Raw genomic sequence first — 57,671 nt, 5'->3', positions numbered from 1 at the left:
TACGAAGTGGCGTCACAAATTCAAGGATTCTCGTCCGTTAACAAAAAAGGAAACGATTTTGTTTCTGACTGCTATGATAACAATTTATATTATTAAAGGATCTCCGGTGGATGTCTGGGGGCATATTCTGTTTTCTGTTCATATGGTTCAGATGGGGATTTTTTATTTACTCGTCCCGCCATTATTAATTGCAGCTATTCCGAATTATATGTGGAAAGCGTTTTTAAACATTGCTGTTCTTAAACAGGTGTTTAATTTCCTTACAAAACCCTTAGTTGCATTGATTGTATTTAATGGAGCATTTTCTTTTTATCATATTCCATTGATTTTTGATACGATCAAAGTAGATATGGCTCTTCATTCAGTTGTAACAGGATCTATTTTCATTCTGGCGTTTTGTATGTGGTGGCCATTGGTTAACACGCTTGAAGGAGAATATAAGCTGAGCGGACTGAAAAAGGTTGGTTATATATTTGCAGACGGTATACTTTTGACACCGGCGTGTGCCCTCATTATTTTTGCCAATAGTCCGATGTATGAAACCTTCTTTAATGGCGGTGCGTGGCTTGAGGCAATGGCACTCTGTGTACCGGCTGGAACTTTACAGGGGCTTCAGTCAATCGGTGTAACCGGACCTGAACTGTTCAGTAATATGCCTCCTCTTGAAGATCAGCAGGTTGGCGGAGTCATTATGAAGATCATTCAGGAAATTATCTATGGTTACATTTTGGCTCAGGTATTCTTTGAGTGGTACCGGAAAGAAAAATCAGAAGAGGATGCGCTCAATGCGTCTCTTTATGAGGCTAGAGAGCTGCGAAGCGAATAATACGAAGAGAAAGAGGATTTAGACGATGACGTTACCTATTTTACCAACGTTGAGTACAATCTTTATTGTTTTGAGCGCAGTATTAGTGGCAATCGGCTGGGTGCTGGTTCGAAAGCGCAAAATCGAAGCACATAAGAAGACGATGTTTGCTGCGGCGATTGCGGCTTTAACTTTTTTTATCATTTACATGAGCAGAACCGTGTTTGTCGGAAATACAGCTTTTGGTGGACCTGATGATATTAAGATTTATTACACAGTGTTTTTGATTTTCCATATCATCCTTGCTACAACAGGTGCAGTATTCGGTCTTGTGACGATCTGGCTTGGATATAAAGATCGCATTAAAAAGCATCGTAAAATCGGACCAATTACTTCAATTATCTGGTTTTTTACCGCTTCTACGGGCGTGATGGTTTACCTTTTGTTGTACGTATTTTACCGTGGTGGGGAAACAACTTCTGTTATTAAAGCAATTATTGGTGGATAAAAAAAGTCCGGATTACACTCCGGGCTTTTTTTAGTTTATAAATCGTGTTGGGCATTCCTTTGATCGCAGTTCCCTAAGCTCTGAACAATGTTATTTTCCACTAAATAGGAAAATGAAATCTAACGGCAATTATGGTTCTTTTTCAGAATGAATTCTTTTTTGAGGTAAACTTTTATTAAAGAACATATGAGTATTAAAAAACATACAAAAACCGTTCATCTGACATGAACGGCTTGAAGATAAGTTAAATTTTGAAATCGAGCTTGATAATACCTGCTTCTTTTGCAGAGTTGAAAATGATTAAAAGAAGTGGTCCGATAATAAAGCCAAGTATGCCAAATAGCTTTAATCCTATAAACATCGCAATCAGAGTCGCAAGTGGAGAGAGTCCGATATGACTTCCCATCACTTTTGGTTCAACTGTTCTACGGATGACGAGAAGGACAATTGCCAAAATAGCGAGCTGAGTACCCTGTTCCACATCTCCTGTGATCAACTGGAATGCAGCCCAAGGTGCCAGGATGACAATGGAACCAATAATCGGAATAAGGTCAATGATCCAGATGATAATGGCCATCACGATTGCAACTTCCGGAGCGATAATAAACAAACCGATTAACGCACCGGCAAGAATTAGCAAGCTGACAAGGAATTGAGCTTTTGCAAATCCGAAAATGACTTTTGACAATCTGGCAGTCATAAACCTTACTTTTTCAGCTGTTTGTTCTTTAAGATGACTGTATACGGAGTGTTGGATCCTCGGCAGGTCGATCATGATCAGGAATAAAGCTATTAGAAATACTAAAAAGCTGACGAGATAATCCGGGATATTCGTTACGAGTCCGGTTACAGATTCCGCATTAATTGAATTGGTTATACTCGTTCTGAAATCATTCAGAAAATTGCTGATTTCATTGTTTGTCTGTTCAATTACGTCATCAGGAACCCTTGCAAACCGGTCGCTCATATTTTGCTGGACATTGCTCCACCATTCAGTCAGCTCATTAATGTAATCCGGTGTATTTTCAACAAAACTGATTGCCTGACCAACAAGCCTTGTTACTGAAAAATAAAGAATCATTCCCAGAATACCAAGGAATAATACAAAGACGATCCCAACCGATGCCTGACGATTCCCTTTGAAGCGCTTTTCCAGCATTTTGACGAGAGGTTCCAGTATAAGCGCTGTAACGAGAGCAAGTATTAAAGGAACGGATACCGGCAAGATGAAATACAGCAGAACGAGAACAAAAAGAACAGCAAAAACTGTCATCAAGTTTTTCTTCGTAAAAAACTTATTCAATTCAGGGCTCCTCTCAAATCTTTTTATGTCCGGAGCCGATTCCGGATATTAATACATTAAATAAGGTGGATGAAGGTATAAAAAAGAGCCACGGCAACATGGCTCCTTTGTGTTTAAAGTGCAACCTGGGAAAGTTCTGCCTGAAGCGCAACGAGGATCTTTTCGCAGGTCTGTACAAGGTGTTCCGGAAACTCTTCGCCTTCTCCATATTCAACACCGTGTGGATAGTAATGTTTACCGAGTAGTGGTGTCATTAATTTAATGTCTGCATCATGAGAACCTACGTCACCTGTTTCAGTAAAACCGAAAATGCGCAGGTAGAAAGTACCCTCGCGAATTTCAAACTTACGGTCATATGTAACACGTTCCCAATCCCATTGTCCGGCACGGATCATGCCATGTTCTTTCATAATATCGTCTAAACGGTCCAGTTCAACGATTAACGTTTCTAATCCAGTATTTTCAAAACGCATAAGAAAATTCCCTCCTGTCAATGCTTAAGTAAATAAATCATCTCAAGCTTAATAATAGTCGAAAAAAAAAGAAGTTGCAATTGTGTCACAGCGTAATTTAAAGTTTTTTGTGGCAAAACCATGACATTGCTTACGGTACTTTGCGCTATTCATATGGAGAATGGCTATGTATAATAAAGATAATAACGATTTGGGGGGAGAAATATGAAAGCTGTGATCAGAATAGGAGTAGTCATACTCGTTATCCTCCTCATTGGCTTTTATAGCGGCCCTTCCTTTCAGGAGAACGATATTCTTGAGAATGAATCCTTTACAACGGAGACAGGCCGGGACAGTCAGGAAGACAATATCCCTGCCTATACAGACAGTCTGACAAGGCCAAAATCAGGTATATCTGTGTATGTGGGGAGATCTCTTGAGGAGTTCAAGCAGGAATGGGGAGAGCCCGACAGAATGGACCCGGGAAAATTTGGTCAAACCTGGATGATCTATAAGAGTGAAGACTATTACCTGCAGGCGGCAATCAGAGACCAAAAAATATCTGCTATTTTTGCAATGGGGAATGGAGTTGACAGCTCCCCTTACTATTCAGGGCAGCCTGTGGATGAAATATACCGTTTCACAATGATTACAACTGAGATATTTGTTGAAGATGGAGAGGAGTCCTATCAATTTGAATTAAGTGAACAGGATCTCCATTCGAGACTGCTTGTACCATACGACGATTTATATGCACAGTTACTGATCGACTCAACAACAAACCGGCTAATGGGTGTCTATTTTATGGATAAACAAACACTGATCAGTCAGAGACCATATGAAAAAGAACCGACTGAGCAGGAGGGAATCTCAGAACCAGACCAGGAACTGCCTCAAAACCTTGAAGAAGTTAACAGAGCGAGAGAAGAACAGCTTTTTGATATGGTTAATTTTATCAGAAAAGAGAATGGGCTGTCAGCGCTTGAGCGGAATGAAGCAGCCTCAGATGCTGCAAGAGAATACAGCATTTCCATGGGGCAGGAAAGTACGGATGAAGACGTTGAGGAAGATACGGAAGAAATAAGCTCACTTGAAGAGAGACTGACGAACGTCAAAGAGCCTTATGAGTCCGCAGCAGAGAATACTGCTTATCAGTTTGATATTGCCCCATCAGTCGTACACGCTTGGATGAATTCAATGGAACACAGGAATACGATGCTTGATGACAAGTATACTCATACGGGATTAGGTGTTTACGGGTTGTATTTCACACAAAATTTTCTTGAAATACCACCCTCAGATAATGAAACTGCATCTCAGCCTGAAATTGAAAGAGCCGACTAGCTATCATGTCGGCTTTTTTTCATGAGAAGCTAGATGTCATAACTGATTTCTGATGAGTCTATTCCTTTTTTGAGGGAATCAGAAAAAATGATGCTGTTGCGTGGGCCAGTCTTTTATTGTCCGGTCCACTCAGCCATCCTTCAAGAACCATTGTTTTAGATCCGGTGTGGATGATTCGTGCATGAGCTTTTACATGTGGTCCTGACACGGACGCTGTGTAATGAATAGTCAGTTGACTCGTAACAGCACCAAATCCTTCGGGGGCTGCGCGATTTGCGAGCGTCCCCATCGCAGTGTCTATCGCTGTTGCTGTTATTCCGCCGTGAACAATGCCAAGAGAATTATAAAGCATAGGCGTTACTTGCATATGTATTGTAAGAATCTCTTCCTCATTTTCTGCTTTTAGATTGAATAAAGCACTGACATTGGATGTATAAAGACCCTTACGTTTGTCTATTAAGCCGTTTACTACCTGTTCCATAATCTTGCGTTCTTCTTCAGACGCATTTTCATAAAAGGATGTCACGGGATTCTCATCTGTAAAATTCATTTTTCTCCTCCTGACAGAAGTACAGATTTTTCTTGTTCATCATATCATAATTCCATCAAGGTCTGATGGAGGGGGATCACGATGAGTCCATTAAGTGCTGAGAAAGCTGCGTTTAAAAAATATCTTACAGAAAATCCGCATTTGATTGAAAAAGGAAGGAAGAGAGAGGTCTCGTGGCAGGAATTGTATGAGGAATGGATCCTTTTTAAAGATCAGGAACAGGATACATCAGATACGTTTATCCATACACTGAAAAAGAAGTTTAAGGAACTGGATCGTGAGCAGATTGAGTCTTATACAAGTCAGGTGCAGGACGTTATAGACCTGCTGAATGATGTGCTGGGGCATATTCAGCATAACCAGCAATCAAAAAATCAGTCATTTATGAGTCAGTGGAAGCAGGAATGATCAATTTCCTGAAAGCTCATTACATGTTATGATGGAGATGGAGGTGCTGAGATGCTGGCAACCATGGAAAGTATTCAACTGCTTGATGTATCTGATGAACTGGCTGAAATGATTTTAAAGTCTGAAGAGGCTGCGCATTATTTTCATTGCTATCAGGCATTAAAATCATCCCGTGAATCAATGGATAAAATATATAAATTTAATTCTTTAAAAGAGCTGTACGAAGAGGTGCAGCGATTTGGAAGATATCATCCTGATTACTCGAGGGTGATGAAGGAGATTAGGGAGACGAAACGTGATATGGATATGGATGATCATGTTGCGACCTTCAGAGTGGCTGAAAATCAGCTTCAGCAGCTGCTTGATGAAGTAAGCACGATTATCGGGAAGTCTGTATCTGAGAGTGTGAAGATTCCGACGGGTAATGCCTTTTTTGATTCCGGCTGCAGTGGTGGCTGCGGTTCAGGTGGAGGGTGTTCTTGTTCGGCATAAGCAAGGTTTATATGAATGCCGCTCATTATTTAACACTAAGGACCGTACTCATCCGTAGACTCCTGCGGCAGAGAAGCGACAGGTGAGACAGCGTATTGCGCAGCAATAGCTGGCTCACCGCGCGGCCTTCAGAAAAGTGGAGGCGACTCGTCCAGCCCCGACAAGCATAAGACGAAGGTGAAAAGAGGGCTGACCTTCGCCCTCGTTCAGCTTTGACTTATGACCTCGAGGGGCTAGTCGCCGGAGCTAGACAAAGGAAAGCGAAGGATGAGTCCGGTCCGGCTCTTAAAGGCATTACATAATTCCTCCTAAATACGAAATAAAAAGGGGACAACTCGAGAGCTGTCCCTTTTTTATGATTGATCAGTCGTTTGATAAAAGTTGCATGGCGATGTCCGGGCGGTCTGTGATGATGCCGTCTGCACCGTAGCGGATGAGGCGGTCCATGGTTTCAACGTCATTGACTGTCCAGTAGTCAATATGGATGTTAAGTGATGTTAAGAATTCAATGAAGCCTTGTGAGTCAAGTGGAACGACACCGTACTTTACAGGGATCTGGAGTGCATCAGCTCTTGGGTGATAGAGGTGTCCAAAACCGCTTTTATAAAGTGAGAAGGCTTTGCGGGCTTCGTTTTCACCTGCTCCGATTGCTACTCTTTCCTGAGCATAAAGAGAGAAGCGATCAATCTGTTCATCGTAAAAGCTTGTGACGAGAACGCGATCTTCAACGCCTGATTTTTCAATCAGTCTCCATAATTTTGATGGCATAAGGCTGCCTTCGTACGTATCAGGATCTTCCTTCATATCAATGTTGAACAGGTGATTCGGGAAGGCTTCAAAAAGCTCCTTCAGACTCAGGATTTTCTCGCCTTTGTCACGGAAGGACTGGCTGCCGGACAGGTCTCTGAAGTGATAGCCAAGATCAAATTCCTTTAATTCTTCAAGTGTATAATCTGCAACTCTTCCTGCGCCGTTTGTTGTACGGTCAATAAACTGGTCGTGGAAAACGATCAGTTCCTCATCCTTTGTCATTCGGATATCAATTTCAAACCCGTGCACGCCAAGGTCTGCCGCAGCCTGAAAAGCTGCCAAAGAACTTTCCGGTGCAAGATCGCTGCCGCCGCGATGGGCAAAGACTCTTGGCTTTTCGCCTTCAAAGAAAGGTTTTGCCGGACGTTTTACCGGTTTTGAAACGGCTTTTGTTCCAGCCCACAGAGCAGCTCCTGAAGCTGCAAGTGCAAGTCCGATCGTTAATTTTTTACCCATATTAAGTCCTCCATTTCGATATGTAATTGCCGGTCATTCTCTAATTAATGGTAGCATGACCGGACGTTTCTATACAAACGTAAAGCTATTTGAAGCGTATACAGTCTGAGCAGAGGTTACCACAGCAAAACATTTTTTCAAGCGGTACATAAAAACGGTGCCTGTATACGTAATCCCCGTCATGTCTTCTGACAAAGACAGTTTCTGCATTCAGTCTTTTTCCTCTCATTGCTCTGACAGCACATTTTTTTATGACATACTCAAGTTCTTCCTGTTTGAAAATTGAAGTTGAAAGATAAAGAAAAGGGATCCCTGCTTTCTTTTGCCATTCTGCCTGTTCGATCCGTTCGTCCTTTAACAGTTCCGAAGTAAAGATTGACCAGATTTCATTTAAGTCCATGCCGACTCCTCCACCATTGCCGATTCCTGTTTTATTGTGCTACAATTTACAATAAGAAAAATAGGTGAGGTACTTATTTATGCTAATTGAACGTCAAGGATTAATTGTCTGGCTGCACAGCTTAAAGCATGCAAAAACATTACGCCGATTTGGTAATGTTCATTACGTTTCAAGAAAAATGAAATATGTTTTATTATACTGCAATCAAAGTGAAATTGAAAAATTGACAGAAAAACTGTCGAATTATTCTTATGTAAAATCGGTTGAAGTATCTCTCCGGCCATTTATTAAAACAGAATATGAAAATGCAAAGCCGGATAAAGCGAAAGAGTATGATTACAAAATGGGTCTTTGACAACTAAAAAGCGGGAGCTTCCTTTAAGAAGCTGCCCGCTTTTTAGTTACCCGATTATGACAGGGGTGAAAGGTAACGGTTCATCCTGAGGATGCCTGTCAGGTACTGATAATACAATTCTTTTTCTGCAAACCGGTCTGATGGTTGAACCGTCAATGTAATGACTGGAATCCCGAGACCTTCAGCTGCTTCTTCAGTGAGCTTCAGCCTTTCTGATTTCTTTCCATCGAGAATGGGAATCCCTTCCCGGCATAAGTAGATCGCCTGGAAATTCCCCTCATCTGTTTTTTTCAGTACGAGTGCAAGTGAAAGCTTTTTCCCTTTTTTATTCTCCGTTTCCAATACGAGCAGTCTTTCTGCCCGGTGCCGGTTCGCTTTCATTAATTCTATCAGTTCATAAATATCTGAATACCCTTCTCCGAGTTCTATAAATCGCTGGATCATATTTTGACATCCTTTCAATGCATTCATAAGAAATTAAATCCAATGGGTGAGGTGACTGGAATGTATATTTTATCATTTATTGTTGTTGCTATTCTACTGCTTCTCTATTTTCTCCCTGTAAAAGAATCAGAACACTCAGCGGTTGATGATAAGTGGCTTGTACCTGCGATCATTTCAGCTCTTGTCGCATACGGGGTCATTGAGGCAGCCAAAGGCGAGGAATGGGAAGGAATTTCTCTCGAGCACCTTGAGAACGAGCTCGCACTTTTAGGATATTCAGCTCCAGTGAACGAACTGCTGGATCAGTTTGAAAGTAGTGTTCCCGGTCAAATTGATATATTTGGTAGTCAATTTGACGGGTGAATGATTAAAATATAGACCTTTCATCCTACCTGTCGTATAATAAAGAAAAAATGGGATGTGATGGGATGAAGTGGTTGCTGTCGTTATTTGTCTTTTTACTTTTGCTGTCAGCAGGGGGGTTAACCTACTGGCAATGGAAAGGTTATCATGAAGTTCATGCCTCTGAGGGAATAACATCTCTTTCACAAACCATTGATCTGATTAAAAAACCGGATTCACTCATTGTTGAACAGACTTTTCACCGTGTTCCTGATCAGGTGTTTACGATCAGCTGGCCTGAGACATCCACGGGCAGGGCATGTCCGATGGAAAATTGTGAGCGGATCAGCGAAGATCTGTTGCTCTTGTCTGAAGGAAAAGCCGGTGATATTACGCTTTCTTACACAATTCCTGTTACAACTGGACAACCCATCATGCTCGACAATTGGGTGGTGACGTTAGAATCAGCAGATATCCATTTCACTACTGTATCCATTACAGATCAGCTGCTGTCAGAGGGACAATGGATATCCAGTCTTCCGTATAAAGGTGCTGAAACACTGGAACTGATTCAATATACCGCTTTTGAAGGGAGAGGGGATGCAGGTGAATTAGTCTGGCTGCAAAACTCTTTACCAATTTACCAGACCCGGAACATGAATATTTATTCCACGCAGGAACCGGAAGTGGAGGAGCGAAGAGATCAGTTGAAGGATGTGTATGTGACCGTTGTTCATTCCAGTGAACTATCCGGCGCGCAGTTAGACGAAATCCTGGTACTTCAGGATGGCTATGATCCATCATCTGTCACGCGATTTCTTTACGAAAAATATGTGATGGATCACTACGCCGTGACACAGGATCAGTCATTTCTTATCGATGTGATGATCAGCGGCATATTTGGAGAGGATCCACTTTCTGATAAAGGATTACAGGCAATTGAAGTGATTCAAGGGCAGTTGTCAGGGGAAGAACAGCTGGAATGGGAAAGCTGGCTGCTGACGCTTGAAGAAACGCTGATTGAACCGGCAATATTTGATCAGAAATTCTCAGAACTTACAGGTGAAGGCACAACATTTTTTACAGACAACAGCTCTTCAGCTGAATTTACTCCTTATTACAGTATAGACAGCCGCGTTATTGAAGTGAATGAAGAACCGGTTGATGGGGCGGTCATGATAAACCGGGACGGAACCGCTTATTATTTACTGACTCCTTTATTAAATGCGTTAGGGTATGAAACAGAAGTCAATGAAGACTCCGCTATAAGTGTCATCAAAGATCAGAATACTTACATGTTTTACATGGATCAGCCGTCTTTTACTTATAATAACGAACAGTTAACCCTGAATTCATCCCCGGTTATATCAGTTAAGGGTGAGCCTTATATTCAGGAGCGATGGGTGCAGAGGCTGTTTTTAACATCGATTGATAAAAATGAAACGATTTTAATCAGTCAGAATTGAATCAGATTAGAGCGTCATAAGATATTGAATTTAATATCAGGCAGACTATACTGTTTAAAGCAGAATAGGTGAGCCGGGTTAAATTCAGATCTATGACGCTTTTTATCTGGCTCAGTTTGTTACTCGATATGGTTATGTACTATGTTGGGGCTAGTTTGCCTGCTGTAAATATGGTAGGATTAGGGGCGAAATGATGAATTGTGGTGATATAGATGAGGATTATTTCCGGAGAAAATAAAGGTGTTCATTTAAAGGCTGTTCCAGGAACAGGAACACGTCCAACAACTGATAAAGTAAAAGAAGCTATTTTCAATATGATCGGCCCCTATTTTGAGGGAGGGAAAGCCCTTGATTTATTTGCCGGCAGTGGTGGACTCGGTCTCGAAGGATTAAGCAGGGGACTTGATTCTGTTATCTTTGTTGATAAAGATAGAATGGCTGTTCAGACCATTAAGCACAATATTGAAAAATGCGGATACCAGGACCGTTCCGAAGTGTACCGTAATGATGCAGAACGGGCATTGAAAGCGGTATCAAAACGCGATATTACTTTCGAGTGTATTTTCCTTGATCCGCCTTATAAAAAACAGCAGCTTGAAAAACTCCTCGAATGGATCATCCGGGATGATCTGTTAGCTGATTCCGGGGTCGTGATGTGTGAGCATGATGAAAAAGTAATGCTGCCTGAAGAAATTGGCTATCTGATCCTTACAAGGCAGGAGCAGTATGGCGGCACCGTCATATCAATTTTTAAGAAAAAATCGATCAGTGGAGAGGGAGAGCACGATGAAACGTAAGGCAGTATGTCCGGGGAGCTTTGACCCCATCACATTAGGGCATTTAGATATTATTACGAGAGGTGCAAAGAATTTTGACGAGCTGCACGTTGTCGTCTTAAATAACTCTTCAAAAAAACCTGCATTCTCAGTAGAAGAACGGATGGATCTGATTCGTCAGGTCACAAAGGGAATCCCAAATATTAAAGTAGATTCCTATCAGGGACTTCTGGTTGATTATGCAAGGGAAATTGAAGCGAACGTGATCATTCGGGGACTTCGCGCCGTATCTGATTTTGAATACGAAATGCAGATTACATCGATGAACCGGGTCTTACATAATGAACTGGAAACATTTTTTATTATGACCAACAATCAGTACTCTTTCCTCAGCTCCAGTATTGTTAAAGAGGTAGCCCGGTATGGGGGAGACATTTCAGAGCTTGTACCTAAAGAAGTTGAGCAGGCATTAAAGGAAAAATACTTAGTAACAAAACGTGAAAATTAAATCATAATAAAAAGGGAGCCCGGTTTAATTTGCCGGGCTCCCTTTTTATTATGCTCTTCTGTCCCCTGCTTTATGGAGCTGAAGAAGACAATAAACACCCAGACACAAGCCTGTTATTGTAATAAGGATTGCAGTGGTAGTAAATGTATCGAGCTGCTGCACATCCGGAATAAAAGCAGGCGTAGCAGACGGGTTTGAAGCAATTGAAGTATAAATAAGATAAAGAGCAGGAGACAGAAAAAGATGTACGATTCTCGACAGGAGATAAACCTTATAGCTGATTGGTGTATGTAAGATAAAACTCATTACCTGAAAATGTACACATAAACCGCCAAATGAGACAATCGCAAGAATAAGAAGAACACGATCATCAAAAGATAAATGAAGCTCCGACAATAAATCAGCTCCATTTGACATTTCTATTAAACCTGTTATGAAAGCCGACACAATCTCTTCAGAATAATGGGAATCCGGCTTGATCCAGGTAAGGACACTGTTTATGGTATGAAAGAAAAAAGAATGCTCAAGGATAGAGGCAGCAACTGAAAAAAAGATAATTAATCCCCCAATGATGATTAATTGCTGAACTGATTGGGAGACCGCTTTTTGGAATTCAGGAATTAATGGCATTTTTAATGATTGCCGGGACTCGGGTGACGACAGGGATTCACCCTTTATCAGTCTGCCGGCAGCAACTCCGATTAAAAGGTTCCCGGTTAAATGACACAGAAAGATGGTAATACCTGCAGCAGGGCTGTGAAGGAAACCGCCTGCTACGGCTCCAATTAAAAACATGGGGCTTGCTCCGTTTGTAAAACAAAGCAGCTTATTTGCATCAGATAAAGAGATCAGATTGTTATGATAAAGCTCTGCGGTCATCTTGGCACCGACGGGAAAGCCTGAAAAAACACCTATTAATAAAACAATAGACCCTTTTTTTGACACATTAAATACCGGCTTCATGAAAAAAGTGAACAAATTAGACACGTAGTCTGTCCAGTGGATATGTGTGATTAATGCGGATAAAACGAAAAATGGAAAAAGAGCCGGGAATACAACTTCTGCCCATAATTTCATGCCTTCTGCAGAAGCTTTAAGCGTAATATCAGGATGAAGTAATATAAATAATAAAAAGAAGAAAAATAGGGCTGACAGAATGTGTTCCTTGATCTTCATAACATCCCCCGCGACTCATCATTTCTTTTTAAATTCAGACAATGATAAAATATAGTTAAGTTTCATTTATCGTATGATTTTTTCACAATCATAGAACGTCAGCCGCTTTTGGAAGGGAGAACCGTATGAAACCTAAAATTGGTCTGGCACTCGGATCCGGGGGGTCAAGAGGATTTGCCCATCTCGGTGTTTTAAAAGTACTGGAACGAGAAGGGATCCAGGTTGATTGTCTGGCGGGAAGCAGTATGGGCTCCCTGGTTGGTGCGCTTTACTCAGCAGGTCATGAAATTGATGATTTGTACCGGTTGGCAGGTACATTCAGAAATAAATATTTTATGGATCTGACTGTACCAAGGATGGGATTTATACAAGGGGAAAAATTCAAGCAGTTTGTCCGGCTGTTTACTCACGGCAAAAATATTGAAGATTTAAACATCCCGCTGTCCATTGTGGCAACAGATATTATCAAAGCTGAAAGAGTGATCTTCACACAAGGTCCGATCGATACAGCAGTTCGGGCAAGTACTTCCATCCCGGGTATTTTTGTGCCTGAAAAATCAGAAGGAAGGCTGCTTGTCGACGGAGGCGTTATCGACAGGGTTCCATCAGCCGTTTGCCGGGATATGGGAGCAGATATTGTAATAGGAGTAGACGTCTCCCAAGTGAAAAAGAACGCAGAAATTAACACCATTTACGATGTGATTATGCAAAGTATCGACATCCTGCAGACAGAAATAGTTCATTTGAAATCAACTAGCGCCAATATTCTTATCTCACCAAAAGTTGAACAATACAGTGGTAAAACTTTTCAATATGCAAAGGAAATTATCAAGCTGGGTGAAGAATCAGCAGAAGAGGCGCTGCATGACATTTATATGGAAATCGAACGTTGGAAGGAGTATCAGGCGGTCAATGAATAATAAAAAATTTACCATCATTATGATAATTCTGCTATTAGTCACAGCATTTGGGAGTTTTTATCCACTTCCATACTATATTCAAAAGCCGGGAAGTGCATTTGCTCTTGATGATATTGTGAATGTAGACAACAAAACAGCGAGTGAAGGGGATTTCTCATTGATGACAGTCTCACAGGCTGAAGCCAGTATTTTTGGCTATATCTGGGCGCAGTTTAATGACTATCAGGAGATCTTCCCGGTCGAGGAAGTCAGAGCACCTCATGAAAGTGAAGATGAATATAGTGTGAGACAGCTCTATTTAATGGATAATTCAGCTTCTCAGGCAATTGAAGTTGCATTTGAAGAGGCAGATGAACAATACTCTTATGAATACTTTGGTGTTTATATTTTAAATGTTTTTCCTGAAATGCCCGCAGATGGTGTGCTGAGAGCGGGGGATCGGATTACGAAAGTGGATGATGTGCAGTTTGAATCCTCCGAAGAATTTATTGATTATGTTTCCACTAAAAACGCAGGAGAAAGTGTTGATATCACTTACGTAAGAGATGATAATGAGGAGACCGCAACACTTGAGTTGAAAGCATTCCCGGATAATGAAAATCAGGTTGGGCTTGGCATATCACTCGTAGATGACAGGGAAATCACGACAAATCCTGACGTGTCCATTAATTCAGATGGAATAGGCGGACCTTCTGCAGGATTAATGTATGCACTGGAAATTTACGATCAGCTTATTGATGAAGATTTAACTTCCGGGAAAATGATCGCTGGAACCGGAACCATCAACAGCGATGGAGAAGTTGGACGGATTGGTGGCATTGCTCAAAAAGTAGTAGCGGCTGACAGACAGGATATTGAGGTGTTTTTCGCTCCTGATGATGAGGTGCCGGCAGAAATCCTGGAGCAAAATCCGGACGTGAAATCGAATTATGAGGAAGCGCTGGAAACGGCCCGGGATATCGGGACTGATATGGAAATTGTGCCGGTGAAGACGTTTGATGATGCGATCCGTTATCTGGATGGTATTTGATTTTTATAGGTATGGGAAAAGGGAGAGCATATTTGATATGTTCTCCCTTTCTAGTTTATATGATTGATAAAAGCCGGGGCGTACTCATCCTTCGCTTTCCGCTGTCTAGCTTCGGCGACTAGCCCCTCGAGGTCATAAGTCAAAGCTGAACGAGGGCAAAGGTCAGCCCTCTTTTCATCTTCGCCTTATGCTTGTCGGGGCTGGACGAGTCGCCTCCGCTTTTCTGTAGGCCGGGCGGTGAACCCGCCTGCGCTTCGCACAGTCGGTTTCACCTGACCCTTTCCGCCACAGGAGTCTTCGGATGAGTACGCCCCTTAGTCTTTGTCAAAATCCCTTTGTTTAGGTTGGATAAAGCATTATTAAAAAGCGTTTTTCTGTAGGTCGGGCGGTGAACCCTCTGTGCTACGCACATCGGTTTCATCTGACCCTTTCCACCACAGAAGTCTACGGATGAGTACGCCACCTTCTATTTTCAAAATCTATTTGTGTTGGCAGGACAATGATTTTTAAAAAACTGAATTAACCCTGATGGTTGCCGTTTGTTTTTTTATGGTAAAGGGGTGGGCGCAGGTAGTCGGATTGGATCAGTTTTCTTTTTTCATTTGCATTTGTATAGCCGGATGCGTAAGCGCGGCTTGCTTTCAGGTCGGTTGAGAGCTTTGAGGCTACTGACTGGTTGACGTTCGCAATAATTGGAATTTCACATGTTTTTTTCAGTGATCGAAGGTGCTCGCGGCCTTTCTCCGTCATGCCGAGCAGTCTCAGGTATGAGGGATCCTGCTGTGAGCGCATTTCTTCTTTCGTTGTATTGGTGATCAGATGTGTGAGAATACGCTGAATACGTGTCCAGGTGTAGCGTTTTGTCTTTACTTTTTCCATAAAATCATGAAAGCTTTCTGCTTCAATCGCTGCATGCTTCAGACGGTGTTCGATTCCTTCTTCCATTTCATAGAGTTGCTGGAGTTCATCAGTAGATGCTGTCAGTAACCGGTGCTGAAGAACAGGCCAGTAGGCTGCCCAGTTCATAAGCTCTCCGCCGTTATTGATAAACAGTTTCAGTAAGCTGAAGGTAGATGGCGGAATATGCTCCTCGATAGAATGCACTGACCCGCTGAAAATTTGTTTGCGTATACTCGTGGCACTTGAAATTTTACTGGCGTGAAGCTCTGGGTCGTGATAATCCGACTGCGTCCGTTCAATGGTCAAGGGTTGAATGTCTGGAGCGAATTCATGGATGGCTTTTATGTATTGATACCCGAGCATATTATTAGGCCTGGATAAATCCATAGTAGAGCTGTCTGTAAGCTGATTGTAGCTTTCAGCTGCAGCGGCAGGATAGCTGTAGCCCTCCTTCATGAGTTCTTTGATTTTCAGGTTCAACTCCTTATTGTTTGCCTGTTCGAGTTGAAGAAGGTTTGTAAAAGCCTGTATATTTCCATCTTCACTCCCGAAACAGACAGCGTTACACCCTACATGCTTAAGGAGACGGATTGCGCCTTCAGCAAATATGGATGCATGCTGGGTAGCAAAAACATATGGTAATTCAAAAACAAGATCCACGCCTGCAGACAGGGCCATTTCTGCCCGCAAATGTTTTGGAACAATGGCCGGTTCGCCTCTTTGTAAAAATGAACCACTCATAACTGCAATCAGCAGATCTCCATCACTTTTTTTCAATGATTCCGAAGCATGAAACAGATGACCATTATGAAACGGGTTATATTCCACTACAATTCCTACTGGATTCAAACAGGATTTCTCCTTTCTGTTACATTTATCTTTAAAGTATAGGTTGTTTAGGTTATAATAGCATTTAGACGTGGCCGGTAAAAGAACCGGTCATTTATTGTGTAAGGCAATATTCATGCGGAATGAATCATTTTTCCGATGTAAAGAAAAAATCTTGACATTCCTTATACTAGGGAATATAATCTACTTTGTGCCTTGAGGTGATGACAGATGAAATGGTCTATCATTCAGCTGCAAAAATTTCGTAATGAAGCTCTGACGATTGATGAAACAAGAGAGATGAATGAGCTTGTAAACCGGCATCGTGATATTCGTCACGTTGATCCTGTTCATATAACAGGTCGTGCTGATATCAGCTCATCCAAAATTACGTTTCACCTTCAGATTGAGACTGTGCTGACTCTCCCATGTGCGAGAACGCTGGTTGATGTCAGGTATCCCGTTTCTCTCGAGACGACTGAAACCTTTATCCTTAACGCTTCTTATGTGAATGAGGAGCTGGAAGAGGAAGTTCACCAGCCGGAAGGCGAAGTGATTAACCTTCAGCCGGTTATCGAAGAAATTTTACTGCTTCAGGTTCCACTTCAGGTTTTCAGTGATAAAGCATTGGAGGACGAAGGAATGGAAAGTGGCAGTGGCTGGGAGGTCCTGTCTGAAGAAGAGCTCGAGAAAGCAAGGGAAGACCAGGCTGATGAAGAACCTCAGGCTGATCCAAGACTTGCCGATCTTGCGAAGTTTTTTGATGAAAACAAAAAATCGTAAAACATGAACTTCGTGTTCATTTTACAATCACTCTCTTTAAGGAGGTGGGAAACATGGCAGTACCATTTAGAAGAACATCCAAAACAGCAAAAAGAAAGCGTCGTACGCATTTCAAGTTATCTGTACCAGGTATGGTAGAGTGCTCTAACTGTGGAGAAATGAAGCTTTCTCACCGCGTGTGTAAAGCGTGCGGAACTTATAAAGGAAAAGAAGTTGTAGGTAAATAATACAGCTGCTGCAGATAACCTGCCCGAGGGACCATGGCCCTTTGGCGGGTTTTTTGTTTGCCTGATTTAGAGCATCCATCATGAACTTTGGGAAAAAACGACGTATTCCATCTATTGGGTGCATGATACAATAGAGATCAGGTATTCATATGGGGAGTGGTTAGATGGGATTTAATATAACGAAACTGGATCAGGTACTCGTATTTAAAATCAGCAGACCTGATAAAAGAAATGCAGTTAACTATGAAGTGATGGATGGTCTTGCAGAAGCGATCCACCAGGCTGAACAGGATGATCATATTAAAGCACTGCTCATAACAGGTGAGGGCGAAAAGGCATTTTGTGCAGGTGGGGACCTGCAATCTTTTCATTCTTTAAAAACACAATCGGAAGCTTACGAGATGCTTTCAAAGATGGGTGATATCCTGTATCGCCTTGCTGTCCTGCCAAAGCTGACCGTTGCTTTTATTAACGGAACTGCAATAGGTGGAGGCTGTGAAATCGCAGCAGCCTGTGACTACCGTGTAGCAAAAAAAGGGGCAAAACTTGGTTTCGTTCAGGGAGACCTGGCGATCACAACCGGCTGGGGCGGGGGTACGCTCCTTTATGAACGGCTCGTGCCGAGTCAGGCTTTTCGTCTATTAACAGAAGCAAACATTCATACAGCAGACCAGCTCTATGAAGCAGGATTCATCGATGCTACACTGCAGGACGAAACGCTCGAAGCCGTCATTGCCAGTATAAAACGAAGAATCGATAAATCGCCGGGCGTCCTATCAGCCTATAAAAATATGCTGATTGAAAAATGGAAACGCGGTGATCTCGAACAACGGATGAAAAACGAAGTTCACCAGTGTTCCATCCTATGGGAGAGTGAAGAGCACCATAAAGCAGTAGAACGATTCCTGCAAACAAAATAAAAGGTGCCTGAATAAGGTTTTCAATAAAGATACTGCGTTGCAAACGATCTGTAAAAGTGGAACAACTCTCACAAAAGAGAATTGTTCCACTTTTTTTAGTCTATTTTTTAAAACTCCCGCATAAACTATCAGTAGATTAAAAGAAATAGATAGGAGGAAACAATATGAAGCAGCGTCAGGACGGATGGACCGGTAGAGAGGATCAGCTATTAAAGGAAAAAGTATTGCATCACATCAGGAACGGAAGCACACAGCTTAATGCATTTGAAGAGGTGGGGGATCTCGTAAACAGAACAGCCGCTGCATGTGGTTTCAGATGGAACTCCTGCTTGCGTAAAGAAAATCAGGCGCTTATCTCAGCAGCGAAAAAAGAGAGATACAGTAAGAGAAAAGAAGAAGAACAAAAAAAATCTGTCAGTCAAAAGCCGGCATCCAACTATCCTCAGGAAGAGCTCATTAAAAGAATGGAACAATGGATCTTGGCATTATCTAAAAAAACTGAGCTGACAGATCTGGAGAAAAGGTGTGAAGCGGCTGAGCAGCTGGCGATCAGACTCGAGAAGGAAAATGAGCAATTGACCGGTCAGCTGAAAGAGCTTGAAGAAGATTACAGAGTGCTTTTGTTTTTAATAGAGAAAGCCAGAAAACTCGGGACTGATGAACAGGATCAGAATGCTACGGTCTTTAAAATGGAGACGAACGGAAATTTATACAGACTGGACAGAAAAACAGATGAAAATGCAGTAGAATTATAGAAATAAAGCTTTCTGAGTATGGGCTCAGAAAGCTTTTTCTATTTAATGAACCTGTTCGGTTACGCCTGCAGGATACCACACGAGCGGGTTCTCCCCACGGTCACGCTCCATGTCATACGTTACCTTTTCAAAGCCCATCTTCATCCAGAATTCATGTGACTGAACCCTTGGGTTTGTCTTGATCGGAAGGCCGAAGCTTTTTGCGAACTCGACCATAATGGCGCCGTAGCCTTTTTTCTGATAATCAGGCAGCACTTCAAGCTTCCACAGCTCCAGATAATCCTGCGGTGGCTCAAAATACATATCGAACCGGGCATCCCGGCGGTACAGACTCATTCTTGCGATCAGTTTATTACCAAGATAGATGCCGTAAAAAGGAGACTCGCTGTCATTTTCAATCATATTTGTTTCCAGCTCTTCCTTCATTGAAAGCTCCTGGATCCCCACTTCACGGAACTTGTTAAATTCTTCAAGTGTTTTGTAATTAATTTTAAGGTTTTCCACTTTAAAAGACATGACTGACACTCCCTGATCAAAATTCCGGCAAGACGGCTTTTATGTAACCGCTTAAAGCCGTTTATGTAAATATTATAACCTAACAAAACAAAAAATTCTGCACATTTGCATAGAAAGCGTTTACAATAGAGAGGGAGATGGGGAAATTTGTTTTGAAAGGGGCATCTTTGTGAAAACGATTTTAATTGCGAACAGAGGAGAAATTGCGTTGCGGGTGATCCGTACGTGTCAGAAATTGAAGATCAGAACGGTTGCCATTTATTCAGAAGCCGATGCTGAACTGCCTTATGTGAAAGCAGCAGATTCGGCTCACCTGATTGGTCCGCCTCCAGTTTCTCAGTCATATTTAAATATCGCTAAAATTATTGAGATTGCCAAAAGTGAAAAGGTTGATGCGATTCACCCGGGGTATGGACTTTTATCTGAAAACAGCAGCTTTGTAAAAGCTGTAGAGGATGCGGGAATTGCCTTTATCGGGCCTGATGCTGACATTATCAGACGAATGGGTGACAAAATTGAAGCGAGAAAAACAATGATTGAAGCTGGTGTTCCGGTTGTACCCGGTCAGGAAAGTGAGGCTGCGGATATCGAAGCTGCCAAAACGTTCGCAAAACAGGCGGGTTATCCTGTGATGCTGAAGGCAAGCAGCGGCGGCGGTGGAGTAGGAATGGTGATGTGTGAAGATGAGCAAGCGCTCACTCAGCATTTTGATTCAACGAAGAAGCGTTCAGAAGCCTACTTTGGATCAGGTGAATTATTTATTGAAAAATACATAGCAAACGCTCGACACATTGAGGTGCAGATCTTCGGTGATAAAGATGGTAATGTGTATCATCTTTTTGAGCGAAACTGCTCGATGCAACGCAGAAATCAGAAGGTAGTGGAAGAATCACCTTCCCCGGCTTTATCAGAAGAAGCAAGAGAGCGTCTCATTTCGATTGCGGTGAAAGCAGCTCAGGCTGTCGGCTATAAAAATGCCGGAACAATCGAGTTAATCGTGGATGAACATGAACAGGCTTATTTCCTGGAAATGAATACACGTCTTCAGGTGGAGCATCCGGCTACTGAAATGATTACCGGCGTTGATCTCGTGGAGTGGCAGATAAAAACGGCTTTTGGTGAGCCGTTGCCAATTAACGGACAGGCTGAAATTAAAAGCAGCGGTCATGCAATAGAATACAGAATTTATGCGGAAGATCCAAAAACCTTTTATCCGGCACCAGGGCTCATTAACAATCTGCTGCTGCCCGAAGGTGATGGAATCCGGGTGGATAACGGATATGAAGCTGGCAATAAAGTGACGCCTTATTACGATCCAATGGTGGCGAAGCTCATTATCCATGCACCTGATAGACAGGCATGTATCGAAAAGTCACTTCAGGCTTTCGAATCATTGACGATTGAAGGGCTGAAGACCAATATTCCGCTATTTAAGCAAATACTGCATTTTGAAGACTTTGCAGAAGGACATTACCATACACAATCATTAACAATGATGAATAAAGGAGAAATTAAATCATGAAAAACATTCAATCAACAATGGCAGGAACAGTATTACAAGTATTAGTAAATGCAGGGGATCAGGTAGAGGCAGGGCAGGCTGTGATGATGCTTGAGTCTATGAAGATGGAGATCCCGGTAGAGTCTGAAACAGCAGGTACCGTCACTGAAATTAAAGTGAATGCCGGAGACTTTGTAAATGAAGGCGATGACCTTCTGACATTGGAATAAATCTTACAGAAAGGAGTGCGTATCATGACGCAGACAACGAATCAAAGTCGTTTTCAGGAAGCGGTAGAATCGATTAAACAAGGCGGTCAGCAGAAGTATCACGATAAATCAGCTGAGCAGGGCAAAATGTTTGCCCGTACAAGAATCGAGCGGCTTACAGACGAAGGCTCATTTAAAGAGGATGCACTTTTTGCAAACTATTTGGCGGGAGACCTCCCGGCAGATGGCGTCATAACAGGAACCGCTCTCGTGCAGGGACGGCCTGTGTGTATTATGGCAAATGATTCAACGATTAAGGCTGGATCATGGGGTGCAAGAACCGTTGAGAAAATCATCAGAATTCAGGAAACGGCTGAAAAACTGAGAGTGCCGATGCTTTATCTGGTGGATTCAGCAGGAGCGCGTATTACCGATCAGCTTGATATGTTCCCAAATCGCAGAGGAGCAGGGCGGATTTTTCATAATCAGGTAAGGCTTTCTGGTTTTATCCCGCAAATCTGTCTGCTATTCGGTCCTTCGGCTGCGGGTGGTGCCTATATTCCTGCATTTTGCGATATTGTAATTATGGTCGACGGTAACGCCTCGATGTATCTAGGTTCACCACGGATGGCTGAAAAAGTCATTGGGGAAAAAGTGACCCTTGAAGAAATGGGTGGCGCACGCATGCACTGTACGGTAAGCGGCTGCGGTGACCTGCTTGCGGTGAATGAAGAGGAAGCCATTGATAAAGCAATCGAATATTTAAGCTACTTCCCTTCTAATTTTACTGAAGCAGTTCCAGTAAAAGAAGCGGAAGAGGCTATCAGTGGAAAAGCGCTGTCTGAGCTGATACCTGCCAATCAGAATGCACCGTTTAATATGTATGACGCCATTGATACATTAATAGACGAAGGAAGTTTCTTTGAGATTAAAAAGCTATTTGCGCCGGAGCTCATTACAGGACTTGCAAGACTCGACGGGAAACCTGTTGGTATTATTGCCAACCAGCCGAAGGTAAAAGGTGGCGTACTGTTTGTTGATTCAGCTGATAAAGGAGCGAAATTCATTCAGCTGTGTGATGCATTTGGTATTCCGCTGCTGTTCCTTGCTGATGTACCCGGCTTTATGATTGGAACAAAAGTGGAGCGGGCTGGTATTATCAGGCACGGTGCCAAACTGATTTCAGCCATGAGTTCTGCCACGGTTCCAAAAATATCCGTCATCGTCAGAAAAGCGTATGGTGCGGGGTTATATGCCATGGCAGGCCCAGCTTTTGAGCCGGATTGCTGTATTGCGCTTCCTTCTGCACAAATTGCCGTAATGGGTCCGGAAGCTGCAGTTAATGCTGTTTACTCCAACAAAATACAGGCGATAGAGGATCCGAAGGAGAAAATAGCCTTCGTTCAGCAGAAGCACAAGGAGTATCAGGAGGAAATTGACCTGTACAGACTGGCTTCGGAATTGATTATAGATGATATTGTCGATCCTGATGATTTAAGAAGCACGCTGATTCAGCGATTTGACTATTACTCTACAAAAAATATTCCATTGCCGCCTAAAAAGCATTCCGTTTACCCTGTATAAATTAAGATAAGTATGACCGCCTTTCATTTTTGAAGAGAAGGACAGCCTGAGCAATGGGTTGTCCTCTTTTAATGAAAATAATCGTCGGAATTTGTCCTGCTAAAAATCACTTGTTATCATGGTTTTTTGATAAAATGGGTAAAAAGAAGGTGATCATGATGAATCTGGCTGTTATAGGCGGGGGAGCCATCGGTCTGTTACTTGCTGCAAATCTGGCAAAAGGCGGTTTCTCCGTTACAGTAATAACAAGAACGACTGAACAGGCTGAAGAACTTTCCATAAACGGTATTGGTATAGATTCCAAAAGAATAAAAGTAAATGCACAAACTGCGGAACAATATGATTTTGATAAAGCGGATGCTGTAATCGTAACAGTGAAACAGTATCATTTAGCAGAATTGGTTCCATTGCTGCAAAAAATTGATAAGGAGTGTCCTCTGTTTTTTATTCAAAACGGGATGTCTCATTTATCGCTTCTGGATCAGTTTCCCCATCAATCTATTTTTGTTGGAACAATTGAGCATGGCGTGAGTAAAAGTTCGCGTTCCGATATTCATCATAATGGAATTGGACCGTGGAAAGTGGCTCCGTTCAGAGGTGAGTTATCCAAAGCTGCATTTCTCGAAAACATTCAATCAGCGAATTTTCCTATTGAATTCGATCAGGATTACCAGACACTGATGACGGTTAAGCTCATCAAAAATATCATGATTAATCCATTTACTGCGCTCTATAAAGTGAAAAACGGTGCACTTATAACAAACCCTTATTTAAGAAAAAATATGCAGGCTCTTTATGAAGAAATACGGCTTGTTTTTCCGGATTTCATTTCGTTCTGTTCGTTTGATGATATTGAACAATTGTGTGAGAAAACTGCTAATAACCAGTCGTCTATGCTTTTGGATATTCTGAATGGAAGAAAAACCGAGATAGAGTCATTGACAGGATTTGCGATCAGGCGCGCTGAACTGAACCGGATAGCGGTTCCGATTCTTTCTTTATTACATAACAGTATTTTATCAATGGAATATAGGGAAGAAAATCAATGATGACGATGATCAGTTATATATTCAGCATTTTTTTCTTTTTGCCTATAACTGTTTATCTTACAGTGTTTATTATCGTGAAAAAGTGGGGAAGTGATCACAGGCTGGCTGTTGCATCAGGTATACATTGGTCTGTTCCTTTTTTTGCAGGAGCGGTCTATTTTACGATTGAATCAATCTGGTCGTTTTCAGCCCTCTGGATCGTCTGTCTGGTCATGGCGATAATTGGTATATTATCAGCGATCTATATCAGAAGTGTACAGACCGAATTCAACTATACTGAAGTGCTGAAAGGGATGTGGAGGCTGTCTTTTCTGGTATTCTTTCTGTTACATACTTTATTGATTATTCTCGGAATCGGCCTGTCTATTTATCACGCGGTAAGTTAGCAGGCATTTTCCTTTCGAATTTCGAAAAGCAGGTGGTATACTCAACATGGACTAATGCGGACTAAAGGAGTTTTCAACTATGTTTGTAAAACAAATCAACCTCCCTGCTATTCAGCCGTTTGCTTCTGAATACATAAAAGGAAATCATACAGCATTACAGCATTTTCATACAGATTATCAAAGTCAGACTGATTTCAAAAAAAGGGCAGAAAAAATCAGGTCCTTGAACTATGACCGGAAAGAACTTGTGCAATGTATAAGAAATTACATGAAACATTTCCCTTGCAGTTCCAAAACTGAGGAATCTCTTAGCCGGCTTGAAAAAGATGCGCTGGTTGTCATTGGTGGACAGCAGGCCGGATTACTGACAGGGCCACTGTATTCTATTCATAAGCTGATTTCAATTATTGTACTTGCAAAGCAGCAGGAGACAGAGCTAGGTGTACCCGTTGTACCCGTATTCTGGATTGCCGGAGAGGATCATGACTTTCTTGAAATCAATCATGTTTATACAGAAAAAGATGGGCAATTACAAAAGATCGGTTATCCGGAACGCACTGATAAGAAAATGGCTTCCTCTATTGTATTTGATCATTCAGAGATGAAAAGCTGGATCAGAAAAGTGTTTTCAGGATTCGGAGAAACAAAATATACATCTGTGCTCTTACAAAGACTTGAACAGACAGTGGACAATTGTAAAACGATCACTGATTTGTTTGCCTATATGGTGATGGATCTGTTTAAAGAAGAAGGTTTGCTCATCATAGATGCGGCAGATAGAGGCATGCGCTCTTTAGAGTCAGCTTTTTTTCAACAACTTATCAGAAACAGCGAATCCATCACAGAGTCAGTCTTGAAACAACAGGCGCTTTTAACTGATCAGGGCTTTAAGCCGTTGATTGAGCTTGACCCGCAAGCGGCTAATCTCTTCATCACGATCAACGATGAAAGACATCTGTTATTCAAAAGTGACGGCTTGTTCAAAGATAAAAATAACCAGATTTCACTCACAGAAGACGAGCTTCTTGAGATTGCGGAAACAGAGCCTGAAAGACTAAGTAACAATGTCGTAACACGTCCGCTTATGCAGGAGCATTTGTTTCCAACACTTGCTTTTATAGCAGGGCCTGGTGAGATTGCTTATTGGGCAGAGCTGAAGTGTGCATTTGAGAAAATGGAGCTGGATATGCCTATCGTTATGCCGCGTCTGACGATTACGCTGATGGAACGCAATATCAGTCAGCTGTTGGATGAATTTGAGATTTCTCACGAAGACGCTGTGAAAACCGGTGCGGTTAAGCAAAAAGAAGCTTACTGGCATCGTGTGAAAAATGAATCGCTCGATCTTGAAGTGGAGGATACGAGAAGGCTATTAGAGGATCAATACAAAAAGATCTCCGGTCTGAGTAAAGAAATGGATCCGAATTTTCATTTGATTATCGAGAAAAATCTGTCCTATCATTTAAAGCAGCTTGATTATCTGAAGCGGAAATCGGATGATTCAATCCGTTTAAGACATAACATCGAGTTGAATAAATTTGCACGGATTGATCAGTCGCTCCGGCCATTCGGTGGACCTCAGGAGAGAATATGGAACCTTTATTATTATCTGAATAAATATGGCCCGGATTTAAGTAAGGACCTGATGATAGCGGAGTACGAATTTAACCACCGTCACCACGTACTTTATATCTGAATTTAAACATAGTGGATAATAGAAGAAATTAATTTTCATTCATGCTGAAAAGGCTAAGCTCTGAAAGGAGTTTTGCCTTTTCTTTTTTTATTTTCAAAATAAATAGTTAGAAAATTCATAATTCGGTATTTGCATTTGTTACAGTTGTGTTATCATACAAGAAAGAAGTGGTTTGAAGTGGGGGATTGTGGTACATTTAGGTGGAGAGGTGGTAAGAGCAATGTTCATGGGGGAATATCAGCATTCGATTGATACAAAAGGGCGAATTATTATTCCCGCTAAATACCGTGAACATGTGCAGGACCTCTTCGTTGTGACACGTGGTCTGGATCAGTGTCTTTTTGGTTATCCGCTTGAAGAGTGGAAGCGCCTTGAAGAGAAGGTCAGATCTCTGCCAGTGACAAAAAAGGATGCCCGAGCCTTTGCCCGCTTCTTCTTTTCAGGAGCTGTTGAATGCGAGATTGACAAGCAGGGAAGAATAAACCTGCCAAAGAATTTACTTGATTACGCAAAAATAGAAAAAGAATGTATGATCATAGGGGTCTCAAGCAGAATTGAGATTTGGGGTAAGCCAGTATGGGAAGATTATCTGGAGGAATCTGAAGATTCATTTGCAGAAATCGCTGAAAATTTAATTGACTTTGATTTGTAGAAAGCGTTGAGGTGTATGGAATGTTTGATCACACAACTGTCCTTTTAAAAGAAACGGTTGACGGGTTGGCTATTAAACCCGATGGCATTTATGTTGACTGCACGCTTGGTGGAGCAGGACACAGTGAATATCTTTTGTCTCAATTATCAAAAGAAGGACACTTATTCTGTTTTGACCAGGATCAGACGGCGATCGATTATGCCAGAGAAAAATTAAAGAATTATGAAGGACAGGTAACCTTTATCCGCTCGAACTTCAGGTTTCTGAAGGAAGAACTGAATGCCCGCGGGATCGAACAGGTCGATGGCATTTTATATGACCTGGGTGTTTCATCTCCGCAGCTGGATACACCGGAAAGAGGATTCAGCTATCACCACGACGCACCACTTGATATGAGAATGGATCAGTCAGCCGGTTTAACAGCGAAAGAAGTCGTGAACGAATGGTCATTTGAAGATCTTGTCCGCATTTTTTACCGTTACGGGGAAGAAAAATTTTCAAAACAGATCGCCCGTAAAATCGAGGCGGCTAGAGAGAAAAAAACCATTGAAACAACAGGGGAATTAGTCGAATTAATTAAAGAAGGAATTCCGGCCCCGGCAAGACGAAAGGGTGGACATCCGGCAAAGCGGATTTTTCAGGCAATCAGAATTGCCGTGAACGATGAGCTTGGTGTAGTGGAGGATTCACTCGAACAGGCGATTGAGATCTTAAAACCTGGTGGAAGGATCAGTGTCATAACATTCCATTCCCTTGAGGATCGTATTTGCAAAACGATCTTTAAATCCGCCGCTCAAGGTCCTGAATTGCCTCCCGGATTACCTGTTGTACCGGATGAGTACAAACCGGTCTTATCTTTAATTACTAGAAAGCCGATCGTTGCAGGAGAAGAGGAACTTGAAAAAAATAACCGTTCCCGCTCTGCAAAATTACGGATCGCACAAAAGAACTAACATGCTGAATGGGGGAAACGTAAATGGTGAATACTGCAAGGCAGTCTGAGTATAAGCATCAGACAGGCCAGGTGAAAAAAGTCAAGATCACCAGAAAAAGAAGCTCTGCTTTTACATTGGGCGAAAAAATGATTGCCGTAATTTTTGCAGCTTTTGTATGTATTGCCAGTCTGCAAATTATTACGGTTCAAGCAGAAATCTACAGCACAAATAAAGATATTCAGGATCTTGAATCAACGATTGTCGCGCAGGAAAATGTTAATAACGATTTGACGATTCAAGTCAGCCAGATGAGTACATATGAGCGTGTCTGGGAAAAGGCCAAGGAACTCGGCTTAACATTAAATGAATCAAGCGTGAAGGTTGTCCAGCAGCCATGAGCCGTTATGAAAAGTTAAAACAAAATTGGGGAGCGTACCTGCTATTTTTAGTATTTGGTGCTCTCTTTTTTGTTCTTATGACACGGTTTCTGACGTTACAGATCACTGGAGAGGCTGAAGGGAGAGACCTGGCTGCTCAGGCGCAGGCACAATATGCGCGAGAACAGATTCTTGAAGCGGAAAGAGGCAGAATTCTTGATCGCAATGGAGAAGTGATTGCTGAAGATACACAGACCTACAAAATTGTTGCGGTTTTGGATGAAGAGCTCACAACAAACGAAAAAAATCCGAGACATGTTCAGGATCCTGAAAAAACGGCCCGGGTTCTATCACAATATCTGAATATGGAGCAGTCGGAGATACTTGAATTTCTGAGGCTTGACCGCAAACAGGTTGAATTTGGACCTGAAGGCAAAGACATTCCACTGGAAGTAAAGCAACAAATTGAAAGCGAAAATCTGCCAGGCATTATTTTTCTTCAGGATCTAAAAAGATTTTATCCGAACGGTATTTTTTCTTCCCACCTGATCGGTTTTGCCCAGCCGGAAACAACAGAGGATGGGATAGTTAAAACGACTGGACAGATGGGTATTGAGCGGAATCTGAACGATTACCTTGAAGGAAAAAATGGAAGTCTGAAATTTGAAATCGATGGGCGGGGTTATTTACTTCCTGACAGTGATGAAGCCATTAAAAAAGCTCAAAACGGGCATGATGTATATTTAACCCTAGATAAGAAAATTCAGACCTTTCTTGAAGATGCGATGACGACTGTTGAACAACAGCATGCACCTTCAAATATGTTTGGGATTGTAGCTGACGCCAAGACAGGAGAAATCCTTGCGATGTCACAGCGTCCCACATTTAACCCGGATACAAGAGAAGGCTTAAGTGACAACTGGTATAATCAGATTGTCGAAAGCACCTATGAGCCCGGCTCTACCTTTAAAACATTTACACTGGCAGCAGCCATTGAAGAGGGTGTTTTTAATCCGAATGAAACGTACCCATCCGGAACCTATGATGTGAATGGCGTTCCGATCCGTGACCATAATGGCGGTCAAGGCTGGGGAACGATCAGCTTCCTTGAAGGCTTTGAACGGTCTTCTAACACAGCTGTTGCCTATCTGCTTGAAAAAATGGGACCGGAAGCGTTCAGAAAACATATTGAAAACTTCGGATTTGGTAAGGAGACAGGCATTGATTTGCCAAACGAAGCACCGGGTAACATTCTTTATAACTACCCGATTGAAAAGGTAACAACCTCTTATGGTCAGGGTACAACTGTTACGCCGCTTCAGATGATTCAGGCTGAAACTGCCATTGCCGGAGACGGTACAATGAAGAGGCCTTATGTACTTGATAAAGTGGTAAATCCTGAAACAGGAGAGGCGGTCTATGAAGGTAAGCCTGAGGAAACCGGAAAGCCTGTTTCAGCAGAGACAGCTGAAAAAGTACGGGGATATCTTCAGTCTACTGTTACGAGTGAAACCGGAACGGGTCAGCCCTTTGCACTCCCGGGATATGATGTAGCAGGAAAATCCGGAACAGCCCAGATACCTGATCCTTCAAATGGTGGATATATGACCGGGCGTGAAAATTATATGTTTTCATTTATCGGCATGGCACCAGCAGATGATCCTGAGTTGATTGTGTATGTCGGAGTTCAGCAGCCGACAATGGCTAACACTGAAACAGGATCAATGATAGTATCCAAGGTCTGGAATCCGGTTATGCTGAACAGCTTAAAATATATGAACATTCAGCCGGCAGAGGGTGAGGCAGCTGATCCTGTTGAAATCAAAGACTACACCGGTCAACCCGCTGATAGAGCACAAGATGAACTCGAACAGCAGGGACTTCGTGTGACAGTCATTGGAAACGGCTCAACTGTTGAAAATCAATCCGTTAAAACAGGGCAGCTGATGGCTGGTGAAAGAATCACACTGCTCGCTGATGGTGAACTGACGGTTCCCGATTTTACCGGATGGTCAGTCCGTGACGTTGTAGAAGCTGCATCTCTTGCAGGTCTGAAACTCGATATGACAGGCTCAGGCTATGCGGTACAGCAAAACTTAACGCCAGGGGCAGTGATCAACGGGCAGGAACCATTGTCCGTTCAATTTGAAACACCATCAGAAGCAAGAACCAGAACACAGCAGCAGACTGAATCTCCTGACAGTGAAACGGGAGATGTGCAGGATTAAAACTTAACCAGACGTATTAAAGTAAACTGGTAATGTTATACAAAGTGAAACCTCCAAATTGGGGGTTTTTCTTTTTGCGTTTATCCTGATCGATTCATCAATCAGGATATTCAAAATTCCTTCATATCCTCAAAAAGCTGACTTAGAAGCGGAGGAATCCCCCCGGTGCGATTGAAAAACAGCTAACCATCAGTTGGCATTTAAAGCTACTTAGCTGTTCACTGTCCGGCTGCAGAAAAGCGGAGACGACTCGTCCAGCCGCGGTAAGCATAAGTTGAAGATGAAAACGCAGCTGACCTTCCCCCCGCGTTCATCCTTGACTTATAGCCTCAAGAGGTTAGTCGCCGCAGTGAGACAAAGGAAAGCGAAGGGGAAGTCCTGCCTGATTTTATATTTATAAAACATGCTCCTCGAAAGATTCCTGTATGTTCCTAAATTTCGAAACATACAATGAATGCATCATGATTTACAGGAGGGATCAGGTGAAACCCCCAGTCAGAACCATTAAGAAAAGGCTGGTTATCAGTCTTCTGCTCGTCAGTATGGCAGTGCTGATTATGGCTGTCAGGTTACTTTATGTACAAGTATTCCTGCACGATGAATTATATGAAAAAGCGATTGAAAGCTGGAGCAGAGAACTGCCTATGGAACCGGAAAGAGGGCGGATCTTTGATCGTCATGGAGAAGAGATTGTCATTAATCAGCTTGCCCCAAGTTTGTTTATTATTCCGAGACAAATAGAAGACCGGAAAAAGACGGCATTATTACTAAGCGAAGTTTTGAATATTTCCATCGAAAAAGCTGAGGAATTTGTTAATCGGAAAAGTTCCATAGAGAAGCTGCATCCGGAGGGAAGAAAGCTCAGTTTTCAACAGGTACGGAAAATTGAAGAGGCATCTCTCACAGGCGTCTACATTGCGGATGATTATAAGCGTTTCTATCCTCAGGGAAAGACGCTGGCGCACGTTCTTGGATTTATCGGGGTAGATAACAGAGGGTTGTCAGGTCTTGAGCTTATTCATGACGAAAAACTTTATGGACAGCAGGGAGCAGTTGAACTCTTTACAGATGCTAAGGGTAAAGAGATGAGTGATATGCCATCAACCTTCAAAAAAGCTTCCCCGGGGAATGACCTGCATTTAACAATTGATCTGCGTGTTCAAAAAATTGTGGAGAGAGAATTGAATAATGCGCAGGAAAAATATGACCCGGATCAGATTATTGCAATTGCCATGAATCCCAAAACCGGAGAGATTCTGGCGATTGCCGGGCGACCGGATTTTCATCCAAATGAATACCAGAAAGTAAAGCCAGAAGTATATAATCGAGTTCTTCCGATCTGGAGTACATATGAACCGGGTTCAACTTTTAAAATCATTACCCTGGCAGCGGCCCTTGAGGAAGGGAAAGTGGATCTCCTCGATGAGCACTTCTTTGACAGCGGACATGTTGAAATCGGTGGTGCTCATCTTCACTGCTGGCAACGGGAAGGACACGGACAGCAATCGTTTCTTGAAGTGGTGCAAAATTCCTGTAACCCCGGTTTTATAGAGCTCGGTAACAGACTGGGCAAAGATGTATTGTTTGATTATATTAAAAAATTCGGTTTTGGCAGTAAAACAGGTGTGGACCTTGCAGGTGAATCAGACGGAATTTTGTTTAAAGAAGAAAACGTTGGTCCTGTTGAACTGGCAACTACCGCATTCGGACAGGGTGTAGCAGTAACCCCTATTCAGCAAATTACAGCAGTTTCGGCTGCTATAAATGGAGGGATCGTGCCAGTCCCGGGTATTACAAAAAAATGGACAGATGGCAGCGGTGATATGGTAGAAGAAATACCTGTCAAGATGAAGCATAGGGTGATTTCAGAGGAAACATCAAAGAAAGTGAGGGAAGCGCTCGAAACCGTAGTAGCTCAAGGAACCGGCCGAGGGGCATTTGTTGATTCTTACAGAGTCGGGGGGAAAACGGGAACAGCTCAGAAAGTAAAAGATGGAAAGTATCTTAAAGATAATTATATTGTTTCGTTTATTGGGTTTGCACCAGCTGATGATCCGGAAATTATCGTTTATCTTGCTGTTGATCATCCGAAAAACACCGTTCAGTTTGGAGGGGTTGTGGCAGCCCCGGTCGTAGGTACGATTCTGGAGGAATCGCTGGCGGTTTTAAACGTTGAACCAAGAAAGGTCCAGGTGGAGAAAGAAATACGCTGGCTGGATCCGATAACGTATAAAGTACCTGATCTTAAAGGGAAAACAAAAAAAGAATTAAACAGCATGCTGATGCCATTAAAAGTTGAAATCAGCGGACAGGGTGAAAAGGTAACGGAGCAGAGCCCGCAACCGGGTGTTACTCTACCCGAGGGGTCCATTTTAAGAGTGTATCTTGATTGATTAGTTAGCACTTATGTTTTAATTAAGGTAAAATATCAGTAATAAAGAAGGGTGGAGGAGTTGGAAAAATGAGACTTTCTGAGCTGGCGGGATGTCTGCCGTTTTATGAGCGTAAAGGACCGGTTTCCGATCCGTTGATTGCCTCAATCTGTCATCATCACCGTGAAGTGACAGACGGTGCTCTGTTTATTGCCCTTAAAGGTGAAAATAGAAATGGCAACGAATTTGCGGAGCAGGCTGTAAAAATGGGAGCGGTGGCAGTTATGACGGATACCGACTTAGGTCTTGATATTCCGCAGATTATTGTCAGGTTTCCAAAACATGCAGCTGCCCAGCTTGCCAATGCCTATTATGGATATCCGAGTTTTTATATGAATATGATCGGTGTGACTGGAACAAACGGAAAAACAACGGTTTCACACATGCTTCAATCAGTGTTTGATCAGATTAACCAGAAAACAGGTATTATTGGAACGTTGTATATGAAACAGGGGGATGTGGAAAAAACCGCTGTCAATACTACACCTGACAGCCTTTTGCTGCAAAAAACCCTTTATGATTTTAAGCTCGATGGTGTTAAAACCGTTGTCATTGAAGCATCTTCCCATGGGCTGGTCCAGGGAAGATTATACGGATGTGACTTTGATATAGCTGTGTTTACTAATCTGACGCAGGATCATCTGGACTATCATAAAACAATGGAGCATTACAAATGGTCCAAGTCATTGTTATTTTCTCAACTTGGTCACACACACGTGAAAGGACTTCCTAAATTTGCAGTCATCAATGCAGATGATCCTTATGCCCAGGATATGATTCAGGCGACCTCTGCACATATTATTTCATATGGTATGTCCGAGACTGCTGACGTCTATGCTTCTGATGTGATATCAAGTCGTACCGGTACATCCTTCATCATCCATACGCCATACGAATCATTTCCAGTAACGATTAAGTTTGCCGGCGTATTTAATGTTTACAATGCTCTTGCCGCAGCCGCTGCAGGATTTGCAAAAAGAATTCCCGGATCATTAATCCGGCAGGGGCTTGAAAAACTGAATGGTGTACCAGGAAGGTTTGAGCTTGTACAGGGGCCTCACCCGTTTACCGTTATTATCGATTACGCCCATACGCCAGACAGTCTTGAAAATGTATTACGTGCCATCATCAAGATGAAGCCCAGAAAGATCCTCACTGTAGTCGGTTGCGGTGGCGACAGAGACAAAGGCAAGAGACCTTTAATGGCCAGGGTGGCTTGCGGGTACTCAAATGAGGTCATATTCACTTCGGATAATCCAAGAACTGAAAAGCCTGAGGATATTATCAGAGATATGGAAAGAGGAGTACCTGGGGAATCCTTTACTTCAATCATTGACAGAAAGTATGCAATCGAGCATGCTCTGAGCAAGGCGAGAGAAGGTGATGTGGTTTTAATAGCAGGAAAAGGGCATGAAAAAGTTCAAATAATCGGGTATGAGAAGAACGCATTTGATGATAAAGCTGTCGCGGAAGAAATTCTGAAAGCGATGGTGTAAGTCGGTGTCTGCTAATAAGGATTGAAAACACGTTGCCTTCCTTCTTCACAAAGAAGCGGGCAGGGTGTTTTTTTATGAGATTTAGTACGTATTGATTCATCACACCGATTTAAGAATCTATGATCTGGACTTGTCAGCAAATTGTAAAGAAAAAAACCTTTACCGGAACGGGATAGGCTACTATGATAAGATGGGGGAATCTTGAGCGTATTATTCAGCTTTTGTTACTGAATACATAAAGTTATTTATATTTAGGAGGAACAGTCATGTCAATATGGGCAGTAATTTTTGCAGCAGTTGCGGCGTTTGGATTATCCGCCGTTTCAGCCCCGTTTTTCATTCCGTATTTAAGGAAACTTAAATTTGGGCAGAGTATCCGTGAGGAAGGACCACAGTCCCACCAGAAAAAATCCGGTACCCCAACGATGGGTGGTCTGATTATTTTAACATCAATACTCATTGCTACTATTGTCATCAGTGCACTTTTTGATGCGCTGACCATTACGACGTTTTTATTGCTTTTTGTCACGATTACATTCGGTATTTTAGGATTTCTTGATGATTTTATAAAAGTGGTTATGAAACGTAATCTTGGTTTAACATCACTCCAGAAACTGATTGGTCAGATCTTCATCGCACTTGTTTTTTATTTTATTTTCAGAGCAAACGATTTTTCTTCGGTTATTACGATTCCATTTACCGAATTTGAATTAAATCTTGGTATTCTGTATGCCGGTTTTGTGATTTTCTGGCTTGTCGGCTTTTCTAACGCCGTTAATCTGACAGACGGTCTTGATGGACTTGTATCAGGTACAGCTGTTATTGCTTTTAGTGCCTTTACGTTGATTGCGTGGCAGCAGGAACAGCTTTCATTGGCTATTTTCTGTATGGCGGCGGTTGGTGCATTGTTAGGGTTTTTACTGTTTAATGCTCATCCTGCAAAAGTATTTATGGGGGATACGGGATCGCTCGCTCTAGGTGGTGCGATTGCCACTGTCAGCCTGATGGCCAAGCAGGAAGTATTGCTTCTGTTAATCGGAATTGTATTTGTATTAGAAACATTGTCGGTTATGATTCAGGTAACGTCATTTAAACTGACAGGAAAACGGGTATTCAAAATGAGTCCTCTTCATCACCATTTCGAGCTGACAGGATGGTCTGAATGGAAAGTGGTAACTGTTTTCTGGTCAGTGGGACTGATTGCAGGCATCGCCGGCACGCTGATTGGAGTGTTTGGATAATGAAAACGTATAAAGCATATGAAAACAAAAAAGTGCTGGTAGTTGGACTGGCTAAAAGTGGTGTAGCAGCTTCCCTCCTTCTTCATAAACTGGGGGCATTTGTTACTGTGAATGACTGGAAGCCTTTAAGTGAAAACAGGGAGGCACAATCTCTTTTAGATCAGGGAATCAAGGTGATCTGCGGCAGCCATCCGGTAGAACTGCTTGATGAGGGGTTTGAGCTGATTGTTAAAAACCCGGGAATTCCTTACAGTAACCCGCTGATTCAGGGAGCCATTGATAAAGGTCTGCCTGTAATTACAGAAGTGGAGCTTGCTTATCATATAAACGAATCAACGTTAATCGGTATTACCGGAACTAACGGTAAAACAACAACAACAACGCTCGTTCAGCAAATGATTGAACAGGATGGAAAGACATCATATGCAGCCGGAAACATCGGAACGGTAGCCTGTGAGGTGGCACAACTGGCAAAGGCGGAGGATTATATGGTTGTTGAATTATCCTCTTTCCAGCTGATGGGTATTCAATCATTCGCACCTCATATTGCGATCATCACAAATATTTATGAGGCTCACCTTGATTATCACCGATCTCTTCATGAATACGTGTCTGCTAAAGCAGCCATTACAAAAAATCAGACAGCCGCTGATTATCTGATCGTGAATCAGGACCAGCCTGAATTGATGGAGGCAGTCAGTGATACAAAGGCAACCGTCATTCCATTTTCCGTAACAGAGCCTTTGGAAAAGGGACTTTCTATTCACCAGGGTGCAATCTGCTATAACCTTGAACCGATTGCTAAATTAAGTGAAATCGTTCTCCCGGGCAGTCATAACCTTGAGAACATTCTCGCAGCTGCAGGTGCATCACTGCTGTCAGGCGTCTCCAAGGATAGTATTCAACAAGTACTTGCTGAGTTCGGAGGCGTGCGTCACCGTACTCAATTTGTCAGAGATTTCAACGGAGTGAAATATTATAATGATTCAAAAGCTACCAACACACTTGCAACTAAGAGTGCGTTGAATGCTTTTTCGGTTCCTACCATCTTATTATGCGGGGGTCTTGACAGAGGCAATGACTTTGACGACTTAATTCCTTATATGAAAAATGTGAAGGCTGCTATTGTTTTCGGAGAAACAGCAGCTAAAATGACTGATATGGCGAGCAGAGCAGGGGTTGAACTGATTAAAAAAGTGGAGGATGTAAAAGCAGCAGCGCTTGAGGCATCTGCTATTGCACAAAAAGGAGATATTGTTCTTTTATCACCTGCATGTGCAAGCTGGGATCAGTATCCTACATTCGAGGTCCGGGGTGACATATTTATCGAAACAGTGAATACGCTGTAAGGAGAGATAAATAAACCTGAGAGGACCTGAAAATGGATCGTTGGCTGCTGCTGTTAATCGTTATTTGTACGGTTTTTGGTATCGTCTTAATTGATAGTGCAAGCAGTGTATGGGCATTGGACCGATTTGGTGATGCCCATTTTTTTTCAAAGAGACAGGGTGTTTTTGCTGTTGCAGGGTTATTATTGATGGTGATAGTGTCCAGAGTTGATTACATAGTGTGGGACAAATATGCAAAATGGATTTATCTGACTGCCTTTTTATTACTTATACTAGTATTAATTCCCGGCGTAGGCCTGGTCAGAAACGGATCTCAGAGCTGGATTGGAGCAGGTCCGTTATCCATACAGCCGGCTGAGGTAGCTAAACTTGGCGTTCTTTTTTTAACAGCCGGCTTACTGGCCCGCTCTCAAAAAAAGATCACGTCAGGAAGATTATTTTTTCTGATTGGTGTGATTATCCTTCCTTTTGGAACAGTCATGCTGCAGCCGGATCTGGGCTCTGGAACCGTCATTCTTGGTACAGGCTTTGCTTTGCTGTTTCTGGCAGGTGTGTCTTACCGGTTTTTTATGTTCCTTTTTGCAGCCGGTGCAGCAGGATTTACTGCGCTTATTATCTCAGCTCCATACAGGCTTCAAAGAATAACATCATTTCTAGACCCGTGGCAGGATCCGCTTGGTGCAGGGTTTCAAATGATCCAGTCACTCTATGCATCGGGACCGGCCGGTTTATTTGGATTTGGGCTTACCAACAGCCGACAGAAGCATTTTTATCTGCCGGAACCGCAGAACGATTTTATCTTTGCTATAGCTGCTGAAGAATTCGGTTTTGCAGGTGGAGCACTCATTATGACGTTATTTTTATTGATTATATGGAGAGGAATCCTTATTGCTGTTCAGGCACCGGATTTATTTGCAATGCTTTGTGCAGGAGGCATTGTGATGATGATCGGGATACAGGTGTTTATTAATATATCTGTTGTCATCGGGCTGATTCCTGTAACGGGTATTACGCTGCCATTCTTTAGTTATGGCGGATCCTCACTGCTCGTTGTTTTGTTTTCTTGTGGCATTCTTCTGAATATTAGCCGAAGCCGGTCTGTATAGCATTGAAGTGAACTGTTCAGCGATTGATTGCTGAACAGTTTTTTTGTGAATTAACGAAATAACTCTTTAAAATTGATAAAGAAATTCCGAAATAGAGAATAGGAGATATAAGACAGTGTTTATCTGTTATGCGTCATCACATTTAAAATTAATTCATCTATTTTACATTTTGATGACGATAGGAAAGTATATATATGCTCTTCATGCACTTTAGTGTAGTATTAAGGGTGAGAAACGTGGGGCAACCTGCGCTCATTTTGACAGGAGTGTGAGTCTGATGGACAGAAAGCCGGTCGTCTCTCTTGAAGACCGCGTCCCGCAGTTAAGACAGCGGAGAAGGAAAAGAGCGAACAGGAGATTATCCGCAGTCGTTCTTGTTTTCGTCCTGATCATCCTGGTTGTTTTATATTTTCAGTCTCCCTACAGTAAAATACAAACCATTCAGGTTTCAGGTAATGATATTTTAACTGATCAGCAGATTCTGGAGACAGGAGAGTTTGCAGCAGGGGATTCTTTTTGGACAACCGGTACCGAAAGTATCGAAGAGAATCTTCTTACCAATGAATTGATTAAATCCGCCGAGGTAACAAAAGATTTTCCAAGAACCATAATGATTAATGTGGAAGAATTTCAACAAATGGCTTATCTGAGACAGGAACAGGAGTATACCCCGGTTTATGAAAATGGCTTTTTGGGAACAAAAGGGCCTTCAGAAGTAATCAGAGGATCAGCACCCCTATTAGTAGGATTTAGTGATCGGGAGCTTGTACAAAAGCTGGCCGGATCGTTATCCGAACTTCCTGATGAAGTGTTAAATTCAATCTCGGAAATTCACCATTCCCCAACAGATGTGGATAATGAAAGAATACAGGTATTTATGAATGACGGGTTTGAGGTATCAGCTGTTATCCCGACATTTGCCGACAAAATGGTTCATTACGGATCTATTGTCAGCCAGCTTGATCCGAACGTTAAAGGTGTCATTGATCTTGAGGTGGGATCGTATTTCAGGGCATATGATGACCCTGGGAATTCCGCTGCAGATGAAGAAACAGGGACGACAGAGGATACGGAGGAAACAGAGCCACAGGGATAAAATGTGATTGATTACTGATAATTAAAATTAAATCAGGTGTATAGGTCGATTTTGACTTTTCTGGTGAAGATTATTGATGTAGACTATAATCATTGTCAACAATCTTATAATTCGTTAAACTGACAGTTCAAATTGTCTGAAGGGCGAGAAGATATATTTTAGAAGAATTGAAGGATTTTCAATACTTAAAACAGAAACTAGAAGAATATGAAGCGGTCCATTTTTTGATAAGGTCGTGAAGGAGGTGCCACAGGTGAGTAATAATGAGTATTATGTCAGTCTAGACATTGGAACATCTGCTGTTAAGGTAGTCATTGCTGAACTTGTGCATGACTCTGTTAACATAATCGGTGTAGGAAATGTTAAATCTGAAGGAATCAGAAAAGGTTCTATTGTTGATATAGATGAGACAGTCAGGTCCATTCAAAAAGCAGTAGACCAGGCTGAGAGGATGACGGGGCTTTCAATACATAACGTTGTAGTCGGAATACCTGCAAATCATATCGCGCTTCAGCCATGTCACGGTGTTGTGGCAGTTTCGACAGAGGATAAGGAAATCCGGGATGAGGATATTGCGAGAGTCATTGATGCGGCTCAGGTCATGCCTGTGTCACCGGAGAGAGAAATCATTAATATTATTCCAAGGCAGTTTATTGTAGACGGTCTCGATGAAATCAAAGATCCTCGTGGTATGATCGGTGTAAGATTGGAACTGGAAGGGACAGTTGTAACCGGTTCGAAAACGATGCTTCACAACATTTTACGATGTGTTGAAAAAGCGGGGCTTGAAGTGGCTGATATTTTCCTTCAGCCATTGGCAGCAGGAACCGTAGCTCTATCGAAGGATGAGCAGGATCTCGGTACTGCAATTATTGATATCGGCGGAGGATCAACAAGTATCGCTGTTTTTGAACAGGGACACCTGATTGCGGCTTCGAGTATCCCTGCTGGAGGAGACCATATCACAAAGGATTTATCGATTGGGCTCCGGACAACCACTGACGATGCCGAGATCATAAAGAAAAAGCATGGACATGCCTTTTATGATTACGCTTCAGAAGATGAAGTATTCAGTGTACCGATCATCGGCAGTGATCAGCATCAGCAATTTAATCAGCTGGAAATCTCAGATATCATTGAGGTCCGGATGGAAGAACTATTTGATCTCGTGTTACATGAATTAAAGAGATTAAATATACATGACCTGCCAGGCGGTTTTGTCCTGTCAGGAGGTTCAGCAAGTATGCCTGGCGTTCTTGATCTGGCACAGGCTGTTCTGCAAAACCAGGTCAGAGTGGCAGTGCCTGATTATATCGGGGTCAGAGAACCTCAGTATACGACGGCTGTCGGATTGATCAAATACGCTTATAAGCATGCGAAACTGCAAGGTAAGTATGAAAAACAGCCTTCAGCAACCGAGTATGATAACTCGCATGATTATCCTGTTAAAAAACAGAAAAGTCCGGACGCGGGACCAAAGCAGCAAAAGCCGAAGCAGAAAAACGAAGAGGGAAGATTTAAAAAATTATTTGGTTACTTCTTTGAATAAGAGCAGAATCGGGAAGTAACTCGGATGAAATAGGAGGATTTGCGATGTTGGATTTTGATACAAATGTTGATTCCCTGGCAACGATAAAAGTAATCGGTGTAGGCGGCGGCGGGAACAATGCTGTTAACCGGATGATCGAGCACGGCGTACAGGGTGTAGAATTTATCGCTGTGAATACTGATGCTCAGGCATTAAACCTTTCAAAGGCAGAAATTAAAATGCAGATCGGCGGAAAACTGACCAGAGGCCTTGGTGCAGGTGCAAATCCTGAAGTAGGAAAGAAAGCGGCAGAAGAAAGCCGTGAGCAGATTGAAGAAGCGATTAAAGGTGCAGATATGGTATTCGTAACCGCTGGAATGGGTGGCGGTACCGGAACAGGTGCAGCTCCTGTTATTGCCCAGATTGCCAGAGAGCTTGGCAGTTTAACAGTCGGTGTTGTAACGCGTCCTTTCATGTTTGAAGGCCGCAAGCGTGCAACGCAGGCTGCAGGCGGAATTTCTGCAATGAAAGAAGCGGTGGACACACTAATCGTTATTCCAAATGACCGCCTGCTTGAAATTGTGGATAAGAGCACACCAATGCTTGAAGCATTCCGTGAAGCGGATAATGTGCTTCGTCAGGGTGTTCAGGGTATTTCCGACTTGATTGCAACGCCTGGTCTAATCAACCTTGACTTTGCCGATGTGAAGACAATTATGTCCAACAAAGGCTCTGCTCTAATGGGAATCGGGGTTTCCTCAGGTGAAAACCGTGCTGCAGAAGCTGCGAAAAAGGCGATTTCAAGCCCGCTGCTTGAAGCTTCGATTGACGGGGCTCAGGGTGTCTTGATGAACATTACAGGCGGAACGAACCTCAGCTTATATGAAGTACAGGAAGCTGCCGATATTGTAGCCAGCGCATCTGATCAAGAAGTCAACATGATCTTCGGATCCGTTATTGACGAAGACCTTAAGGATGAAATTCTTGTAACGGTTATTGCGACAGGTTTCAGTGAAGCCGTACAGCAAAAAGCATCACGCCCTCAGCTTGGTGGTCAAATCAGACAACAGCCACAGCCACAGAAGCGTGAACGCGAAATGCCAACAAGAGAACGCGAACGTGAAAGAGAAGAAGCGCCTCATGCTGAAACGGTTAACCGTGGTTCACAGCAGAGTGGAGAAGATACATTAGATATCCCAACATTCCTGCGTAACCGAAACCGCAGAAGAGGATAATAACATCACAATTAAAAGACCGGATCCTATCGTGGATCCGGTCTTTTTTTAACTCTTCTAGCTCACTTAATCCTTATTAAAACAAGTTTCGTGCACCATTCACCCTTAATCTTTTAGCTGTACTTCTTTACTATCATCTAATTGTAGGGAAATTTCTTGGAAGCTGACAAAATAGTACCGTTTCAATCCGAAGACTCTCTGCGGCAGAGGAGCAACAGGTGAAACGGAGCACTAGCTGCCTCACCGCGCGGGCCTGGAAAATCGGAGGCGGATTTTTCAGCCATGACAAGCATAAGGCGAAGATGAAAAGAGGGCTGCCTCCACCGTCGTTCAGCTTTGACTTGTGACCTCTGGGGGCTAGTCGCCGTAGCTGGACACTGGAAAACGGAAGGAATGTCCCGGCTCACCATATTAAAACAAGAAAAAACTGAACCCTCAGCGGATTCAGTCTTTTTTTGATGTAATTTTTCCTGGTATGTTACAACATTATGACAAGATTCGTCCGGGCACTCCCTTATACTGTTCATGAATGGAGGGATCAGCCTGACACTTCACTTTGAATCACTGCTATTGCTGAATCTTATCGCAAGTTATATGGTAATCCTCACGGCCAGCTTGATTCACAGGCAAAAGATTCACTGGAAAATGTGGACGTGGCTTAGTATAGCCATCACCATTCTCCAGGCGGTTCTGATTTCGTTAGATTTCAACGAACGGATTTTTGTTATGAGTGGAATCGTGTTGTCCATCACGATCATTTCACTTTTCAGTAGAAAAAAGAGCCGTCTTTTATTTAAATCCGCCACATTATTATTTTGTACCTTCATCAGCGGATCGCTATCCATTTATTTCTCCAGCCTGTTTTACGAGGTTACAAATTATTCTTTATTTTTGCACCCATTCATTTATTTACTCGTGATCATGCTCATCTTCCTCTTTGTTTTTTGCTCCGTCAGGTATGCGAGCGCTCAAATCACACACCAGTCAGTCTGTCAGTCATATACCTACAAAGTCAGCATTAAAAATGGAAATCAACAGTGGAGCGGCTCCGGTTACCTGGACTCTGGTAATTGCCTGTCAGCACCATTTTCAATGAAGCCCGTTATTTTTGCGTCAGGACAGGTTGCAAGACAATTGTTTTCAGAAGATAGTGCTTCATTTCTTTTAAACGAAACAAAAACATGTCCAGCTGACTTATTGAATAGAATACAGTATATTCCATCCCGCTCAGTGCATCAGGTTAATCAGATCCTGACTGGGGTTACATGTGAAACGATTGAAGTTTTTTCGCCTAATGGGAACTTCGTTCTGTATGACTGTCCTGTTATTTTCCTGACAGAGAATTATTTCGTACATGATACGTGTCACTGTCTGCTAAATCCAATGCAGCTGATGAGCTGTTATCAAATCTAAGGAGTGGGTTATGTGAATATGGTTCAGGCAACTAAAAAAATTCAGCACTGGTTCGTTCAGTTATCAGGAAAACTTGGTGTTAAACCGAAGGAAATTCATTACATAGGCGGCAGTGAGGCTTTGCCATCACCCCTGGAGAGGCCGGAAGAGTCCAAGGTGCTTGCAAGACTGGCACAGGGTGATGAAGAGGCAAGGTCCATTCTGATCGAACGTAATTTAAGACTTGTTGTCTATATATCAAGAAAATTCGAAAATACAGGAATCAACCTTGAAGATCTGATCAGTATCGGGACGATCGGACTGATCAAAGCAATTAATACATTTAACATTGAAAAAAACATAAAGCTTGCAACCTATGCTTCGCGCTGTATAGAAAATGAAATTCTGATGTATTTAAGAAGAACGAGTAAATTACGTTCAGAGGTGTCCTTTGATGAACCTTTAAATACGGATTGGGATGGCAATGAACTGCTCTTATCAGATGTCATGGGGACAGAAAATGACTTGATTGCAAAGGATATCGAAGCCAAAATGGACAGGGTGTTGCTGTATCAGGCACTAACCATTCTGAATGATAAAGAAACCTTTATCATTGAATCCCGATTTGGACTGAATGGCAGAAAAGAGCATACACAAAAAGACGTAGCCGATATGATGGGTATTTCCCAGTCCTATATTTCACGGCTGGAGAAAAGAATTATCCGCAGGCTTCAGAAAGAGGTTGGCAGAATGGTTTGAACTGGTAATAAGCAATTCGCATATTTTTTCAGTCGGAGGAAATACTGAACGAGAACACACTCCCGACTGGAGGAATAGAAATGGCGCGGAAAGTTGAAATATGCGGCGTGGATACGTCCACTCTGCCCATTTACAAAAATGAAGAAATGCGGCAATACTTTTCTGCTTTTCAAAACGGGGATTCTGATGCGAGAGAAAAACTTGTGTATGGTAATCTCCGGCTCGTTCTAAGCGTGATCCAGCGGTTCAGTCATCGAAATGAGAACCCGGATGATTTGTTTCAGGTAGGCTGTATCGGCCTTTTGAAATCAATCGATAACTTTGATTTAGGTCAAAATGTACGTTTTTCCACGTATGCAGTACCGATGATCATTGGTGAAATCAGACGCCACCTAAGAGATAATAATCCGATACGGGTATCACGCTCATTGCGGGATACAGCCTATAAATCTCTTCAGGCGAAAGAAGCACTGCTTGCTGAAACCTCAAAGGAACCGTCTATAGAGGATGTTGCGAAACGGACGGGTATACCGGTTGAGGACATTGTCTTTGCGCTTGATGCGATACAGGATCCTGTTTCACTGTTTGAACCCGTCTATCAGGATGGAGGAGATGCCGTGTTTGTCATGGATCAAATTAAAGATAACAGAGTCAGTGACGAAAAATGGATTGAAGACCTTTCTATTAAAAATGGAATGGATGAGCTTGATGAAAGAGAAAGACTGATTCTGCAAAACCGCTTTTTTAACGGGAAAACCCAGATGGAAGTGGCAGAAGAAATCGGCATTTCACAAGCCCAGGTTTCCAGGCTTGAAAAAGGAGCCATCAGGCAGCTGAACAAGTTTTTTTATTGATCACCAGATACTAACTATTGATCATGAAAGACCGGTTGTCTTTTTGAAGTGACTAGCAGAAGGTAGACTTAGTCATGTCCGATACCGGGGATTGGATTCAAAAATTCTCCAACCTGACTGGCAGTACTCTGATCAGAGTACTGTCAGTCTTTTTTTGAGTTGAATGAATCTAATGATTCGTAAAGGTAAAATGATCACTTTCTGCATAGGATACAAAAAAGGGGGAGACCGATGAGAATTTCAGAATTACAGACGAAGGATGTCGTGTCCGTTACGGATGGTAAAAAGCTCGGGCCAATTTCGGATATTGAACTGAATGTACAGACCGGAAAAATTGCAGCACTGATCATTCAGTCATCAGCCAGTTGGAAAGGCTGGTTCAGCAAAGGTGGGGAATTATTGATTCCGTGGAAGGATATAGTGAAAATCGGGAATGATGTCATCCTTGTCAGAAGCAAATTGGAGGAACAACAGTGGGAGGATCAGCATTCTTAGTTCTCAAAAGAGTTTTACACGCTTTTATGGTACACTCTCTTAAGAAGAAGGATATTGAACTGCCTGCGTTGACAGGAAACAGAAGAGAGGTCTGATAGAAGTGGTTATGATTCGGACAGTTTCAGAGCGATTTTTAGAGCTCGAGGAATGGAAAAGCTTATTTCCGTCTCTGACAGCTCTTTTTTCCACCAAAAATGGCGGGACAGGCACAGGCGCTTTTCAATCATTAAATACAGGGCTGCATGTTCAAGATGATGAGCATACAGTCATTCAAAATCGCAGACTTTTAGCACAGGCAGAGGGCACGGAACTGAATATGTGGATTTTTGCTGATCAGGTGCATGGCAAAAGAGTGGTGCGTGTGAACCGCCATCACGCAGGAATGGGTGCTGAATCCTATGAAAAGTCAGTCAGAGCTGCAGATGGGTTATGGACTTTTGATAAAGGGATCCGTCTCAGTCTGGGATTTGCAGATTGTGTTCCCCTGTATTTTGTTGAACAGGATACAGGCTTTATAGGTGTTGCTCATGCAGGCTGGAAAGGGTCTGTATCCAACATTGGTGCAGAAATGATCAGTCAGGCGCGTGATGCAGGTGTGCGTCCGGAAAAAATCAGCGTATTGATTGGCCCATCTATTGGTGCATGTTGTTATATCGTGGATAATCATGTTATTCACCACATTACTCAGCCGGATATGCAGAATGTTTACCAGGAAGTATCAGATGGGCAATATAAACTTGACCTCCCTTTGTACAATAAACAGCTGCTCGTTCAGGCAGGAGTCAAAGAAGAAAACGTCATTCTTTCCGGTCTGTGTACGTCCTGCGAGGATACTTTGTTTTTTTCTCACAGACGGGATCAGGGTAAGACTGGAAGAATGTCCGCAGTGATTGGCTGGAAGGAGAACTAGTGATGTCAGTTAAAAAGAATCTAGAGCAGATTATGAACCGGATCAAAAAGGCTTCTGAGGCAGCAGGGCGCAATCCGGATGAAATAACGATCGTTGCTGTCACAAAATATGTGTCTAATGAGCGCGCTGAGGAAGCCGTCAGAGCCGGTCTGGTCCACTTGGGGGAAAACCGTCCTGAGGGTCTTGATGAAAAGAAAAAGGTCATTGTTTCTAATCAGGTAAAGTGGCATTTTATCGGGAGCCTTCAATCAAGAAAAGTAAAAAAAGTCATTAATGAAGTGGATTTTGTTCATTCACTCGATCGATTGTCGCTTGCTGAAGAAATACAAAAGCGGGCTGAGCACCCGGTTAAATGCTTTTTACAGGTAAATGTGTCAGGTGAGGAACAAAAACATGGACTTTCCCCTGAAAATGCATCAGAATTTGTCGAAGAGCTCGTAAATTATGATAAGATAAAGGTAATCGGTTTGATGACAATGGCTCCAAACACACAGGATGAAGTCGTTCTCAGGGACTGTTTCATGAATCTCAGAAAGCTGAGGGATCTTATCCAGGAGAAAAAGCTCCCAAATGTGCCCTGTACAGAGCTTTCCATGGGAATGTCCAATGACTTTGAAATTGCCATTCAAGAAGGAGCAACCTACATACGAATCGGCTCTTCGCTCGTCGGAGAATAAAGGAGGGAAACCGTGAGATGGGGATGAAAACAAAATTCAAGGATTTTTTCTTCGGTGAAGAAGAAGAATACATGGAAGAAGTAGTGGAGGATCGTCCGGAAGAATCAAATACGCGGTCGTTATCACCTTCAAAAAAATCAAATCAAAAACAGAATGTGGTCAGCCTTCAGAGCATCCAGCAGTCCTCAAAAATGGTATTAATGGAGCCGAGAATGTATGCTGAAGCTCAGGAGATTGCCGATCATTTGAAAAATCACCGTGCTGTTGTAGTCAATCTGCAGCGTATCAGCAAGGATCAGGCCAAGCGCATTGTTGATTTTCTGAGTGGAACCGTTTATGCAATCGGCGGCGATATTCAGCGTGTCGGAACAGATATATTTCTTTGCACACCGGATAATATTGAAGTGAGCGGTAATATAACCGATTTAATTCAGGAAGATTAAAGATGGGTGGGTTGTAGCTGAATGGAAACAATTTTTAGTTTGCTAATTACGTTATTACAATTTTACAGCTATGCGCTGATTATTTATATTCTGCTATCCTGGTTCCCTAATGCCAGGGAGAGTTCATTCGGTCAGATTCTCGGCAGAATATGTGAGCCTTATTTAGAGCCTTTCCGCAAGATCATCCCGCCACTCGGCATGATTGATATTTCACCGATTGTGGCGATCATAGCGCTGAACTTTGCGGGAATGGGATTAAGACAACTGTATTTTATGATTATGTAGATTTCATCTCAAGTCCGGTGCTTGCCTTCTGGCGGTACCGGGCTTTATTTGTTACAAGGAGTGAAGTGTATGTCTGTCTATCAGCATTTTCGAAAAGAGGAAAAGGATTTTATCGATCAGGTTCTCGACTGGAAAGCAGATACGGAAATGAAGTATGCACCGAAGCTGACAGACTTTCTGGATCCGAGACAGCAGTTTATTGTACAGTCACTTGCAGGACAGCAGGGAGAGGTTCAGGTTGCTTTTGAAGGTGGCGGTGATTCAGAGAGGAAAAGAGCGCTGTTTTATCCATCTTATTTCGAACCGCAATTTGAGGATTTTGAACTGTCTTTATTACAGGTCCGCTATCCTGAAAAATTTGTCACAGTTGAACATAGCGATGTACTTGGTTCACTAATGGGGCTTGGCATAAAAAGAGAAAAGCTCGGAGATATTATTTTCCCTGAGCATGGCGTTCAAATTGTCACGACAAAAGAAATGTCTTCATTTTTATCGATGAATGTCACGCAAATCGGTAAGGCGACTGTCAAAACTGAAGCCATCTCCTGGGACGAAAAAGGGACTCCTTTGGAAAAATGGGTGGAAAAGCAGGCTTTCGTTTCTTCAATGAGACTTGATACAATTACAGCATCTGCGCTGTCGATTTCAAGACAAAAAGCTCAACAGCTTATTCAAAGCGGAAGAGTGAAGGTGAATTTCAGAGTGGAAGAACGGATCGCCTTTGAGTGTGACCAGGGAGATATGGTGTCTGTCAGGAAGTTTGGACGCTTCCGGATTGGTGAACATCTCGGAACAACTAAAAAAGACAGGATCCGGACAAGCTTTTTCTATTTGGAGTAGGCCCCTTAAAAAATTCTGATAAAAAGAGGAAATGTCACACAATTCGTCGAATGATCAGTATAATGGAAAGACAACATGAATAATTTTGGAGGTGCAATGATGCCGTTATCGCCATTGGATATACATAATAAAGATTTCAGCAGAGGTTTCAGAGGATATGATGAAGATGAAGTGAATGAGTTTCTTGATCACGTGATGAGAGACTTTGAACTCGTTCTGCGTGAGAAAAAAGAGCTTGAGGAAAAGCTTTCTATGCATACAGAGCGTCTTGGGCATTTTACAACGATCGAGGAAACGCTGAACAAATCCATCGTTGTTGCACAGGAAGCAGCTGAGGAAGTAAAGCGTAACGCCAATAAGGAAGCAAAACTTATCGTGAAGGAAGCAGAAAAAAATGCAGACCGGATCGTCAATGAGTCCTTGTCAAAAGCGCGTAAGATCGCAATTGAGATTGAAGAGCTGAAAAAACAGTCAAAAGTTTTCCGTACCCGTTTTAAAATGCTGATTGAAGCACAGCTTGAACTGATCAATAACGGAGACTGGGATGAGCTGATGGAATATGACCTCGACACGACTGAACTGAAAAGACTTGAGCCGGAACCGCACGAATAATTGAATGATTGACGGATCAACAGCAGTTTGACTATAATAGGATTGTTGAAAAATGATTAAACTGATGAATACGATATACGTTGATAGGAAGAGTAATCTGATTTGAGCCGACATAAAGCGAACCGGGGAAGGTGAGAGCCCGGTGCGGACGGACAGACGAAGATCATCCTGGAGTTTCAGAGCTGAAAGTAAGTAAGCCCTGACGTGTGGCGGCGTTAACAGCTTCTTGAGTGGAAAAACAGCACTTTGTTTTTCTATAAGGGTGGTACCGCGTGATAGCATAAGGCTCTCTCGTCCCTTTTTGGGATGGGGAGTCTTTTTTGTTTTTTAAAGAAAGAGAACTGAAGGAGGAAATACAATGGAGTACAAAGATACATTACTCATGCCTAAAACAGCTTTTCCAATGAGAGGCAATCTGCCTAACCGCGAGCCTGAAATTCAGGAAAAATGGGCAGAGATGGACATTTATAAAAAGGTGCAGGAAAGAACGGCAGGAAGACCGTTATTTGTGCTGCATGACGGACCTCCGTATGCGAACGGGGACCTTCATATGGGGCACGCACTGAATAAAGTACTGAAAGATTTTATCGTACGTTATAAATCAATGAGCGGTTTTAGCGCGCCTTATGTGCCGGGCTGGGATACACACGGTCTGCCGATTGAACAGGCTCTTACAAACAAGGGTGTAAAGCGTAAAGAAATGACAGTGGCTGAATTCCGTGAAAAATGTGCGGAATATGCACTCCAGCAGATTGATAACCAGCGCTCACAGTTTAAGCGCATCGGTGTTCGTGGTGATTGGGAAAACCCGTATATTACATTGAACCCAGAGTATGAAGCACAGCAGATCCGTGTATTCGGCGATATGGCGAAAAAGGGCTACATCTACAAAGGGAAAAAGCCTGTTTACTGGTCTCCATCAAGTGAGTCAGCGCTTGCTGAAGCAGAGATTGAATACCAGGATAAGCGTTCACCTTCTATTTATGTTGCGTTTGACGTAAAGGATGGAAAAGGTGTACTGGATGCAGGTGTGAAATTTGTTATCTGGACGACAACACCTTGGACGATTCCTGCTAACCTTGCGATCGCCCTTCACCCGGATCTTGACTATGTAGTGGTGAAAGAGAACGGTGAACAATACGTGGTAGCAAAGGAACTGCTGGAAGAAGTGACTGAAAAGGTTGAGTGGACATCACCTGAGATTGTCAGCACGTATAAAGGAGCTGAGCTTGAGCATATTACGGCACAGCATCCTCTTTATGACCGTGAGAGCCTTGTCATTCTTGGTGAGCACGTCACTACTGATGCCGGAACAGGCTGCGTTCATACAGCACCTGGCCACGGGGAAGACGACTTTATTGTCGGGAAAAAATACGGACTGGATGTATTGTGTCCGGTTGATGATAAAGGTGTGTTTACTGCAGAGGCACCTGGTTTTGAAGGATTATTTTATGATACGGCGAATAAACCTATTTCTGAAAAGCTGGAAGAAGCAGGCGCACTGTTAAAACTTGAATTTTTCACACACAGCTATCCGCATGACTGGAGAACAAAAAAGCCGGTTATTTTCCGTGCAACAGCCCAGTGGTTTGCGTCGATTGATAACTTCCGTGAAGAATTGCTGCAGGCAGTAAAGGATACGAAGTGGATTCCTGCATGGGGTGAAACACGTCTGTTCAACATGGTTCGTGACCGCGGCGACTGGTGTATTTCCCGCCAGCGTGCATGGGGTGTTCCGATTCCTGTTTTTTATGCTGAAAACGGTGATGCGATTATTACGGAAGAAACGATCAGTCACGTTTCAGCACTGTTTGCTGAGCATGGGTCAAATATCTGGTTTGAAAAAGAAGCGAATGAGCTTCTGCCTGAAGGATTTACACATGAAGGCAGTCCGAACGGCCGCTTCACAAAAGAGACAGACATTATGGATGTGTGGTTTGACAGCGGATCATCCCACCAGTCTGTACTTGAGGCAAGAGAAGAGCTTCAAAGACCGGCTGATCTGTATCTTGAAGGCAGTGACCAGTATCGCGGATGGTTTAACTCTTCGCTTACAACCGGTGTTGCTGTAACTGGTAAAGCACCATATAAAGGTGTACTAAGCCACGGCTTTGCACTTGATGGAAATGGCCGCAAAATGAGTAAATCACTTGGAAATGTTGTGCTTCCATCTAAGGTAATGAATCAGCTCGGTGCAGATATTTTAAGACTGTGGGTTGCTTCCGTTGATTACCAGGCTGACGTACGTGTATCTGATCCGATTTTAAAGCAGGTTGCAGAAGTATACAGAAAGATTCGTAACACACTGCGCTTCCTTCTGGCAAACCTGGACGATTTCGAACCTGCAAAGAATGCTGTTACGTTCAATGAGCTAAGAGAAGTGGATCAGTTTATGATGGTCCGTCTGAATCAGGTTGTTAAATCCGTGAACGCTTCTTATGAAAATTATGAGTTTGCGTCGATTTACCATACAATTAATAATTTCTGTACGACAGACCTGAGCTCGTTTTATCTTGATTTTGCGAAGGATATTTTATATATCGAAGCAGCAGATCACAAGGATCGCCGTGCGATGCAGACGGTAATGTATGAGTCACTTGTATCTCTTGTGAAGCTGTTGTCTCCAATTCTTTCTCATACTGCGGATGAGGTTTGGGCGTTCATTCCGGGTGTGGAAGAGGAGAGTGTTCAGCTGACAGATATGCCTGTAGCTGAGACGTTTGAAAATGAAAAAGCACTGCTTGATAAGTGGAACGCGTTCCTTGATGTGCGTGATGATGTATTGAAGGCGCTTGAGGAAGCGAGAAATGCGAAGCTGATCGGTAAATCACTGTCAGCGAAAGTGACGCTTTATGCAGATGATAAGACGCATGCTTTGTTGTCGTCAGTAAGTGAAGATTTAAAGCAGCTGTTTATTGTGTCTGATTTTGAATTGAAGGGTGCTGAAGGAGCTCCTTCAGAAGCGCTTCAATTTGAGGGACATAAAGTGGCTGTTGAGAAGGCGGAAGGAGAGACGTGTGACCGCTGCTGGACGGTTTCAACTGAGGTTGGACAGGACAGTGATCACCCGTCACTTTGCCCGCGCTGTGCAGGTGTTGTGAAGGAGCATTATGCTCACTTGACTGCAGAATAATGAACTAGTGAAAAAGCTGCCTGCTGGATCAGGCAGCTTTTTCTTTGCGGGTTTTACGGGACCGTTTTAGGAGAAGGGCTGTTACCTGATCCGATTTTGACTGATCTCACAAAAGAGCATGAGCAGGCAGGGGAAAGCGAGCTTTCCCTCGCCTGCTCATGCTCTTTTGTGACTTTTCAGGCTCCGCCTGAAAAGCGGTTCAAACGGACGTTTGAACCGGATCAGTCAAAATCTTTGTCAGAGTTAGAAATCTTTCTCACGTGGTTATGCCTGCGGCGTTGAATTGTGCTACAATACGTTAAGGGTTTGCAACGAGAATACGGAGGTAAACAAGTGATCTATTATTTGCTGGCTTTATTCATTATCGCAGTGGATCAGCTGACGAAGTTTCTGGTGGTCCGGAATATGGAGGTTGGGGAGTCCATTAATGTAGTGGATGGATTCTTTTATTTGACGTCTCACCGTAACACAGGGGCTGCCTGGGGGATGCTTGAGGGACAGATGTGGCTGTTTTATATTGTCACTTTAATTGTGATCGGCGGCATTCTTTATTATTTTCACAAGCATGCAAAAGGGAATGTCCTGTTCAGTGTCAGTTTAATGATTTTACTTGGTGGAGCGATCGGGAATTTTATTGACCGGATCTTCAGACAGGAAGTTGTGGATTTTCTTCAGCTTACGATCTTTAATTTTATTTTCAACATTGCAGATGCCGCTCTTACAATTGGAGTAGTATTGCTCTTCGTCCAGATGATTGTCGAAGAAGTGCAGGAAAAGAGGAAGAAAAATGGAAAGCATTCAACACTTAATACAGGAAAATGAACAAGGCAAACGCCTTGATGCTGTTCTGGCAGGACTTGAAGGTGACTGGTCAAGAACGCAGGTACAGCAATGGATCAAAGAAGGTAACGTGACCGTAAACGGTTCTAAAACGAAACCTAATTATAAAGCGGTTCAAGGTGATGAAATCACCATTGAGATTCCCGACCCGGAACCACTTGACATTGAAGCCGAAGAAATGAACCTTGATATTTATTATGAGGACAAAGATGTTCTTGTCGTGAATAAGCCGAAAGGGATGGTTGTTCATCCTGCTCCGGGTCATCTTTCCGGCACACTAGTGAACGGACTGATGGCTCATTGTAAGGACCTTTCGGGCATTAATGGCGTTTTGCGTCCGGGGATTGTACACCGGATTGATAAGGATACTTCAGGTCTTTTAATGGTTGCCAAAAACGATGCTGCCCATGAAAAGCTTGTTCAGCAGCTCGTCGATAAAACCGTTACAAGAAAATATCAGGCAGTCGTGCATGGATTAATTCCGCACGAATACGGAACGATTGATGCGCCGATTGGCCGGGATACGAAGGATCGCCAAAGCATGGCAGTTGTAGATCAGGGAAAAAAAGCGGTGACACATTTCAGAGTACTGGACCGTTTCAAGGAGTTCACACACGTTGAATGTGAGCTTGAAACAGGCAGAACGCACCAGATCCGCGTTCACTTGAAATATATCGGTTTTCCTCTTGCAGGAGATCCGAAATACGGACCAAGAAAAACGCCTGATCTGAATGGACAGGCTCTACATGCCGGTGTACTTGGATTTATTCACCCGGCAACGGATGAATACATGGAATTTTCATGCCCGCCGCCGGAAAGTTTCAGCACATTTGTCGACATGCTTAAAAATGACCGTTGACTTTTGCGGTTGATCCCGATACAATGAGAACAACTTAATGAGCGAAACCTTTAATCCGGTCCAGAGAGGCAGGGAAGGATATGATTTGACGGCTATTTCAATACCCGTCTGCCCTTCCGTGTACTTTGGCGGAGGGGTTTTTTTGTGAAAGGAATGGTCAGATGCAGGAAACAGTCGTCATGGATGAGCAGATGATGAAGCGGGCACTTACAAGAATTGCCCACGAAATCATCGAGCGGAATAAAGGGGTGGAAAACTGCGTGCTGATCGGAATCAAAACGCGCGGTATTCATCTTGCAGAGCGTCTAAAAGAGAGAATCGAAGCGATTGAAAGTGTAACGGTTCCAGTCGGAGAGCTGGACATTACGATGTATCGTGACGATCTTGAAAAGAAACACGGAACGGGTGAACCGGTTGTTCATAATAAAGAGCTGTCATTGCAGGTGACGGATAAAAAAGTCATTGTCGTTGATGATGTTCTTTATACGGGCAGGACAGTGAGAGCGGCGATGGATGCCATTATGGATAACGGCCGTCCGACTCAGATTCAGCTGGCTGTCCTGATCGACAGGGGACATCGCGAGCTGCCGATCAGAGCGGATTTTGTAGGGAAAAATATTCCGACCTCCAGTGAGGAAAAAATCCGTGTCGAGCTGAAAGAAACCGACAAAAATGAACAGGTAACGATTTATAAGTAACATCCTTTAATGCAGTCCAGAGAGGCTGGCAAAGGAGAATACATGAGGACAAGTATGTCTTCCTGTGCCTCTTTGCCATGCCTGGCAAAGAGGTTTTTTAATAGGAGGAATCAAAAATGGAAAACACTGAAAGAGTAAAACCGGTACTTGATGTTGAGGAAAAACCGAAGTTGGATCAATGGCTGACATTAAGCCTGCAGCACCTATTCGCCATGTTTGGCGCAACGGTTCTAGTCCCGATGCTTGTCGGACTGAGCCCGGCTGTCGCACTGATCTCAAGCGGACTCGGAACGCTTGCTTATCTTCTGATTACGAAAGGACAGATTCCTGCTTATCTCGGATCATCCTTCGCTTTTATTGTGCCGATTATAACAGCTACACAGCTTGGTGGTCCCGGAGCCGCGATGCTCGGTGCCTTTTTCGCAGGGCTTGCCTACGGACTTGTCGCCTTACTCATCTATAAATTCGGCGTCAGCTGGTTAATGAGAATTCTTCCTCCTGTTGTGGTGGGGCCGGTTATTATCGTCATCGGACTTGGGCTTGCTGGAACTGCTGTCAATATGGCCATGTACGAAAATCCGCTCGCTGAAAACCCTGCAGACTTCGTTTACAGCGGCACGCATATTGCTGTTGCGCTGATTACACTCGCGATTACAGTGATCGCATCGATTTACTTTAAAAAGATTTTCGGTTTGATCCCAATTTTGATCGGGATCTCAGGAGGTTATATCGCAGCGCTTTTTGCAGGGCTTGTAGACTTTCAGCAGGTAATAGATGCGCCGTGGTTTGCGGTACCTGATCTGTTTATCCCATTTGTTGATTACACACCAGCATTTTCGTGGACCGGCATCATCATCATGGTGCCAATCGCGATCGTGACGCTGTCCGAGCATACAGGGCATCAGATGGTCGTCAGTAAAGTGGTAGGAAGAAACTTTCTTGAGAAGCCGGGTCTTCACCGTTCGATTCTCGGTGATGGTGTTGCAACGATGATCGCTGCGATGATTGGTGGTCCGCCAAACACGACATACGGTGAAAACATCGGCGTGCTTGCGATTACGAGAATCTTCAGTGTGTTTGTTATCGGAGGAGCGGCAGTCCTGGCCATCCTGTTCGGTTTCGTCGGTAAAATCTCTGCACTGATCAGCTCGATACCGACACCGGTAATGGGCGGGGTATCGATCCTGCTGTTCGGTATCATCGCATCAAGCGGTCTGCGTATGCTGATCGAAGCAAAGGTGGACTTCTCCCATAAAAGAAATCTGATTATCGCATCTGTGATCATGATTATCGGAGTAGGCGGAGCTTACGTGCAATTTACAGAAACATTCGTCCTCCCGGGCATGGCGCTTGCTGCCATCATCGGGATCGCACTTAACCTCATTCTGCCTGGCAGAAGAAAAGAAGAAGAAACATTGTTTAACGAAAAGAATAAAGCTGCTTAAATCCTTTTAAATGAAGTCCAGAGAGGCTTTCAAAGGGGTTTTGACGGGATCCGTCTGTCTAAAACCGCCTTCTGAAAGCATAGAAGGCGGTTTTTTCATACTCAAATCAAGAAGGAGAGGATCAGAATGCATTTTTTAACCATGGACGAGCTATCAGTTGAGGATATTTTTGAGGTGATCCAGCAGGCACAGGTGCTGAAACATGAGAAGCCGATTCCAATGCCTGAAAAATATGCAGTGAACCTGTTTTTTGAAAACAGCACGCGAACAAAGTGCAGCTTTGAAATGGCACAAAAAAAGCTTGGAATGAACGTCCTTTCCTTTGACCCGGGCACTGCCTCGGTTCATAAAGGTGAATCCCTTTACGATACAGTCAAGACGCTTGAAGCAATCGGGGTGGATGTAGCGGTCATCCGTCACAGTGAAGAACGTTACTTTGATGCACTGAAAGATCAAGTCTCCATTTCTTTAATCAATGGTGGAGACGGCATGGGGCATCATCCTTCGCAGTGCATGCTTGATCTTCTGACGATCTATCAGGAATTCGGAACGTTTGAAGGCGTGAAAGTGACCATTGCCGGTGATATCCGGCACAGTCGTGTAGCGAGGTCCAACACCTTTGCTTTAAAAAGGCTTGGAGCGGATGTGAACTTTACAGGGCCTGAACAGTGGAGAGATCCTGAGATGCCGGATGTTCCCTTTATTCCGATGGATGAAGCCGTTAAAACGAGTGATGCGCTTATGCTGCTTCGGGTTCAGCATGAACGGCACACATTTGGTGAGTCCTTTACAAAAGAGAAGTATCATCAGGAATTCGGTCTGACGGTGGAGCGCGAAAAGAGAATGAAGCATAAAAGCATTATTCTCCATCCGGCACCAGTGAATCGGGGCGTTGAGATTGCTGATGAGCTCGTAGAATGTTCGCGCTCCCGTATTTTCAAACAGATGGAAAATGGCGTGCCAACGAGAATGGCGATGCTGCAATACGTACTTTTAAAACGGGAGGAATTAAAACATGAGCTTATTCATTAAAGGGGCAAACGTATTTAAAAAAGGCGTAACAGATGTCAGGATCTCAGAAGGAACGATTACAGAAACCGGTTCGTTAACGCCATTACATAATGAACAGGTCATCGACGCAGGTGGATTGTATCTTGCACCGGGATTTGTGGATGTACACGTACATCTCAGAGAGCCTGGCGGGGAGAAAAAAGAAACGATCAAAACAGGGACGCTGGCTGCAGCAAAAGGCGGTTATACCACTGTCTGTGCCATGCCAAATACGCGGCCGGTCCCCGATGACCTTGAAACACTGCAAAACATACAGGAAAAAATCAATCAGGATTCATGTATCACGGTCCTGCCTTACGCGGCCATTACGACCAATCAGGCAGGTAAAGAACTGACAGATATGGATGCACTGGCACAAGCGGGAGCCTTTGCTTTCACAGACGATGGGGTAGGGGTACAGAGTGCCGATCAGATGTTAAAGGCGATGCAAAAAGCAGCTTCACTCAATAAAGCAATCGTTGCGCACTGTGAGGATAATACACTGATTCATGGTGGATGCATGCATGAAGGAGAGAAATCAAAAGAGCTTGGACTGCCGGGTATCCCATCCGTTTGTGAGTCCGTTCAGATTGCGCGGGATGTGCTGCTGGCCGAAGCAACTGGTTGTCACTATCACGTCTGTCACGTTTCTACAAAGGAATCAGTGCGTGTCATCCGCGATGCCAAGAAGGCAGGCATTCACGTGACGGCAGAAGTCACGCCACACCATCTTTTATTAAATGAACACGATATTCCGGGTGATCATGCGGACTTTAAGATGAACCCGCCGCTCAGGTCTAAAGCG

60 protein-coding genes and 1 other annotated feature (2 of these 61 cut by a window edge) are annotated in these 57,671 nt (G+C 43.1%); of the genes, 51 read left to right on the top strand and 9 right to left on the bottom strand.

The window, feature by feature from the left end; genetic code table 11:
- Nucleotides 1–826, top strand: partial view of a cytochrome c oxidase assembly factor CtaG gene (ctaG, locus tag H7968_RS07980; protein ID WP_227395639.1) — the 3' portion only. It extends 92 nt beyond the left edge of the window; 826 of the gene's 918 nt are visible here — the last part of the coding sequence; the start codon falls outside the window, past its left edge; its stop codon occupies nt 824–826.
- A 25-nt stretch (nt 827–851) separates the two neighbouring features.
- Entirely contained in the window at nt 852–1,313 is a 462-nt protein-coding gene (locus H7968_RS07975) for a DUF420 domain-containing protein (RefSeq protein ID WP_227395638.1), read from the top strand.
- Nucleotides 1,314–1,557: 244 nt separating this feature from the next.
- Here H7968_RS07975 and ytvI read toward each other — a convergent pair whose 3' ends face one another.
- Nucleotides 1,558–2,616 carry a sporulation integral membrane protein YtvI gene (gene ytvI / locus H7968_RS07970; protein ID WP_227395637.1) on the bottom strand — a complete coding sequence of 353 codons (1,059 nt, stop codon included), beginning with the start codon at nt 2,614–2,616 and terminating at the stop codon, nt 1,558–1,560.
- A 113-nt stretch (nt 2,617–2,729) separates the two neighbouring features.
- Nucleotides 2,730–3,089, bottom strand: coding sequence for a YugN family protein (locus tag H7968_RS07965; protein ID WP_227395636.1), 360 nt, complete (start codon nt 3,087–3,089; stop codon nt 2,730–2,732).
- 204 nt (nt 3,090–3,293) lie between these two features.
- Here H7968_RS07965 and H7968_RS07960 point away from each other — a divergent pair, with 204 nt between their 5' ends.
- A complete protein-coding gene (locus H7968_RS07960) occupies nt 3,294–4,412 on the top strand; it encodes a CAP domain-containing protein (protein ID WP_227395635.1) in 1,119 nt (372 codons plus the stop codon).
- A gap of 58 nt (nt 4,413–4,470) precedes the next feature.
- Here H7968_RS07960 and H7968_RS07955 read toward each other — a convergent pair whose 3' ends face one another.
- Nucleotides 4,471–4,962, bottom strand: coding sequence for a PaaI family thioesterase (locus tag H7968_RS07955; RefSeq protein ID WP_227395634.1), 492 nt, complete (start codon nt 4,960–4,962; stop codon nt 4,471–4,473).
- An 81-nt stretch (nt 4,963–5,043) separates the two neighbouring features.
- Here H7968_RS07955 and ylbD point away from each other — a divergent pair, with 81 nt between their 5' ends.
- Both ylbD and H7968_RS07945 read left to right on the top strand, forming a co-directional pair.
- On the top strand, nt 5,044–5,370 hold the full coding sequence (gene ylbD / locus H7968_RS07950; protein WP_227395633.1) for a YlbD family protein: 327 nt from the start codon (nt 5,044–5,046) through the stop codon (nt 5,368–5,370).
- 51 nt (nt 5,371–5,421) lie between these two features.
- Complete coding sequence (locus H7968_RS07945) at nt 5,422–5,862, top strand: YlbF family regulator (protein ID WP_227395632.1); 441 nt, start codon at nt 5,422–5,424, stop codon at nt 5,860–5,862.
- Nucleotides 5,863–6,225: 363 nt separating this feature from the next.
- On the opposite strand, the gene H7968_RS07940 is transcribed toward H7968_RS07945, so the two are convergent.
- Nucleotides 6,226–7,128, bottom strand: a complete 903-nt coding sequence (locus H7968_RS07940) for a glycerophosphodiester phosphodiesterase (RefSeq protein WP_134372043.1) — start codon at nt 7,126–7,128, stop codon at nt 6,226–6,228.
- 85 nt (nt 7,129–7,213) lie between these two features.
- Nucleotides 7,214–7,528, bottom strand: a complete 315-nt coding sequence (locus H7968_RS07935; protein ID WP_227395631.1) for a hypothetical protein — start codon at nt 7,526–7,528, stop codon at nt 7,214–7,216.
- 79 nt (nt 7,529–7,607) lie between these two features.
- Here H7968_RS07935 and H7968_RS07930 point away from each other — a divergent pair, with 79 nt between their 5' ends.
- Nucleotides 7,608–7,883, top strand: coding sequence for a YlbG family protein (locus H7968_RS07930; protein WP_227395630.1), 276 nt, complete (start codon nt 7,608–7,610; stop codon nt 7,881–7,883).
- A 54-nt stretch (nt 7,884–7,937) separates the two neighbouring features.
- Here the strand turns inward: H7968_RS07930 and H7968_RS07925 are convergent, their stop codons facing one another.
- Nucleotides 7,938–8,327: a DUF7147 family protein gene (locus H7968_RS07925; RefSeq protein WP_227395629.1), complete on the bottom strand. Its 390-nt coding sequence runs from the start codon at nt 8,325–8,327 to the stop codon at nt 7,938–7,940.
- A 60-nt stretch (nt 8,328–8,387) separates the two neighbouring features.
- On the opposite strand from H7968_RS07925, the gene H7968_RS07920 reads away from it, so the two are divergent.
- The 4 genes from H7968_RS07920 (at nt 8,388) to coaD (ending at nt 11,419) form a co-directional block, all read left to right on the top strand.
- Nucleotides 8,388–8,690, top strand: a complete 303-nt coding sequence (locus H7968_RS07920; RefSeq protein WP_227395628.1) for a hypothetical protein — start codon at nt 8,388–8,390, stop codon at nt 8,688–8,690.
- Between the two features lie 65 nt (nt 8,691–8,755).
- On the top strand, nt 8,756–10,135 hold the full coding sequence (locus H7968_RS07915) for a stalk domain-containing protein (protein WP_227395627.1): 1,380 nt from the start codon (nt 8,756–8,758) through the stop codon (nt 10,133–10,135).
- A 212-nt stretch (nt 10,136–10,347) separates the two neighbouring features.
- Complete coding sequence (gene rsmD, locus H7968_RS07910) at nt 10,348–10,932, top strand: 16S rRNA (guanine(966)-N(2))-methyltransferase RsmD (RefSeq protein WP_227395626.1); 585 nt, start codon at nt 10,348–10,350, stop codon at nt 10,930–10,932.
- Nucleotides 10,922–11,419: a pantetheine-phosphate adenylyltransferase gene (gene coaD, locus H7968_RS07905; RefSeq protein ID WP_227395625.1), complete on the top strand. Its 498-nt coding sequence runs from the start codon at nt 10,922–10,924 to the stop codon at nt 11,417–11,419. Before rsmD ends, coaD begins: the two co-directional genes overlap by 11 nt.
- A gap of 48 nt (nt 11,420–11,467) precedes the next feature.
- Here the strand turns inward: coaD and H7968_RS07900 are convergent, their stop codons facing one another.
- Entirely contained in the window at nt 11,468–12,595 is a 1,128-nt protein-coding gene (locus H7968_RS07900) for a nucleoside recognition domain-containing protein (protein ID WP_227395624.1), read from the bottom strand.
- Nucleotides 12,596–12,720: 125 nt separating this feature from the next.
- Between H7968_RS07900 and H7968_RS07895 the strand changes: the two genes are divergently transcribed.
- Nucleotides 12,721–13,515, top strand: a complete 795-nt coding sequence (locus tag H7968_RS07895) for a patatin-like phospholipase family protein (RefSeq protein WP_227395623.1) — start codon at nt 12,721–12,723, stop codon at nt 13,513–13,515.
- The gene (locus tag H7968_RS07890) at nt 13,508–14,545 is read left to right on the top strand and encodes a SepM family pheromone-processing serine protease (protein ID WP_227395622.1); all 1,038 of its coding nucleotides are present in this window, start codon (nt 13,508–13,510) and stop codon (nt 14,543–14,545) included. Before H7968_RS07895 ends, H7968_RS07890 begins: the two co-directional genes overlap by 8 nt.
- A 519-nt stretch (nt 14,546–15,064) precedes the next feature.
- Here H7968_RS07890 and H7968_RS07885 read toward each other — a convergent pair.
- Nucleotides 15,065–16,294 carry a nucleotidyltransferase gene (locus H7968_RS07885; RefSeq protein WP_227395621.1) on the bottom strand — a complete coding sequence of 410 codons (1,230 nt, stop codon included), beginning with the start codon at nt 16,292–16,294 and terminating at the stop codon, nt 15,065–15,067.
- Nucleotides 16,295–16,504: 210 nt separating this feature from the next.
- On the opposite strand from H7968_RS07885, the gene H7968_RS07880 reads away from it, so the two are divergent.
- The 4 genes from H7968_RS07880 to H7968_RS07865 all read left to right on the top strand — a co-directional run bounded on the left by H7968_RS07880 (nt 16,505) and on the right by H7968_RS07865 (nt 18,958).
- A complete protein-coding gene (locus H7968_RS07880; protein WP_227395620.1) occupies nt 16,505–17,056 on the top strand; it encodes a YceD family protein in 552 nt (183 codons plus the stop codon).
- 53 nt (nt 17,057–17,109) lie between these two features.
- Complete coding sequence (gene rpmF, locus H7968_RS07875) at nt 17,110–17,283, top strand: 50S ribosomal protein L32 (RefSeq protein ID WP_039808711.1); 174 nt, start codon at nt 17,110–17,112, stop codon at nt 17,281–17,283.
- A gap of 164 nt (nt 17,284–17,447) precedes the next feature.
- A complete protein-coding gene (locus H7968_RS07870; RefSeq protein WP_227395619.1) occupies nt 17,448–18,203 on the top strand; it encodes an enoyl-CoA hydratase/isomerase family protein in 756 nt (251 codons plus the stop codon).
- Nucleotides 18,204–18,367: 164 nt separating this feature from the next.
- Nucleotides 18,368–18,958 carry an RsfA family transcriptional regulator gene (locus H7968_RS07865; protein ID WP_227395618.1) on the top strand — a complete coding sequence of 197 codons (591 nt, stop codon included), beginning with the start codon at nt 18,368–18,370 and terminating at the stop codon, nt 18,956–18,958.
- Nucleotides 18,959–19,000: 42 nt separating this feature from the next.
- On the opposite strand, the gene H7968_RS07860 is transcribed toward H7968_RS07865, so the two are convergent.
- Nucleotides 19,001–19,474, bottom strand: coding sequence for an N-acetyltransferase (locus H7968_RS07860; protein ID WP_134372013.1), 474 nt, complete (start codon nt 19,472–19,474; stop codon nt 19,001–19,003).
- A gap of 169 nt (nt 19,475–19,643) precedes the next feature.
- Here H7968_RS07860 and H7968_RS07855 point away from each other — a divergent pair, with 169 nt between their 5' ends.
- The 35 genes from H7968_RS07855 to H7968_RS07685 form a co-directional block, all read left to right on the top strand.
- Complete coding sequence (locus H7968_RS07855; protein ID WP_227395617.1) at nt 19,644–20,996, top strand: acetyl-CoA carboxylase biotin carboxylase subunit; 1,353 nt, start codon at nt 19,644–19,646, stop codon at nt 20,994–20,996.
- The gene (locus tag H7968_RS07850) at nt 20,993–21,205 is read left to right on the top strand and encodes an acetyl-CoA carboxylase biotin carboxyl carrier protein subunit (protein WP_227395616.1); all 213 of its coding nucleotides are present in this window, start codon (nt 20,993–20,995) and stop codon (nt 21,203–21,205) included. Before H7968_RS07855 ends, H7968_RS07850 begins: the two co-directional genes overlap by 4 nt.
- A gap of 24 nt (nt 21,206–21,229) precedes the next feature.
- On the top strand, nt 21,230–22,768 hold the full coding sequence (locus H7968_RS07845) for an acyl-CoA carboxylase subunit beta (RefSeq protein WP_227395615.1): 1,539 nt from the start codon (nt 21,230–21,232) through the stop codon (nt 22,766–22,768).
- A gap of 71 nt (nt 22,769–22,839) precedes the next feature.
- Complete coding sequence (locus H7968_RS07840) at nt 22,840–23,817, top strand: 2-dehydropantoate 2-reductase (protein WP_227395614.1); 978 nt, start codon at nt 22,840–22,842, stop codon at nt 23,815–23,817.
- On the top strand, nt 23,814–24,203 hold the full coding sequence (locus H7968_RS07835) for a DUF3397 domain-containing protein (RefSeq protein WP_227395613.1): 390 nt from the start codon (nt 23,814–23,816) through the stop codon (nt 24,201–24,203). The genes H7968_RS07840 and H7968_RS07835 overlap by 4 nt, the downstream gene beginning before the upstream one ends.
- A gap of 79 nt (nt 24,204–24,282) precedes the next feature.
- On the top strand, nt 24,283–25,899 hold the full coding sequence (gene bshC, locus H7968_RS07830; RefSeq protein ID WP_227395612.1) for a bacillithiol biosynthesis cysteine-adding enzyme BshC: 1,617 nt from the start codon (nt 24,283–24,285) through the stop codon (nt 25,897–25,899).
- Nucleotides 25,900–26,119: 220 nt separating this feature from the next.
- Nucleotides 26,120–26,551 (top strand): division/cell wall cluster transcriptional repressor MraZ, encoded by a 432-nt coding sequence (gene mraZ / locus H7968_RS07825; RefSeq protein WP_134371999.1) that lies wholly within the window; start codon nt 26,120–26,122, stop codon nt 26,549–26,551.
- A gap of 20 nt (nt 26,552–26,571) precedes the next feature.
- Nucleotides 26,572–27,504: a 16S rRNA (cytosine(1402)-N(4))-methyltransferase RsmH gene (gene rsmH / locus H7968_RS07820; protein WP_227395611.1), complete on the top strand. Its 933-nt coding sequence runs from the start codon at nt 26,572–26,574 to the stop codon at nt 27,502–27,504.
- 23 nt (nt 27,505–27,527) lie between these two features.
- On the top strand, nt 27,528–27,884 hold the full coding sequence (ftsL, locus tag H7968_RS07815; protein WP_227395610.1) for a cell division protein FtsL: 357 nt from the start codon (nt 27,528–27,530) through the stop codon (nt 27,882–27,884).
- Complete coding sequence (locus H7968_RS07810; RefSeq protein WP_227395609.1) at nt 27,881–30,091, top strand: penicillin-binding protein; 2,211 nt, start codon at nt 27,881–27,883, stop codon at nt 30,089–30,091. Before ftsL ends, H7968_RS07810 begins: the two co-directional genes overlap by 4 nt.
- A 482-nt stretch (nt 30,092–30,573) precedes the next feature.
- The gene (locus tag H7968_RS07805; protein ID WP_227395608.1) at nt 30,574–32,484 is read left to right on the top strand and encodes a stage V sporulation protein D; all 1,911 of its coding nucleotides are present in this window, start codon (nt 30,574–30,576) and stop codon (nt 32,482–32,484) included.
- A 68-nt stretch (nt 32,485–32,552) separates the two neighbouring features.
- Entirely contained in the window at nt 32,553–34,019 is a 1,467-nt protein-coding gene (locus H7968_RS07800) for a UDP-N-acetylmuramoyl-L-alanyl-D-glutamate--2,6-diaminopimelate ligase (protein WP_227395607.1), read from the top strand.
- Nucleotides 34,020–34,285: 266 nt separating this feature from the next.
- Entirely contained in the window at nt 34,286–35,260 is a 975-nt protein-coding gene (gene mraY, locus H7968_RS07795; protein WP_227395606.1) for a phospho-N-acetylmuramoyl-pentapeptide-transferase, read from the top strand.
- Nucleotides 35,260–36,609: a UDP-N-acetylmuramoyl-L-alanine--D-glutamate ligase gene (murD, locus tag H7968_RS07790; RefSeq protein WP_227395605.1), complete on the top strand. Its 1,350-nt coding sequence runs from the start codon at nt 35,260–35,262 to the stop codon at nt 36,607–36,609. Before mraY ends, murD begins: the two co-directional genes overlap by 1 nt.
- 32 nt (nt 36,610–36,641) lie before the next feature.
- A complete protein-coding gene (gene ftsW / locus H7968_RS07785) occupies nt 36,642–37,715 on the top strand; it encodes a putative lipid II flippase FtsW (RefSeq protein WP_227395604.1) in 1,074 nt (357 codons plus the stop codon).
- A gap of 277 nt (nt 37,716–37,992) precedes the next feature.
- Complete coding sequence (locus H7968_RS07780) at nt 37,993–38,811, top strand: cell division protein FtsQ/DivIB (RefSeq protein WP_227395603.1); 819 nt, start codon at nt 37,993–37,995, stop codon at nt 38,809–38,811.
- Between the two features lie 253 nt (nt 38,812–39,064).
- Complete coding sequence (gene ftsA, locus H7968_RS07775) at nt 39,065–40,360, top strand: cell division protein FtsA (protein WP_227395602.1); 1,296 nt, start codon at nt 39,065–39,067, stop codon at nt 40,358–40,360.
- A 44-nt stretch (nt 40,361–40,404) separates the two neighbouring features.
- Entirely contained in the window at nt 40,405–41,574 is a 1,170-nt protein-coding gene (gene ftsZ / locus H7968_RS07770; RefSeq protein WP_227395601.1) for a cell division protein FtsZ, read from the top strand.
- A gap of 525 nt (nt 41,575–42,099) precedes the next feature.
- Nucleotides 42,100–42,987 (top strand): sigma-E processing peptidase SpoIIGA, encoded by an 888-nt coding sequence (locus tag H7968_RS07765; RefSeq protein ID WP_227395600.1) that lies wholly within the window; start codon nt 42,100–42,102, stop codon nt 42,985–42,987.
- Nucleotides 42,988–43,005: 18 nt separating this feature from the next.
- Entirely contained in the window at nt 43,006–43,725 is a 720-nt protein-coding gene (sigE, locus tag H7968_RS07760; protein WP_134372280.1) for an RNA polymerase sporulation sigma factor SigE, read from the top strand.
- Between the two features lie 80 nt (nt 43,726–43,805).
- Nucleotides 43,806–44,579, top strand: a complete 774-nt coding sequence (gene sigG, locus H7968_RS07755; RefSeq protein ID WP_227395599.1) for an RNA polymerase sporulation sigma factor SigG — start codon at nt 43,806–43,808, stop codon at nt 44,577–44,579.
- A 231-nt stretch (nt 44,580–44,810) separates the two neighbouring features.
- Complete coding sequence (locus H7968_RS07750; RefSeq protein WP_227395598.1) at nt 44,811–45,074, top strand: YlmC/YmxH family sporulation protein; 264 nt, start codon at nt 44,811–44,813, stop codon at nt 45,072–45,074.
- 106 nt (nt 45,075–45,180) lie between these two features.
- Nucleotides 45,181–45,984: a peptidoglycan editing factor PgeF gene (gene pgeF / locus H7968_RS07745; protein WP_227395597.1), complete on the top strand. Its 804-nt coding sequence runs from the start codon at nt 45,181–45,183 to the stop codon at nt 45,982–45,984.
- A 2-nt stretch (nt 45,985–45,986) separates the two neighbouring features.
- A complete protein-coding gene (locus tag H7968_RS07740) occupies nt 45,987–46,661 on the top strand; it encodes a YggS family pyridoxal phosphate-dependent enzyme (RefSeq protein ID WP_227395596.1) in 675 nt (224 codons plus the stop codon).
- 17 nt (nt 46,662–46,678) lie between these two features.
- Nucleotides 46,679–47,104 carry a cell division protein SepF gene (locus H7968_RS07735; RefSeq protein WP_134371967.1) on the top strand — a complete coding sequence of 142 codons (426 nt, stop codon included), beginning with the start codon at nt 46,679–46,681 and terminating at the stop codon, nt 47,102–47,104.
- Nucleotides 47,105–47,125: 21 nt separating this feature from the next.
- The gene (locus H7968_RS07730) at nt 47,126–47,389 is read left to right on the top strand and encodes a YggT family protein (protein ID WP_227395595.1); all 264 of its coding nucleotides are present in this window, start codon (nt 47,126–47,128) and stop codon (nt 47,387–47,389) included.
- Between the two features lie 69 nt (nt 47,390–47,458).
- Nucleotides 47,459–48,229: a YlmH family RNA-binding protein gene (locus H7968_RS07725; RefSeq protein WP_227395594.1), complete on the top strand. Its 771-nt coding sequence runs from the start codon at nt 47,459–47,461 to the stop codon at nt 48,227–48,229.
- 99 nt (nt 48,230–48,328) lie between these two features.
- Nucleotides 48,329–48,841 (top strand): DivIVA domain-containing protein, encoded by a 513-nt coding sequence (locus H7968_RS07720; RefSeq protein WP_134372276.1) that lies wholly within the window; start codon nt 48,329–48,331, stop codon nt 48,839–48,841.
- Nucleotides 48,842–48,912: 71 nt separating this feature from the next.
- Nucleotides 48,913–49,143 (top strand) — a binding site (T-box leader).
- A 56-nt stretch (nt 49,144–49,199) separates the two neighbouring features.
- On the top strand, nt 49,200–51,974 hold the full coding sequence (gene ileS / locus H7968_RS07715) for an isoleucine--tRNA ligase (protein ID WP_227395593.1): 2,775 nt from the start codon (nt 49,200–49,202) through the stop codon (nt 51,972–51,974).
- Between the two features lie 333 nt (nt 51,975–52,307).
- On the top strand, nt 52,308–52,796 hold the full coding sequence (gene lspA / locus H7968_RS07710) for a signal peptidase II (protein ID WP_227395592.1): 489 nt from the start codon (nt 52,308–52,310) through the stop codon (nt 52,794–52,796).
- The gene (locus H7968_RS07705) at nt 52,762–53,673 is read left to right on the top strand and encodes an RluA family pseudouridine synthase (RefSeq protein WP_227395591.1); all 912 of its coding nucleotides are present in this window, start codon (nt 52,762–52,764) and stop codon (nt 53,671–53,673) included. Before lspA ends, H7968_RS07705 begins: the two co-directional genes overlap by 35 nt.
- Nucleotides 53,674–53,834: 161 nt before the next feature.
- Nucleotides 53,835–54,371 carry a bifunctional pyr operon transcriptional regulator/uracil phosphoribosyltransferase PyrR gene (gene pyrR, locus H7968_RS07700; RefSeq protein WP_227395590.1) on the top strand — a complete coding sequence of 179 codons (537 nt, stop codon included), beginning with the start codon at nt 53,835–53,837 and terminating at the stop codon, nt 54,369–54,371.
- A 116-nt stretch (nt 54,372–54,487) separates the two neighbouring features.
- Nucleotides 54,488–55,816 carry a solute carrier family 23 protein gene (locus tag H7968_RS07695; protein ID WP_227395589.1) on the top strand — a complete coding sequence of 443 codons (1,329 nt, stop codon included), beginning with the start codon at nt 54,488–54,490 and terminating at the stop codon, nt 55,814–55,816.
- Nucleotides 55,817–55,942: 126 nt separating this feature from the next.
- On the top strand, nt 55,943–56,848 hold the full coding sequence (locus tag H7968_RS07690) for an aspartate carbamoyltransferase catalytic subunit (RefSeq protein ID WP_227395588.1): 906 nt from the start codon (nt 55,943–55,945) through the stop codon (nt 56,846–56,848).
- Nucleotides 56,832–57,671: the 5' portion of a dihydroorotase gene (locus H7968_RS07685; protein WP_227395587.1), read on the top strand. 426 nt of this gene lie beyond the right edge of the window; the window shows 840 of its 1,266 coding nt (coding positions 1–840); the start codon lies at nt 56,832–56,834; its stop codon lies beyond the right edge, outside the window. Before H7968_RS07690 ends, H7968_RS07685 begins: the two co-directional genes overlap by 17 nt.

The sequence above is a fragment of the Jeotgalibacillus aurantiacus genome (assembly GCF_020595125.1).
Classification (GTDB): Bacteria; Bacillota; Bacilli; order Bacillales; family Jeotgalibacillaceae; genus Jeotgalibacillus; species Jeotgalibacillus aurantiacus.
Note: the sequence above shows the minus strand (reverse complement) of the source record. Positions and strands in the feature narration are given on the sequence as shown.

Coding starts and splice junctions, on each gene's coding strand:
- H7968_RS07975 (WP_227395638.1), top strand. CDS start 852: ATGACGTTACCTATTTTACCAACGTTGAGTACAATCTTTATTGTTTTG.
- H7968_RS07965 (WP_227395636.1), bottom strand. CDS start 3,089: ATGCGTTTTGAAAATACTGGATTAGAAACGTTAATCGTTGAACTGGAC.
- H7968_RS07960 (WP_227395635.1), top strand. CDS start 3,294: ATGAAAGCTGTGATCAGAATAGGAGTAGTCATACTCGTTATCCTCCTC.
- H7968_RS07955 (WP_227395634.1), bottom strand. CDS start 4,962: ATGAATTTTACAGATGAGAATCCCGTGACATCCTTTTATGAAAATGCG.
- ylbD (WP_227395633.1), top strand. CDS start 5,044: ATGAGTCCATTAAGTGCTGAGAAAGCTGCGTTTAAAAAATATCTTACA.
- H7968_RS07945 (WP_227395632.1), top strand. CDS start 5,422: ATGCTGGCAACCATGGAAAGTATTCAACTGCTTGATGTATCTGATGAA.
- H7968_RS07940 (WP_134372043.1), bottom strand. CDS start 7,128: ATGGGTAAAAAATTAACGATCGGACTTGCACTTGCAGCTTCAGGAGCT.
- H7968_RS07935 (WP_227395631.1), bottom strand. CDS start 7,528: ATGGACTTAAATGAAATCTGGTCAATCTTTACTTCGGAACTGTTAAAG.
- H7968_RS07930 (WP_227395630.1), top strand. CDS start 7,608: ATGCTAATTGAACGTCAAGGATTAATTGTCTGGCTGCACAGCTTAAAG.
- H7968_RS07925 (WP_227395629.1), bottom strand. CDS start 8,327: ATGATCCAGCGATTTATAGAACTCGGAGAAGGGTATTCAGATATTTAT.
- H7968_RS07920 (WP_227395628.1), top strand. CDS start 8,388: ATGTATATTTTATCATTTATTGTTGTTGCTATTCTACTGCTTCTCTAT.
- H7968_RS07915 (WP_227395627.1), top strand. CDS start 8,756: ATGAAGTGGTTGCTGTCGTTATTTGTCTTTTTACTTTTGCTGTCAGCA.
- rsmD (WP_227395626.1), top strand. CDS start 10,348: ATGAGGATTATTTCCGGAGAAAATAAAGGTGTTCATTTAAAGGCTGTT.
- coaD (WP_227395625.1), top strand. CDS start 10,922: ATGAAACGTAAGGCAGTATGTCCGGGGAGCTTTGACCCCATCACATTA.
- H7968_RS07900 (WP_227395624.1), bottom strand. CDS start 12,595: ATGAAGATCAAGGAACACATTCTGTCAGCCCTATTTTTCTTCTTTTTA.
- H7968_RS07895 (WP_227395623.1), top strand. CDS start 12,721: ATGAAACCTAAAATTGGTCTGGCACTCGGATCCGGGGGGTCAAGAGGA.
- H7968_RS07890 (WP_227395622.1), top strand. CDS start 13,508: ATGAATAATAAAAAATTTACCATCATTATGATAATTCTGCTATTAGTC.
- H7968_RS07880 (WP_227395620.1), top strand. CDS start 16,505: ATGAAATGGTCTATCATTCAGCTGCAAAAATTTCGTAATGAAGCTCTG.
- rpmF (WP_039808711.1), top strand. CDS start 17,110: ATGGCAGTACCATTTAGAAGAACATCCAAAACAGCAAAAAGAAAGCGT.
- H7968_RS07870 (WP_227395619.1), top strand. CDS start 17,448: ATGGGATTTAATATAACGAAACTGGATCAGGTACTCGTATTTAAAATC.
- H7968_RS07865 (WP_227395618.1), top strand. CDS start 18,368: ATGAAGCAGCGTCAGGACGGATGGACCGGTAGAGAGGATCAGCTATTA.
- H7968_RS07860 (WP_134372013.1), bottom strand. CDS start 19,474: ATGTCTTTTAAAGTGGAAAACCTTAAAATTAATTACAAAACACTTGAA.
- H7968_RS07850 (WP_227395616.1), top strand. CDS start 20,993: ATGAAAAACATTCAATCAACAATGGCAGGAACAGTATTACAAGTATTA.
- H7968_RS07845 (WP_227395615.1), top strand. CDS start 21,230: ATGACGCAGACAACGAATCAAAGTCGTTTTCAGGAAGCGGTAGAATCG.
- H7968_RS07840 (WP_227395614.1), top strand. CDS start 22,840: ATGAAAATAATCGTCGGAATTTGTCCTGCTAAAAATCACTTGTTATCA.
- H7968_RS07835 (WP_227395613.1), top strand. CDS start 23,814: ATGATGACGATGATCAGTTATATATTCAGCATTTTTTTCTTTTTGCCT.
- bshC (WP_227395612.1), top strand. CDS start 24,283: ATGTTTGTAAAACAAATCAACCTCCCTGCTATTCAGCCGTTTGCTTCT.
- mraZ (WP_134371999.1), top strand. CDS start 26,120: ATGTTCATGGGGGAATATCAGCATTCGATTGATACAAAAGGGCGAATT.
- rsmH (WP_227395611.1), top strand. CDS start 26,572: ATGTTTGATCACACAACTGTCCTTTTAAAAGAAACGGTTGACGGGTTG.
- ftsL (WP_227395610.1), top strand. CDS start 27,528: ATGGTGAATACTGCAAGGCAGTCTGAGTATAAGCATCAGACAGGCCAG.
- H7968_RS07810 (WP_227395609.1), top strand. CDS start 27,881: ATGAGCCGTTATGAAAAGTTAAAACAAAATTGGGGAGCGTACCTGCTA.
- H7968_RS07800 (WP_227395607.1), top strand. CDS start 32,553: ATGAGACTTTCTGAGCTGGCGGGATGTCTGCCGTTTTATGAGCGTAAA.
- mraY (WP_227395606.1), top strand. CDS start 34,286: ATGTCAATATGGGCAGTAATTTTTGCAGCAGTTGCGGCGTTTGGATTA.
- murD (WP_227395605.1), top strand. CDS start 35,260: ATGAAAACGTATAAAGCATATGAAAACAAAAAAGTGCTGGTAGTTGGA.
- ftsW (WP_227395604.1), top strand. CDS start 36,642: ATGGATCGTTGGCTGCTGCTGTTAATCGTTATTTGTACGGTTTTTGGT.
- H7968_RS07780 (WP_227395603.1), top strand. CDS start 37,993: ATGGACAGAAAGCCGGTCGTCTCTCTTGAAGACCGCGTCCCGCAGTTA.
- ftsZ (WP_227395601.1), top strand. CDS start 40,405: ATGTTGGATTTTGATACAAATGTTGATTCCCTGGCAACGATAAAAGTA.
- H7968_RS07765 (WP_227395600.1), top strand. CDS start 42,100: ATGAATGGAGGGATCAGCCTGACACTTCACTTTGAATCACTGCTATTG.
- sigE (WP_134372280.1), top strand. CDS start 43,006: ATGGTTCAGGCAACTAAAAAAATTCAGCACTGGTTCGTTCAGTTATCA.
- sigG (WP_227395599.1), top strand. CDS start 43,806: ATGGCGCGGAAAGTTGAAATATGCGGCGTGGATACGTCCACTCTGCCC.
- H7968_RS07750 (WP_227395598.1), top strand. CDS start 44,811: ATGAGAATTTCAGAATTACAGACGAAGGATGTCGTGTCCGTTACGGAT.
- pgeF (WP_227395597.1), top strand. CDS start 45,181: ATGATTCGGACAGTTTCAGAGCGATTTTTAGAGCTCGAGGAATGGAAA.
- H7968_RS07740 (WP_227395596.1), top strand. CDS start 45,987: ATGTCAGTTAAAAAGAATCTAGAGCAGATTATGAACCGGATCAAAAAG.
- H7968_RS07735 (WP_134371967.1), top strand. CDS start 46,679: ATGGGGATGAAAACAAAATTCAAGGATTTTTTCTTCGGTGAAGAAGAA.
- H7968_RS07730 (WP_227395595.1), top strand. CDS start 47,126: ATGGAAACAATTTTTAGTTTGCTAATTACGTTATTACAATTTTACAGC.
- H7968_RS07725 (WP_227395594.1), top strand. CDS start 47,459: ATGTCTGTCTATCAGCATTTTCGAAAAGAGGAAAAGGATTTTATCGAT.
- H7968_RS07720 (WP_134372276.1), top strand. CDS start 48,329: ATGCCGTTATCGCCATTGGATATACATAATAAAGATTTCAGCAGAGGT.
- ileS (WP_227395593.1), top strand. CDS start 49,200: ATGGAGTACAAAGATACATTACTCATGCCTAAAACAGCTTTTCCAATG.
- H7968_RS07705 (WP_227395591.1), top strand. CDS start 52,762: ATGGAAAGCATTCAACACTTAATACAGGAAAATGAACAAGGCAAACGC.
- pyrR (WP_227395590.1), top strand. CDS start 53,835: ATGCAGGAAACAGTCGTCATGGATGAGCAGATGATGAAGCGGGCACTT.
- H7968_RS07695 (WP_227395589.1), top strand. CDS start 54,488: ATGGAAAACACTGAAAGAGTAAAACCGGTACTTGATGTTGAGGAAAAA.
- H7968_RS07690 (WP_227395588.1), top strand. CDS start 55,943: ATGCATTTTTTAACCATGGACGAGCTATCAGTTGAGGATATTTTTGAG.